Source organism: Arthrobacter sp. SRS-W-1-2016, assembly GCF_002009585.1.
Classification (GTDB): domain Bacteria; phylum Actinomycetota; class Actinomycetes; order Actinomycetales; family Micrococcaceae; genus Arthrobacter; species Arthrobacter bambusae_A.
Genome location: NZ_MTPV01000023.1, coordinates 1 through 54,240 on the forward strand (window position 1 = coordinate 1; position 54,240 = coordinate 54,240).

42 protein-coding genes are annotated in these 54,240 nt (G+C 63.9%); 13 read left to right on the forward strand and 29 right to left on the reverse strand.

All coding sequences use genetic code 11. The annotated features are described in order from the left end of the window. Positions 1 to 144: 144 nt before the first annotated feature. Entirely contained in the window at positions 145 to 900 is a 756-nt protein-coding gene (locus BMF89_RS05770; RefSeq protein WP_078106162.1) for a metalloregulator ArsR/SmtB family transcription factor, read from the forward strand. A 28-nt stretch (positions 901 to 928) separates the two neighbouring features. Here the strand turns inward: BMF89_RS05770 and BMF89_RS05775 are convergent, their stop codons facing one another. From BMF89_RS05775 to BMF89_RS05795, 4 genes are all read right to left on the reverse strand, one after another. After that, positions 929 to 1,282 carry a GNAT family N-acetyltransferase gene (locus BMF89_RS05775; protein WP_078106125.1) on the reverse strand — a complete coding sequence of 118 codons (354 nt, stop codon included), beginning with the start codon at positions 1,280 to 1,282 and terminating at the stop codon, positions 929 to 931. Between the two features lie 794 nt (positions 1,283 to 2,076). Beyond that, the gene (locus BMF89_RS05785) at positions 2,077 to 2,901 is read right to left on the reverse strand and encodes a glycosidase (protein ID WP_139359566.1); all 825 of its coding nucleotides are present in this window, start codon (positions 2,899 to 2,901) and stop codon (positions 2,077 to 2,079) included. A gap of 178 nt (positions 2,902 to 3,079) precedes the next feature. Next, positions 3,080 to 4,105: an adenosine deaminase gene (locus BMF89_RS05790; RefSeq protein ID WP_078106128.1), complete on the reverse strand. Its 1,026-nt coding sequence runs from the start codon at positions 4,103 to 4,105 to the stop codon at positions 3,080 to 3,082. A gap of 58 nt (positions 4,106 to 4,163) precedes the next feature. Then, positions 4,164 to 4,469: a hypothetical protein gene (locus BMF89_RS05795; RefSeq protein ID WP_078106129.1), complete on the reverse strand. Its 306-nt coding sequence runs from the start codon at positions 4,467 to 4,469 to the stop codon at positions 4,164 to 4,166. 111 nt (positions 4,470 to 4,580) lie between these two features. Between BMF89_RS05795 and BMF89_RS05800 the strand changes: the two genes are divergently transcribed. Both BMF89_RS05800 and BMF89_RS05805 read left to right on the forward strand, forming a co-directional pair. Continuing rightward, on the forward strand, positions 4,581 to 5,486 hold the full coding sequence (locus tag BMF89_RS05800; RefSeq protein ID WP_078106130.1) for an MSMEG_6728 family protein: 906 nt from the start codon (positions 4,581 to 4,583) through the stop codon (positions 5,484 to 5,486). A gap of 18 nt (positions 5,487 to 5,504) precedes the next feature. Continuing rightward, the gene (locus BMF89_RS05805) at positions 5,505 to 5,903 is read left to right on the forward strand and encodes a DUF1622 domain-containing protein (RefSeq protein ID WP_078106131.1); all 399 of its coding nucleotides are present in this window, start codon (positions 5,505 to 5,507) and stop codon (positions 5,901 to 5,903) included. A gap of 58 nt (positions 5,904 to 5,961) precedes the next feature. Here the strand turns inward: BMF89_RS05805 and BMF89_RS05810 are convergent, their stop codons facing one another. From BMF89_RS05810 to BMF89_RS05830, 5 genes are all read right to left on the reverse strand, one after another. Beyond that, positions 5,962 to 6,135 (reverse strand): hypothetical protein, encoded by a 174-nt coding sequence (locus BMF89_RS05810; protein ID WP_216353791.1) that lies wholly within the window; start codon positions 6,133 to 6,135, stop codon positions 5,962 to 5,964. 841 nt (positions 6,136 to 6,976) lie between these two features. Further along, positions 6,977 to 8,386 (reverse strand): EAL domain-containing protein, encoded by a 1,410-nt coding sequence (locus tag BMF89_RS21550; RefSeq protein ID WP_253190722.1) that lies wholly within the window; start codon positions 8,384 to 8,386, stop codon positions 6,977 to 6,979. Between the two features lie 122 nt (positions 8,387 to 8,508). Further along, positions 8,509 to 10,944 (reverse strand): Tex family protein, encoded by a 2,436-nt coding sequence (locus BMF89_RS05820; protein ID WP_078106134.1) that lies wholly within the window; start codon positions 10,942 to 10,944, stop codon positions 8,509 to 8,511. 109 nt (positions 10,945 to 11,053) lie between these two features. After that, positions 11,054 to 11,491 carry a CBS domain-containing protein gene (locus BMF89_RS05825; protein ID WP_078106135.1) on the reverse strand — a complete coding sequence of 146 codons (438 nt, stop codon included), beginning with the start codon at positions 11,489 to 11,491 and terminating at the stop codon, positions 11,054 to 11,056. A 132-nt stretch (positions 11,492 to 11,623) separates the two neighbouring features. Continuing rightward, positions 11,624 to 12,082, reverse strand: a complete 459-nt coding sequence (locus BMF89_RS05830) for a nucleoside deaminase (RefSeq protein ID WP_078106136.1) — start codon at positions 12,080 to 12,082, stop codon at positions 11,624 to 11,626. A gap of 78 nt (positions 12,083 to 12,160) precedes the next feature. Here BMF89_RS05830 and BMF89_RS05835 point away from each other — a divergent pair, with 78 nt between their 5' ends. From BMF89_RS05835 to BMF89_RS05845, 3 genes are all read left to right on the forward strand, one after another. Beyond that, positions 12,161 to 12,553 carry a GntR family transcriptional regulator gene (locus BMF89_RS05835; RefSeq protein ID WP_078106137.1) on the forward strand — a complete coding sequence of 131 codons (393 nt, stop codon included), beginning with the start codon at positions 12,161 to 12,163 and terminating at the stop codon, positions 12,551 to 12,553. Beyond that, positions 12,550 to 13,635 carry a DUF5808 domain-containing protein gene (locus BMF89_RS05840; protein WP_078106138.1) on the forward strand — a complete coding sequence of 362 codons (1,086 nt, stop codon included), beginning with the start codon at positions 12,550 to 12,552 and terminating at the stop codon, positions 13,633 to 13,635. Before BMF89_RS05835 ends, BMF89_RS05840 begins: the two co-directional genes overlap by 4 nt. 92 nt (positions 13,636 to 13,727) lie before the next feature. Then, the gene (locus tag BMF89_RS05845; RefSeq protein ID WP_078106139.1) at positions 13,728 to 17,405 is read left to right on the forward strand and encodes a TM0106 family RecB-like putative nuclease; all 3,678 of its coding nucleotides are present in this window, start codon (positions 13,728 to 13,730) and stop codon (positions 17,403 to 17,405) included. A gap of 26 nt (positions 17,406 to 17,431) precedes the next feature. Here BMF89_RS05845 and BMF89_RS05850 read toward each other — a convergent pair whose 3' ends face one another. The 5 genes from BMF89_RS05850 to BMF89_RS05870 form a co-directional block, all read right to left on the reverse strand. After that, entirely contained in the window at positions 17,432 to 19,192 is a 1,761-nt protein-coding gene (locus BMF89_RS05850) for an MFS transporter (RefSeq protein ID WP_078106140.1), read from the reverse strand. A 205-nt stretch (positions 19,193 to 19,397) separates the two neighbouring features. Further along, complete coding sequence (locus BMF89_RS05855) at positions 19,398 to 20,468, reverse strand: alkene reductase (RefSeq protein WP_078106141.1); 1,071 nt, start codon at positions 20,466 to 20,468, stop codon at positions 19,398 to 19,400. A 156-nt stretch (positions 20,469 to 20,624) separates the two neighbouring features. Further along, complete coding sequence (locus BMF89_RS05860; RefSeq protein ID WP_253190723.1) at positions 20,625 to 21,536, reverse strand: hypothetical protein; 912 nt, start codon at positions 21,534 to 21,536, stop codon at positions 20,625 to 20,627. 30 nt (positions 21,537 to 21,566) lie between these two features. Then, a complete protein-coding gene (locus BMF89_RS21555) occupies positions 21,567 to 22,199 on the reverse strand; it encodes a DUF6318 family protein (RefSeq protein ID WP_139359567.1) in 633 nt (210 codons plus the stop codon). Between the two features lie 232 nt (positions 22,200 to 22,431). Further along, entirely contained in the window at positions 22,432 to 24,183 is a 1,752-nt protein-coding gene (locus BMF89_RS05870) for a hypothetical protein (protein WP_078106143.1), read from the reverse strand. Positions 24,184 to 24,401: 218 nt separating this feature from the next. On the opposite strand from BMF89_RS05870, the gene bioB reads away from it, so the two are divergent. The 5 genes from bioB to BMF89_RS05900 all read left to right on the forward strand — a co-directional run bounded on the left by bioB (position 24,402) and on the right by BMF89_RS05900 (position 29,880). After that, positions 24,402 to 25,430: a biotin synthase BioB gene (bioB, locus tag BMF89_RS05875; RefSeq protein WP_078106144.1), complete on the forward strand. Its 1,029-nt coding sequence runs from the start codon at positions 24,402 to 24,404 to the stop codon at positions 25,428 to 25,430. A 190-nt stretch (positions 25,431 to 25,620) separates the two neighbouring features. Further along, entirely contained in the window at positions 25,621 to 26,931 is a 1,311-nt protein-coding gene (locus BMF89_RS05885; RefSeq protein WP_253190724.1) for an adenosylmethionine--8-amino-7-oxononanoate transaminase, read from the forward strand. After that, a complete protein-coding gene (locus BMF89_RS05890; protein WP_253190725.1) occupies positions 26,928 to 28,103 on the forward strand; it encodes an 8-amino-7-oxononanoate synthase in 1,176 nt (391 codons plus the stop codon). The genes BMF89_RS05885 and BMF89_RS05890 overlap by 4 nt, the downstream gene beginning before the upstream one ends. Then, a complete protein-coding gene (bioD, locus tag BMF89_RS05895; protein ID WP_078106148.1) occupies positions 28,100 to 28,780 on the forward strand; it encodes a dethiobiotin synthase in 681 nt (226 codons plus the stop codon). Before BMF89_RS05890 ends, bioD begins: the two co-directional genes overlap by 4 nt. Continuing rightward, complete coding sequence (locus BMF89_RS05900; RefSeq protein ID WP_078106149.1) at positions 28,777 to 29,880, forward strand: cytochrome P450; 1,104 nt, start codon at positions 28,777 to 28,779, stop codon at positions 29,878 to 29,880. Before bioD ends, BMF89_RS05900 begins: the two co-directional genes overlap by 4 nt. On the opposite strand, the gene BMF89_RS05905 is transcribed toward BMF89_RS05900, so the two are convergent. Together BMF89_RS05905 and BMF89_RS05910 are read right to left on the reverse strand one after the other, a co-directional pair. Further along, complete coding sequence (locus BMF89_RS05905; protein WP_253190726.1) at positions 29,864 to 30,121, reverse strand: hypothetical protein; 258 nt, start codon at positions 30,119 to 30,121, stop codon at positions 29,864 to 29,866. The two genes, BMF89_RS05900 and BMF89_RS05905, sit on opposite strands and share 17 nt — an antisense overlap. Before the next feature lie 2 nt (positions 30,122 to 30,123). Continuing rightward, positions 30,124 to 31,248: a glycosyltransferase family 2 protein gene (locus BMF89_RS05910; RefSeq protein WP_253190727.1), complete on the reverse strand. Its 1,125-nt coding sequence runs from the start codon at positions 31,246 to 31,248 to the stop codon at positions 30,124 to 30,126. A 511-nt stretch (positions 31,249 to 31,759) separates the two neighbouring features. Here BMF89_RS05910 and BMF89_RS05915 point away from each other — a divergent pair. Then, the gene (locus BMF89_RS05915; protein WP_078106150.1) at positions 31,760 to 32,227 is read left to right on the forward strand and encodes a very short patch repair endonuclease; all 468 of its coding nucleotides are present in this window, start codon (positions 31,760 to 31,762) and stop codon (positions 32,225 to 32,227) included. Here the strand turns inward: BMF89_RS05915 and BMF89_RS22370 are convergent. The 13 genes from BMF89_RS22370 to BMF89_RS05980 form a co-directional block, all read right to left on the reverse strand. Continuing rightward, the gene (locus tag BMF89_RS22370) at positions 32,169 to 32,405 is read right to left on the reverse strand and encodes a PLDc N-terminal domain-containing protein (protein ID WP_078106151.1); all 237 of its coding nucleotides are present in this window, start codon (positions 32,403 to 32,405) and stop codon (positions 32,169 to 32,171) included. The two genes, BMF89_RS05915 and BMF89_RS22370, sit on opposite strands and share 59 nt — an antisense overlap. A 136-nt stretch (positions 32,406 to 32,541) precedes the next feature. After that, positions 32,542 to 33,732, reverse strand: coding sequence for a restriction endonuclease (locus BMF89_RS05925; protein ID WP_078106167.1), 1,191 nt, complete (start codon positions 33,730 to 33,732; stop codon positions 32,542 to 32,544). 91 nt (positions 33,733 to 33,823) lie between these two features. Further along, complete coding sequence (locus tag BMF89_RS05930; protein WP_171983410.1) at positions 33,824 to 36,058, reverse strand: AAA family ATPase; 2,235 nt, start codon at positions 36,056 to 36,058, stop codon at positions 33,824 to 33,826. A gap of 143 nt (positions 36,059 to 36,201) precedes the next feature. Continuing rightward, on the reverse strand, positions 36,202 to 38,133 hold the full coding sequence (locus tag BMF89_RS05935; protein WP_253190728.1) for a DUF5107 domain-containing protein: 1,932 nt from the start codon (positions 38,131 to 38,133) through the stop codon (positions 36,202 to 36,204). Between the two features lie 151 nt (positions 38,134 to 38,284). Further along, complete coding sequence (locus tag BMF89_RS05940; protein WP_078106152.1) at positions 38,285 to 39,025, reverse strand: copper homeostasis protein CutC; 741 nt, start codon at positions 39,023 to 39,025, stop codon at positions 38,285 to 38,287. Between the two features lie 51 nt (positions 39,026 to 39,076). Beyond that, positions 39,077 to 39,493 carry a thioesterase family protein gene (locus BMF89_RS05945; RefSeq protein ID WP_078106153.1) on the reverse strand — a complete coding sequence of 139 codons (417 nt, stop codon included), beginning with the start codon at positions 39,491 to 39,493 and terminating at the stop codon, positions 39,077 to 39,079. A 26-nt stretch (positions 39,494 to 39,519) separates the two neighbouring features. Beyond that, complete coding sequence (locus BMF89_RS05950; RefSeq protein WP_078106154.1) at positions 39,520 to 41,616, reverse strand: ABC transporter ATP-binding protein; 2,097 nt, start codon at positions 41,614 to 41,616, stop codon at positions 39,520 to 39,522. After that, on the reverse strand, positions 41,613 to 43,346 hold the full coding sequence (locus BMF89_RS05955) for an ABC transporter ATP-binding protein (RefSeq protein WP_078106155.1): 1,734 nt from the start codon (positions 43,344 to 43,346) through the stop codon (positions 41,613 to 41,615). Before BMF89_RS05955 ends, BMF89_RS05950 begins: the two co-directional genes overlap by 4 nt. Positions 43,347 to 43,595: 249 nt before the next feature. Next, complete coding sequence (locus BMF89_RS05960) at positions 43,596 to 45,635, reverse strand: MDR family MFS transporter (protein WP_078106156.1); 2,040 nt, start codon at positions 45,633 to 45,635, stop codon at positions 43,596 to 43,598. A gap of 11 nt (positions 45,636 to 45,646) precedes the next feature. Further along, positions 45,647 to 46,129 carry a MarR family transcriptional regulator gene (locus tag BMF89_RS05965; RefSeq protein ID WP_078106157.1) on the reverse strand — a complete coding sequence of 161 codons (483 nt, stop codon included), beginning with the start codon at positions 46,127 to 46,129 and terminating at the stop codon, positions 45,647 to 45,649. A gap of 177 nt (positions 46,130 to 46,306) precedes the next feature. Next, positions 46,307 to 47,959: a thiamine pyrophosphate-binding protein gene (locus BMF89_RS05970; RefSeq protein WP_171983411.1), complete on the reverse strand. Its 1,653-nt coding sequence runs from the start codon at positions 47,957 to 47,959 to the stop codon at positions 46,307 to 46,309. Beyond that, the gene (gene speB, locus BMF89_RS05975) at positions 47,956 to 49,020 is read right to left on the reverse strand and encodes an agmatinase (protein ID WP_078106159.1); all 1,065 of its coding nucleotides are present in this window, start codon (positions 49,018 to 49,020) and stop codon (positions 47,956 to 47,958) included. Before speB ends, BMF89_RS05970 begins: the two co-directional genes overlap by 4 nt. Positions 49,021 to 49,204: 184 nt before the next feature. Then, complete coding sequence (locus tag BMF89_RS05980; RefSeq protein WP_078106160.1) at positions 49,205 to 51,931, reverse strand: exo-alpha-sialidase; 2,727 nt, start codon at positions 51,929 to 51,931, stop codon at positions 49,205 to 49,207. Positions 51,932 to 52,140: 209 nt separating this feature from the next. Here BMF89_RS05980 and BMF89_RS05985 point away from each other — a divergent pair, with 209 nt between their 5' ends. Beyond that, a complete protein-coding gene (locus tag BMF89_RS05985; RefSeq protein WP_078106161.1) occupies positions 52,141 to 54,129 on the forward strand; it encodes an amino acid transporter in 1,989 nt (662 codons plus the stop codon). Positions 54,130 to 54,240: the final 111 nt, after the last annotated feature.

Consider the following 54,240-nt stretch of genomic DNA (forward strand, 5'->3'; position numbering starts at 1 on the left):
ACCTCGACCCCCGCCAAACACCCCGACGCAACCACCACTTCAGACCCACCCGCACATAAACCCGCCCCGGACATGAAACGCCCACCGGGACAAACCGGCCCGAATTCGTTGACATGTGACTAAATGGTCACCTATTCTGAATCCATGGACGCCGTCTTCAAGGCACTCTCCGACCCCACCCGCAGGGATCTGCTCGACGAGCTCTTCCGCGAGGACGGGCAGACGCTCAGCGCGCTTGAAGCACGGTTCGACATGACCCGTTTCGGGATCATGAAGCACCTCAAGATCCTTGAGGAAGCCGGGCTGGTGGTGACCCGCCGTCGTGGTCGCGAAAAGCTCCATTACCTGAATCCGGTACCCATCAGGCTCGTCCACGACCGCTGGGTGAGCAAATATGCAGAACCATGGGCCGCTGCGTTGAGCGACCTCAAAACCAGATTGGAAAGTCCCGTGGAAAAAATCTTCGAAATCTACATCAAGACCACTCCGGAACGGCTTTGGGAAGCCATCACGGACAGCGACACCCGCAGCAAGTACCAGTTTGGCAACACCCACACCGCCGACTGGACGCCGGGCGGGCACTACGAGATGCACAATCCGAAGGCCAACGGAATGGTCCTCGGCGAAGGCGAGAACGTGGAGGTCGATCCCCCGCGCAGGCTCGTCCAGACCATGCGCGCGCTCTGGGGGGAAGACGTCAAAGCCGAAGGCACATCACGCGTCACCTGGGAGATCGAACCGGTGGGCGACTCGTGCCACCTGACCGTCACCCACAGCGATCTTCGCGAAGGCGGCAACGACCAGATCTACGGCGGTTGGCCGATGATCCTCTCCGGCCTCAAGACCTGGCTGGAGACCGGCGAAGTCCTGACGACTCCCGGTTCATTGATGTATTCGTGAGGCTCGACGGCGGGGCGACCCGCGGCCGTTAGCTCCTGGCGGCGGGAGCGAGGGCCGCGTTGAGGTACTCCAAGTGCGCCAGGGTCGGTGCAGTCGTGTTTGCCGCGTATTCCGGGTGCTTGGTGAGGAATTTCTTGATGAAAGGGCACACCGGCACGATCCCGACTCCCTCGCCCACGGTTTCCTTCAGGGCCACGTCGGCGAGCCTGCCCGCGAGGCCTTGTCCGCCGAACTCGTCGTTGATCACGGTGTGGTAGAAGATCCGCTGCGGGGACCCGGTGTCGTCGTACGCCTTGTACGCGGCCTTGCCGATCACGTGGCCATCAACCAGTACTTCAAAGCGCTCGCGGTCAACGTTGTGGCGGAAAGTGGCATCGGTCATCGCTAGCTCCTCGGTTAGGTCCTGTCGACCTACCCTAACCTTGGAGTCCGGACGCTTTGTTCCCGGTGCGACCTTGTCGACACACTCTGTGCAGCCATCAAAGCCTGGCAACGAGGACTCCTAGATTCCTGCTTGGTTTGCTCTTTCCAACAATCCGGCATTGGTCCGGGACCACAAGTTGTTCTGAGCGTCCCGGAAGACCAGGCGCGTTACGCACCAGTTCTCCTTACGGGTGATTGGCCGAGTGAACCCGGCCAGAGCGCCTGTGTGATCGGCCAAGGCCCAACCACTGCGGTCCTTATGTGACTCCACAAAGTACTCCCCGGGCGGCAGTAGCCGGAGATTCAATGGCCGGAGTTGGCCCCGAACGTCCTGTGCTTCCAGGACAACGTCAAAGATTGGAGAGGTCGAGCCGTTGTTCACCACAACTCCGTAGGCCAACGCGGACCCATCCGAGCCGACGTGGACCGCGCTCCACGCGGCTACCCCGCCGGCTTGAGCCTTGAGTTTGTCCTCGTCGGCCTTAATGTCCCTATCGCGTTCAATCTTGTGCACGCCGGCTGCCGTCCAAGCAGCCCACGCGGCCGCAATCAAAGCGAACATGCTGCAAAATGCCGAAATCCATTCAGGCATACGTATCCCCCAACGTGTAAGTAAATGCACCAGGAGGATTACGCACGGCCATTCCGCTTGTCCAGTCACATGACGCCGCGCGGACAAACATTCGTCAGGTAATCCAACTCCACGCTTTCTCCAAGCCCGCGTTTGGACTTGGAGAAAGCGTGAAAGAAGGACTAGGCCGTGACGATGTCGCGTGTGGCGTGGTCGTACGTGAAGGTGACCTTGCCGCCGTCGTGCTTCAGCTCGTGGTTGGCGCCGTCACGCACGCCGAACGCGCCGTAGTTCTCGTCCCACGAGCGGTTCAGCGCGATCTTGTACGTATAGAAACCGGCAGGCAGCGTCGCCGCGAGGGTCCACACCTTACGACGGGCGTTGAACTTCATTTGCGCCTCGTCGTACTGCGGAGCCCAGTCCTCCGGCGCCCCGAGAATCGTATTGAAGTCGCCGGCGATCGCGACGGCGGACGGCTGCTCGAGCTTCTCGACGGCGGCGGCCGCTTTGGGTGCGGCAGCTTTCTTGGGTGCTGCCTTGGCGGCCGGAGCCTTCGTCGCGGCGGCTTCGGCGGCAGGCGCCTTGTCCACTGCGGGGACCTTCTTGGCCGCGGGCTTCCTGGCGGGAGCCTTCTTGACGGGGGCCGTCGGAAGCGGAGTATCTGCCGGAACAGGCGTGCCCTCAGCCAACGCGCTGGCGAACTCGTCCGGCTTGGCGAAAGCGACCGTGGCACGCAGGCCGTCGTCGGTGATGGTCCAGCCCGAACGGCCCTTGACCAGCCAGCCGGCCTTGACCAGCTTCGCGGTCTCGGTGGTCAGGTTCTTGTGGCCGCGCGGAATGCCTCCGCTGAGCAGTTCACTCTCGCGGGCGTCCAGCGGAACGCGGACAATCGCTTCAGCCAGGATCTCGCCGGCGTTCAACGACTGTTCGGACCACGTTCCCTCTGCCAAGACATCCAGGACGGTCTTGAGACGGACACTGCTTTTTTCGACGGTGGACTTGGCCACTGGGTCTCCTTCAACGGCGGACATTCCTTCAGCAGTCTGCCAATGTTCTGTAAATTCTGGCGACTGTTCTTGGTAAACACCGTGTGTCGTGACCCACTATTACGTCCAAAAGTCGGCAAGTGATGGAAGGCTCTCGGGTACCGGTCGGTAGCTAGGGCTTGGGGTACCCTCTTGCCCTCTACTCCCCCGCGGCCTTCTCCCACTCGGCAACCTTGGCCAACAAATCGGCCTTTCGGGCCTCGTCAGCGAAGGACGAACGCACCGAGTTTGCGGCCAGAAGTGCCCGCTCGCCGACAGTCAAGCCGTGCACGGCGACAAGCTGCTCGAAGTTGTCGTCCACGTACCCGCCAAAGTACGCAGGATCGTCCGAGTTCACGCTGACATTCAGCCCGGCTGCCAACATCGCAGGCAAAGGGTGGTCCGCCAGGGTGTCCACGGCGCGCAACCGGACGTTGGACAAGGGGCACACCGTCAGCGGGATTTGCTCGGCCACCAACCGTTGCACCAGGGCCGGATCTTCCATGCAGCGGATGCCGTGGTCGATCCGCTCCGCACCAAGCAGATCGAGGGCCTCGTACACATAGGATGCGGGGCCTTCCTCGCCGGCATGCGCGATCCGTCGCAGTCCGGCCTCCGCCGCGCGGCGGTAGAGCCGCTCGAACTTCGACGGCGGATTGCCCACCTCGGCCGAGTCCAAGCCGATGCCGGCAATGGGCGCCTTCATGGCGAGCAGCTGGTCCAAAACCTCCAGTGCGGATTCCTCGGACATATCCCTCAGGAACGCGGCAATCAGGAGCGTCGAGACGCCGAACTCCTCCACCGACGTCGCGAGTGCGGACGCCACACCGTTGACGCACGTCTCCAGTGCCACTCCGCGAGAAATGTGCGCCTGCGGGTCCATCATGACCTCGACGTGCCGCACTCCGCCGGCCGCGGCGCGTGCCAAATATGCCCTGGTCATGTCCGCAAAGTCCTGCTCGGTGCACAACACCGCCATGTTGGCGTAGTACAGATCAAGGAATGACTGCAGATCCGTGAACTCGTACCGTGCGCGCAGCTCGTCCAAATCCGCGTACGGAAGCTCGATCCCGTTCCGTTCAGCGAGCGCGAAAATCAGCTCGGGCTGAAGCGTCCCCTCGATGTGTAGGTGCAGTTCGGCAACCGGAGGTGCCGCCGTCGTCGTCGATTCGCCAAAAGTTTCCACGCGACAAGACTAGGACGAATACTCACCGCACCCCATTTGAACGCCCCGCAATGTGGGTTCAGGGCAGGTAGCGATTGATTCTGCGCAGGAGGGACCCGAAGACCGGATGGTGCTGCAATCGGCGGACCATCACCGCGTTCCGAGCGCGGTCAACCGACACCAGGATTGCACGCGCCGGCCAGTTCCCGGCACCGGTCTCCTGCCGGCGCGCAGAACTCCGGAGGGAGACCGTGCAAGCCAGGCACACTCCCGCCTCCGGATGTGCGCCAAGCCGGACGATCTTGGCCGCGGGATACTCCGAACCGCAACACCAGCAAGCGAATCCGCCCTGTACTTCATCACCGAATTCCGAAGGGGCTTCCATGGGACAAGTATTACTGCAAACCGCACTCTTCAGGGGCCCGATAACACGAGCGAGGGGAAGGCCACACCGTGTCAACTTGGATCTATGCCGTTCGGCCCCCAAACTGAAAGGATGCAGACCTTCCTCCCGTTCCCCGATTTCAAGCAATGTGCTGCCGTCTTGGACACCGCAAGGCTTGGCAAGCAGCGTGTCGAAGCACTGCAGATCCTTCGCGCACTGGTGATCCCCGAGTTCGGCCGGCCCTCCCACCCTGCTATCCGCATGTGGATGGGCTACGTTCCCGCCCTTACTCTTTACGGCCTGGCCATGGTGGATGAATGGGTCGCCCGAGGCAACCCGGACAACACCCGCGCCAGCATCACCGAGTTCGCGCCCCAGGCGGCCCACCCGGACTACGCCTCCAGGATTCCGATGCCGCCGTGGCTGGGCGACGCCGATTTCCACCTGAGCCACCGCTCCAAGCTGCTCCAAAAGGAGCCCCGCTTCTACGCCGAGCTCTTCCCGGACACTCCGAACGACCTTGAGTACCTCTGGCCCGAGCCTAGTCACGAGTTCATCCCCGAAGACCCCTACGACGACTTCATCTGGGTGCTTCGCGCCCCGGTGGGCGACGTCGAACCCGAAAAGATCGACAAGGTGGGGATGCCGGCAGCAGGCAAGGCCAAGGCTGCCAACAGCGACGGCGACGGTTACCAGTTCGTGTACGCATCGGAAACGTCCCGCCGCCCGGGCAAGACCGCCCGCAAGGCTCCGAAGCAACTGGTGAAGAAGCCCACCCGCAACCGCCAACGCCAGGACGAGGCCTTCCGCACGCTCCCCGGCAACACGTCCGTCCTCGTCCCCATCGAGGGTGGAGCCAAGTTTGCCTTGGGCAAGGTCCTCGGCCGGCCGATCACCCTGGAAGACGGCCGTTTCGGGCGAAACTTCGAGGTCACCAAGATCATCGACCGTGCGGACTTCGACTATCCGGCCTTGTTGCAGGATCCCCGGGCGTTCTTCCCGATTCCGGCACCGTAGCCCGGGCCAAGGGGACTGATGGATTTCCAGCAAATCATCGAGGCTGTCGGCCGGTACATGGACTTTGCGGGTGTCGCCGTGATGGTTGTCGGTGCCATCGCGTCGGTCCCGCTTGCCCTGCGCGGTTACAAGCCCAAACGCCTACCGGCAAGCTCGGCGCCGCTTTCGGTGTACCGCTCCTACAGGCAGCTCCTGGGACGCTCCATCCTGCTTGGCCTCGAATTCCTGGTGGCCGCGGACATCATCCGTACTGTCGCAGTCACCCCCACCTTTGAGAGCGTGGGGGTCCTGGCGGTCATCGTGCTGATCCGGACGTTCTTGAGCTTCTCCATCGAGCTTGAGATCACCGGGCGTTGGCCGTGGCAGAAGGCTCCTGCCCCGGGCTCGGAAGCCCATCCGGCATTGCCGACTTCGTGACTCACGAGTCGCACGCTCGCCCCCACTGCGCCGATCGCCGTCGTTTTCGTCGTTGCGTCTACTTATTCTGCCGACGGACGAGCGCCCGGATAACCAAGATCTCATAGGCCACCAAGGCAACAACCCAAATGTAGTCATACCAGCGGGCGTCGAATCGAACGAGCAACGCCAGCAGACCAAGGGCTGCAACCAACTGGGTGGTGACGATGGCCAACCAAGGCGTGGTCTTCACCTTATCCACAGGAAATGATCACCCCTCCTGCCGAGAAAAGGACACCCGCACCGTAGGCGGCCCAGCCGATTGCTCCTATCGGTCCCATAAGAGACACGATTACACCAAACCCTGCATACGCACATCCTATTGACACCGGTCCGCCACGGGGAATCAGATCCGGGTTGTAGTGTGCAACATGGCGGCCCGAGATATAGGTATCAAGCCATCCGTGACAGGCCAGGATCTCCTTGCCTTTCCACCCTATGGTGACTCCGTTATAACCCGTGCAGTAGTAGTCATACCGTCCCGTCGACATCGGGGCAACGGCGCCGCCAGGTGCCTTTTAATTTACGAGGACGGCTCCACCCGAAAAGTCGTATCGCCCTTCAAGACGGATTTTTAGTGCCGCTTGCGTCTCCGAAAATTGAGGACTTTCAAGGAGCAAAGCTAGACGGTTGCTATCACCGTCAAACGCCTCAGAAATTGCGGTTTGAATCTGTTCAGGTGTTTGCAACTGCGACGTTGTTTCGGCGGGTGTAACGACAACCGAAATGACGCTTCGTACTTTCTTCCCAATGCCCATTTCTCTCCCCTTTGAGTTGTAGCAAGTGGGTGACCATCATAAGTTGCATTTGTTAGAGGAAAGTTGCGACTAGGTGCTGCTAGTGCAGAATTGAGTGTCGTTTGGCGGAAAAATGAGTGTTCTTGCTTGGGACGAATGAGTATTTTCATCGAAGGTGCCCGCTGGGCCCTTTGGTGAATACTCTGGTTCCCGAGGAGTGCCAGCCCAGGCCATCCCTAACGCAACTGACTCGCAGTTAACGTCGTTTTCAGGGCTCAAAACGACACCTGCTGCGAGCTAGTTGGGCCCGGGATTCATCGATGTCTTCGGTATTCCCCGGCGTTGGAATGCCTCGTCCCACTGTGCCCAGTCTTCCGGCCGCACCGACGGCCGTCCGAGAAGGTAGCCCTGCCCGGCGGACATGCCGAGCTCCGCCACCGCGCTAAGCTCGGCTTCGGTTTCGATCCCTTCGGCGACGAGGGATGCCCCGATCTCCTTGGCGAACCCGACCATGGCAGCCCCCAACGCGCGCTGGCCTTGGTCGGTGTCGATGCCGGCGATGATGTCCCTGTCCAGTTTGATCACGTCCGGCTTAAGCAACAAGACGTGGCGCATGGACGCAAACCCGGATCCAGCGTCATCAACGGCGATCCTCAATCCACGGCCTCGCAACGATGCAAGCGCAGCCGCGAGGGGACCGTAATCAACCACATGTTGGCGTTCTGTCACCTCGAGCACTATCCGCCCCATCGGGATTCCGGCATTCGCAAAAATGTCGGGCAACCGTGCGTCAAGACATGCCCGTGGTGAGAGATTCACCGAAACCGACAACGCGGGTGGCAGCCCGGTCGCGGCGCGCAGCGCGGTTTCGAGGGCAAGAATCTCAAGCTCAACATCGAGTCCCACTGCCGCAGCTTCGACGAACCACACCTCGGGAGAAATGCCCTGCGGACTCAAGAACCGGGTCAACGCTTCAGCCCCGAGGACTGCATCTGTTTCCAAGGATCGGATCGGTTGGAAGGCTGTCAGCAAGGAGCGGCTGGCCAGGATCGCTTCAATGCGGCTCCTGGTCTCGCCGGTGGCCAGCGCGTCAAGTGTCAGGGGATCAAGGGCCCTGCTGGTTCCCTCAAAACCGCTCGGCTGTCCAGCGGCGTCGCGAAGCGCCCTTCCGGAAACCTCGACCACAACCCTGCTGCCGTCTTTGTGACGGCACACGGCGTGTAGTCCGGACCACCCGGCGGCGTTCTGGGTGGACGTTTTTGCTTGCAGTGCATTCGCCAGATCGTCGGGGTCGATAACCAGGCGGAAATGCCTTCCCAGGAGCTCGGAGGGCTCGTATCCGATCAAATCCACGCCCGCCGGGCTGGAGAAGGTGAAGCGCCCGTCATGTCCTATGGCCCACAACCACTCCCGGCTGGTGCTCAGCACCGTATCCATCAAGCGGTTGGTCTTTAACGCTTCGTCCCGCTCCCGCCGCTGGTGCCGCACCAAGGAAAATGACGCGAAAACCACAACCGGCACCACGAGCAAGGAAAACCCATCCGAAATCCAGACAGGCCATCCCCATGTTTCCCACGGATCATCGCCGGAGACGTAGGGCAGCCCGACGGCCAAGACAACACCCAACTCCATGGCGATGATGACAAACAGCCACAATCCGGGCCTGAAAGTCCGCGTCTTCGTTCCCAGCCTGCCCATTCCGAACATGGCTCCCCCCTGGCACAAGCTAAGGCTGCTTCTCTTCCACATCATGCCACTCACGGTCCGGGAACCAATAGCATTCCTGTCGAAATCGTCAGGCGTCGGGGGCCGGGCTGTAGGTTTCCGGGCTACTTCCCCAACCCGGCCCGGCGCAGCGCTTCCGCCATGGCTGTGTTGACCGGCGGCTGAGGGGCCGCCTTCGCGGGAGCCGCTGTACGCCCCGGCGCGCCCTTGGCCGGAACGGCGTTCCGACCTTTCGCGCCCTGTCCAGCCTGCGGCGCCGCCGGACGCCGCTCGCCTCGCTCAGCACCGCGCGGACCGCGGTCACGCCCGCCGCCCCGCGAACCGGACCCACCCGCGGCGCCGGGTTCGTCGTCGAGCCTCAAGGTCAGCGAAATCCGCTTCCGCTCCGGATCCGCTTCCAGGACCTTCACGCGCACGACCTGTCCGGATTTCACGATCTCGCGGGGATCGGACACGAACTTGTTGGACAGCGCGGACACGTGGACCAGGCCGTCCTGGTGCACTCCGACATCCACGAACGCCCCGAACGCCGCCACATTGGTGACGGTGCCTTCCAGGATCATGCCGGGCTTGAGGTCTGAAATCTTCTCGATGCCCTCGGAGAATGTTGCTGCGGCGAATGCCGGGCGGGGGTCGCGGCCCGGCTTTTCGAGCTCGGACATGATGTCCCGCACGGTGGGCAGGCCGAACGTCCCATCCACGAACGCCTGCGGATCGAGCGATGACACCGCAGCCCCATGCGCAGCAGCCACGATCTTCCTCGCCACCGAATACGCTTCCGGGTGGACGCTGGACGCGTCGAGCGGCTCCGCTCCCCCGGTGATGCGCAGGAAGCCCGCGCACTGCTCAAAGGCCTTGGCACCCAGCCGCGGCACCTTTTTGAGGTCAGCCCGCTTGGCGAACGGGCCGTTTTCGTTGCGGTACGCCACAATGTTCTCGCTCAGGAGCGGCCCGACGCCGGCGACGCGGGCCAACAGCGCTGGCGACGCCGTGTTCACGTCCACGCCCACGGCGTTCACGCAGTCTTCGACGACGGCGTCCAGCGAGCGGTCGAGCTTAGCCGCCGTGACATCGTGCTGGTACTGCCCCACACCGATCGATTTCGGTTCGATTTTCACCAATTCGGCCAGCGGATCCTGCAAACGCCGGGCAATCGACACGGCTCCGCGCAACGACACATCCATGCCCGGAAGTTCTGCGGCCGCGAGCGCGGACGCCGAATATACGGACGCACCCGCTTCGGACACCACGAGCTTCTGCAAGGTGGGGCCGCCGGATGCTGCCAGCGACTTGATGAGTTGCACGGCGAGCTTGTCCGTTTCGCGCGACGCCGTACCGTTGCCGATCGCGACGAGCTCGACGGCGTGCTGCCGCGCCAAACGCTCCAGCGTCACCAAGGCCTCGTCCCATTTCTTGGCCGGGGCGTGCGGATAGACGGTATCGGTAGCGACGACTTTGCCGGTGCCGTCGACGACGGCCACCTTCACGCCCGTCCGCAGTCCCGGGTCCAGGCCCAGCGTGGCGCGGTTTCCGGCGGGAGCCGCAAGAAGAACATCGCGCAGGTTGGCGGCGAAAACGCGGACGGCTTCATCCTCGGCCTGGGCGAACATGCGGCTGCGCAGATCGTTGCTCAGGCGGTCCAAAATCCGCGAGCGCCAGGCGATCTGTGCGGTCTGGACAAGCCACGCATCGGCGGGCCGGCCACGCTCGGCGACCCCTAGGCACTTGGCCACAGCGTTCTCGTAGCGGCCGCGGGCGGCGGCCAGGGCGTCGTCGTCGGCTGGTTCTGCCTCGGCGAGGTCAAGCTCCAGGACGCCGTCGTTCTCGCCGCGCAAGAGCGCGAGCACGCGGTGGCCCGGCATGCCGGAAGGCACTTGGGAGAACTCGAAGTAGTCCTTGAATTTCTGCCCCTCGGCTTCCTGGCCCTTCTTCACGCGCGACACCATCCGCCCCTGCGTCCACAGCCGCTCGCGCAGCGTTTCGGCAAGATCGGGATCCTGGGAGACCCGTTCCACGAGGATCGAGCGCGCGCCGGCGAGCGCCGCGGAGGCATCGTCGATGGAGTGCTCGGCGTTGAGGTACCTCGCGGCCTCGCGCTCAGGCTCGAGCTGCGGGTTCGCGAGAAGCGCCTCGGCGAGCGGCTCAAGGCCGGCTTCGCGGGCGATCTGCGCTTTGGTGCGACGCTTGGACTTGAAGGGAAGGTAGATATCTTCCAGCCGGGACTTGGTATCGGCGCCGACGACGGCGGCCTCCAGTTCCGGGGTCAGCTTGCCTTGCGCGGCAATCGCCTCAAGAACGGTTCGACGGCGGTCCTCCAGATCCCGCAGGTACCGGAGCCGTTCCTCGAGTTCACGCAACTGGGTGTCATCGAGAGTCCCGGTGACTTCCTTGCGGTAGCGGGCGATGAACGGAACGGTGGATCCGGCGTCGAGCAGTTCAACCGCGGCCTTGACCTGCCAGGACTTCACGCCGAGCTCTTGGGCGATCAGTGCGTGGATGGCGGCGTCTGCTGACTGGGGCTGGGGAAGAAGGGTCACCATGACATTTTGCCTCACGGAGTTTGCCCTGGCTAAAGACGGAGCCGAGTGCTGCACATGGGGAAGCGCCACGGCCGGAGGCCGTGACGCTTGATGGGTACGAAAGTTGGGGTTAGCCCAGTTGCGCCATGGGGGTCTTGGCGGAGATGTGCTCCACCAATTCGCCTACGCGCTCCTCGGTGTAGTTCCGGGCGATGTCGCCTTGGCTGATGATGCCCACCAACTTGTGGTCGGTGATGACCGGAAGGCGCCGGACCTGGTGCTTTTCCATCAGGTCGATTGCTGCATCGATGCTGGCATCGGCATCGATCCAGATCGGCGTGCCCTGGGCGAGATCTGCCGCGGTCAGGCGGTCAGCATCCAATCCCTCAGCAACGCACTTGACCACAATGTCGCGGTCAGTGATGAATCCTTTGAGTCTTCCATCGTTGCCGCAGATCGGCAGGGAACCGACGTCCAGATCGCGCATCAGGACAGCCGCGTCACGCAGCGACTGCTCTTCCTTCACGCACTGGGCATTGGTGGTCATGAATTCGCGCACAACACTCATGAGTCCTCCTTGATCGATTGGGTATCGACGCGGACCCCCGGCACCGACGCCGATGCTGCCAGCCTACGCTTGGGGTTTGGCCATGGCCAGATGCTGTTTGCTCTGCCTGATTACTTGTTGCTCCCGCCCGATTTACTCGGCGATGTCCTCGGCCCACAGTTCCGGATTCTCTTCCTGGAACGTGCGCATCATGTCCACGCACCGCTGGTCATCGAGGACCACAACCTCCACGCCCCGCGACCGCAGCAACTCGAATTCGCCGTCGAACGTGCGGGCCTCCCCCACCACGACGCGCGGGATCTTGAACTGGATGATGGTGCCCGTGCACATGGCACACGGCGCGAGGGTCGTATAGAGAGTGGTGTCCCGGTAGCTCTTCTGCCGGCCGGCGGCGCGGAGGGCCGACATTTCCCCGTGCGCGATGGGATCACCATTCTGGACGCGTTCGTTGTGCCCGCTCGCGATCACCACCCCACCACGGGCGAGCGCAGCGCCGATGGGAATGCCACCTTCGCCAAGGCTCTTTTGGGCCGCCTGGTACGCGGCTTCGAAGGCGGGATCATGGGAGGTTGGGGCGTCAGACGGGTTCATTCGGAGCCTGCTTTCCGGAGGTGGGGATCTTCCGCTACTTGTTCTATAACTTATATAATAAAGAGGGAGGTGGGAGCGATGATCCTCAACGTGGACCTGGCCAGCGACGTGCCGATCTACCAGCAGCTTCGGGACCAGATCGTAGAGGCGATCGCGGACGGCGTGCTGGCCGAGGGCAGTTCGTTGCCCGCCACCAGGACGCTCGCTGCGGACTTCGGGATCAACTTCCACACTGTCAACAAAGCCTATGACCTCTTGCGCCAGCAGGGCCTGATCCAGCTCAACCGCAAGACGGGCGCGGTGGTGACCACGACGGTTGCGGACCCGCTGTTCGGCGCGGACTGGACAGCGAGGGCACGGACCCTGCTCGCCGAAGCCGTCGCCCGGGGACTTTCGCCCGAGGAAGTTCTCGAGTCCTGCCGCTCGATTCTCGATTCATTTGGAACCACGCAGCCAGAGGAAACACCATGACCGTAGCCATTGTCCTGAGCGCCGCGTTGGCGGCACTGGTGCTCGCCATCGCGCTGGTCCTGCCCGCGATCAACAGCCCGACCGTGCCCTTCGGGGTCCGGGTACCGGCCCAACGTGCCGACGACCCGACAGTGGTCAGGCAGACCCGCGTCTACCGTTGGCGGGTTCTCCTGAGCGGGATCGTGGCCATCGGGGTCTGCCTTGCCATTTACGGAATGACCGGCGAAACGTTGCTCCTGCCACTGTCGGTGCTGGTGCTCGTGGGCTTCTGGTACGGCTGCTTCTTCCTGGCCAACCACGAGATCCGGGCCGCCAAGGCCGCCGGGGGCTGGTATGAGGGAGTGCGCCAAGGCATCGCGGTGGATACCGAACTGCGGACCGATCCACCGCGCTTTCCCTGGCTCTGGCTGGCGCCGGCGTTGATCATCACCATCGCTACTGTAGTGATCGGCGTGATCAGCTACCCATCGATGCCCGATGTGCTCGCGGTGCACTACGGTGCGAAAGGCATACCCAACCGATCGGCCGCCAAATCGATCGGCACCGCCTTTTCACTGGTCTTCGTGCAGATCGGCGTGACAGCGCTGCTCGTGGGCATCGCCGCGGCGATCCTCTTCCGCAGCCGGCCCGACATTGACCCGGCTCACCCGGCAGGCTCCGCACACTGGCACCGCCGGTACATGCTGCTGGGCGCCAAGGCACTGCTCGGATTGCTCGCGATGATCGACCTGGCGATGCTGGGATCATCGTTGCTGATGTGGACGGGCACGGTCACTCCGTGGGCGCCACTCGTGGTCGCGCTCCCGATCCTGGCCGCCGTCGCGGTAGCCGTGGTTGTCTTCGCCCGGAACAACCGCGCTCGGGACGAAGGCGAGGAGGACACCGGCCTGACCCACCGCGAGGACGACAAATACTGGCGGAGCGGCTTGTTCTACGTCAACCGCGAAGACCACGCTCTCATGGTTCCGCGGCGCTTCGGCCTGGGATGGACCCTCAATTTCGGCAATCCCAAGGCGGCCATGCTCCTTGCCGGCGTGGTGGCGCTCATCGGCCTGGTGATCACCCTCCGCTTCGCCGGCTGACCCCGCTTTGCACTGGCACTCACGCCGGGGCTGCCCTACTGTCGGACCGCACTGATAGCTTGGCTTCATCAGCTCAACGGTCTGGGGGCACGGTGTTTTTTCTCGATTCGGTAAATGCAGGGCAAGCGCAGGATTTGGTGTTTTCCGCCAGCGACCTCGTGACGGCCTCCACCTGCGAGTACCAGTTGCTGCGCAAGTTGGACGAGAAACTGGGCCTCGCGCAGAAGCCGGCCTTCGCCGTCGACGAAATGCTGGAGCGCACCGCCGCGCTCGGCGACGTCCATGAGCACAGGGTGCTGGACCGTTTCGTGGCCGAGTTCGGCACCTGGGATCCGATGGCACGTAAGGGCGTGTTCGACGTCGTTCCCGCCGAAGCGATGGACCGCGCCACCCTGCAAGCCAAGCATGCGGAGTCGATCGAGGCGCTGCGATCCGGCGCGGATGTGGTCTTCCAGGCCGCGTTCTTCGACGGACAGTTTCATGGACGCTCCGATTTCCTCGTCAAGCAACCGGATGGCAGCTATGCGGTGTACGACACCAAGCTCGCCCGCCACGCCAAGGTCACCGCGCTGCTGCAACTCGCTGCGTACGGCGATCAGCTACTCAAGGCCGGAATCACCCCGGCCCCGGATCTGACCCTTGTCCTCGGGGCTACGATTCAGCGGGACGCTGCTGGTTCGGACGGCCGGGGCGGCTTCGACTACGTGCACAGCAACCACCGGCTCGCCGATGTCCTGCCGGTATTCCGTGAGCGCCGGGACCGCTTCCTCGCCTTGACGGACGCGCACCGATCGGGCTTGGAGCCTGTCCAATGGGGCGCGACCGGAGTCACCGCATGCGGCCGCTGCGACTACTGCAAAGAACAGGTAGGCCTCCACCGGGACCTGCTGATGGTGGCGGGCATGAGAATCACGCGGCGTAAGAAGCTCATGGGAAACGGCATCTGCACCATCGACGCCCTTGCCGACATGCCCGACGCCCCGGATTCCGCCACGCGGCGCCTGCAGGAACAAGCCCGGCTCCAAACCGGAACAGCCACCCCCGATGGCACCGTCAGTTACACGGACAAGACCGGCGAGACAAAGAGCATCAGGTATTCCGTGCTGGAGTCCAATTCCTTGGCCCGGCTCCCCCGCCCCGACGCGGGAGACATCTTCTTCGACTTCGAGGGAGACCCCTTGTGGCAAGACCCTGTCACCGGCCGTTGGGGACTCGAGTACTTGTTCGGCGTCGTCGAAAATCCGACGGAACCGGGCGGATCTCCCGTGTTCAAGCCGTTCTGGGCACACTCGCGGGCCGAGGAACGGCAAGCGTTCATCGATTTCCTCGAGTACGTGGCAGAACGCCGCATGAAGTACCCGGACATGCGGATCTACCACTACGCCGCCTACGAGAAAACCGCGTTGCGGAACCTGTCTGTCATCCACACCGTCGGAGAAGCCGCCGTGGACAACCTTCTCCGCGAAGGCGTGCTCGTGGACCTCTACGACACCGTGCGGCACAGCATCCGCATCTCCGCCAATTCGTACAGCATCAAGAAACTCGAACCCCTGTACATGGGCGAGCGTTTGCGTTCGGGTGACGTGACCGACGCCGGTGGCTCCGTGGTTGCCTACGCCAACTACTGCACCGCCCAGGACGCGAACCACGAAGATGAAGCGGCAACGATCCTCGCGGGTATTTCCGACTACAACGAATACGACTGCCTTTCCACGCTGGAACTGCGGAATTGGCTGCTGGGCTTGGCAGCGGAGCGCTCCATTGAACCCGGTCTTCCAGCCACTTTGGGACCCGAATTGCCCGCGGAGACCCAGCCGGAAAAGTACGAGGCCGCACCCGAGGAAACAGCCCTCCTCGACTACCTGGCGGACTTCCCGGAGGACTCCCTTCGCTCCGACGACAACCGGGCGGTGGCGATGGTGGCGGCCGCGGTCGGCTTTCACCGGCGTGAGGACAAGCAATTCTGGTGGGGACACTTCGACCGCTTGGACCGGCCAGTCTCGGAGTGGGAGGACACGAGGGACTGCTTCATCGTGGAAGGCGGCGAGGTGGTGCGTGACTGGGCCAAGCCGACTCCGCGCAGCAACCCGGCCCGGAAGGTGCGGCTGTTCGGCCACGCCGCGGACGGTTCCGGTTTCGCGCCCGGCAGGAAGTACTTCCGGATGTACGGGCCTCCGCTCCCTGATGCCTTCCTTGGCAAGAACGAAAGCGCCCTGGGGAGATCGGGAATGGCCGGCACGGAGGTCATCGAGGTTGGTGATTCCGACGACCTTGATGAAGGCAGCTCACTCTCGGGGCCAGACGACGGCGCCTCGGATGTCGTGGCCATTTCAGAGCGACTGCCCAAGAGTGCCGAGGAATACGCGCAGCTTCCCATGGCCTTGACGCCCGACGCTCCGGTCAACACAGACGGGCAACGGAAGGCCCTCAGCGAACTGGCCATCAAGGTGCGTTCCCATCTGCCGTCGTGGCCCAAGGACCCAGCGTTGGACTTGTTGCGACGAATCCCGCCTCGGCTGGCCACTCTTGCGGAACTGCCCGCCGTCGGGCCCGGCGACGACGCATACGTGGACGCCATCACAGCCGCTGTGTCGGATCTGGACCAGTCATATCTTGCCGTTCAAGGTCCGCCGGGAACGGGCAAGACATACGTCGGCTCGCACGTCATCGCGCGACTCGTGCGTGCGGGCTGGAAAGTTGGGGTTGTCGCACAGTCCCATGCTGTCGTCGAGAACATGCTCCACGCCGCAGTCAAGGCCGGGGTGGACGCTGCACTCATCGCCAAGGAAATGAAGCACGACGACCCTGTTCCCTGGGACCAGCAAGCCAAGGACGACATCGAGCGGTTGCTTGCCGCGCCCGGAGGCTGCTTGATCGGCGGCACGGCTTGGACCATGACGGGCCGGACCGTTCCTGCGGGTTCCCTGGACTTGCTCGTCATCGACGAAGCCGGTCAGTTCTCGCTCGCCAACACCCTCGCCGTCAGCAGGGCGACGAAGAGACTGCTGCTCCTCGGCGACCCCCAGCAGTTGCCCCAAGTCACGCAGGGCAAGCACCCGGAACCGGTGGATGAGTCCGCGCTCGGCTGGCTGGCCCACGGCATGCACACGCTCCCCGCGGAGCTCGGCTACTTCCTGGCGACGTCGTGGCGCATGCACCCGGATTTGTGCGCTGCAGTGTCAGAGCTGTCCTACGATAATCGGCTGCATTCAGCACCGGCCGCTTCCGGGCGGCGGCTCTCCGGAGTCCCGGCCGGCGTCGAGTGCGTCTACGTCCAGCACCACGGCAACTCCACGCAGTCTCCGGAAGAGGCTGCGGAAGTAGTCCGGCAAGTCCGGGCGCACCTTGGCTTGGCTTGGCTGGACCCGCGCGAATCATCCGGCGAGCGGCCCCTGGCCGAACAGGACATCCTCGTGGTGGCGGCCTATAACGCCCAGGTCCAGCTCATCCAGCACGAACTAAGGGCGGCCGGCCTACGCGGCGTGCGCGTCGGGACGGTGGACAAGTTCCAAGGCCAGGAAGCCCCCGTGGTGATCGTGTCCATGGCTGCCTCCGCTGCCGCCGAGGTACCGCGCGGCATGGAGTTCCTGCTCTCACGCAACCGGATCAATGTGGCGGTGTCGCGCGGTCAGTGGCGCGCCGTCGTCGTGCGCTCACCCGAACTGACCAACTACCTGCCCACACAGCCGGAAGGGCTGGAGCAGCTGGGCGGTTTTGTGGGCCTGTGCCAGCGCAGCAGCCCAACTGACTCGCACTTAATGTCGTTATGAGGTCTGAAAACGACAACAAATGCGAGTTAGTTGGGTGATGCCTGCCGCTCAGCTGCCTCGGCCCTACCCGGAAGTTCCTTGTACTCATACTTGCCGCCGCGCAGGGCCGAGGCGAAGGCGGCCACCAGGCACGCGGCGATGGCAAAGGCGAACGCGACGGCCAACCCTTCGGCGAACGGGCCTGAAATCAGGCTCGGGAAGAAGGAGCGGCCGGTCAGGAAGGCCGCGTCTTTGGCCGAGAGGGCGTTCAGCACTTTCGGTCCGAGCAGTGTTTGGACCGGGTTGTAGCCCAGCAAAGAGGAGAACAGCACAGACACCGGGGGCAATTGGGCGACCTTTGCGGCGTCCGCGGCAGCCACCCCGTGCGCCGTCAGGCCTGAGGTCAGCGTCTGCGGCAGCGTCCTGGCAAGCCCGGTGATCATGAGCGAAAAGAAGATGCCGATGGAGAGCACCATGGCCGAGTTTTGGAATGTGGTGCTCATGCCCGCACCCACGCCCCGGCGGTTGGGCGGCAGCGCGTTCATGATGCCGGCCCGGTTGGGTGCCGCGAACAGTCCCATGCCCAAGCCGTTGACCAACAACGCCAGCGAGAACGGCACATAGCTGAAGTTCACCGGCAGCACCAGCAGCCACAGGAAGCTGGCCGCCGCCACCACTATGCCCAAGGTGGCCAGGAACCTGGCCCCGTGGCGGTCTGAGAGCCAACCGGATACGGGGCCCGCGATCAGGAACCCCGCAGTAAGGGGCAGCATGTAGATCCCGGCCCAGAGCGGCGTGATTTCGAAGCTGTAACCGTGCTGGGGAAGCCAGATCCCTTGCAACCAGATGATCAGGATGAACATCAGGCCGCCCCGGCCGATGCCGGACATCAGGGAGGCCAGGTTTCCAGCGGTGAAGGCACGGATACGGAACAGTGCCAGATGGAACATGGGCTCCTCTATCCTCATCTCCACCCAGCAGAACACTGCCAGCACCGCGGCCCCTCCTATCAGCGCCGTGAGCACCCATGGGTTGGTCCAGCCCATGGTGTTGCCGCCGTACGGTTGGATGCCGTAGGTGATGCCTACCAACACTGCGATCAGGCCCACCGCAAACGTTGCGTTGCCCCACCAGTCCAGTTTGGCCGGCTGCCTGATCCCTGTGTCGTGCAGGCTCAGGTAGGCCCAGACGGTGCCCGCCAACCCCACCGGCACGGAGACAAGGAACACGAGCCTCCAGTCCAGCGGACCCAGGAGCCCGCCGATGATGAGGCCCAGGAAGGAGCCTGCGATGCCGGCAACCTGGTTCAGGCCCAATGCCAGTCCGCGCTGATTGACTTCGAAGACGTCAGTGATGATGGCTGTGGAATTGGCCATCAGCATCGCGCCGCCTATGCCCTGAAGGACACGCATGATGATCAGCCAGAGGACGCCCGAGGTGCCGGAAAGCCACGTGAGGGACAGCAGCACCGAGAACACGGTGAAGATGGCGAAGCCCGCGTTGTACATTTTCACCCTGCCGTACATGTCGCCGAGCCGGCCAAAGGTAACGACCAACACCGCTGTGACCACCATGTAGCCCATGACCAGCCACAACAGCATGCTTGTGTTGCCGGGGGCCAGTGGATCGACGTGGATGCCACGGAAAATGTCAGGCAGGGCGATCAGCATGATGGAGGAATTGATGGTCGCCATCAGCACACCCAGCGTGGCGTTGACCAGTACGGTCCATTTGTAGTGCGGACTGGCAATCGCTTGCGCGATACGGGCCTGACGCCCGCCCCTGACAAACTGGGTCTTCGTTGCCATGACAACCACCCCTTCCCCGGCCGGGGCCGCTTCGGGATTGTTACTTCACTAAAAACCCTAAACCCGAATTCGGCACTGGGAACCGCCCAAGGGCGACTACTTTGTTTCTCCGTGGGCGTCGGGTGCCGGCAGGGCGGTGGCCGAGAAGGGTTAAACCGCGACGGCGGCACCTTTCGCAGGTGCCGCCGTCGGGGTCTCGGGTTTCCTAGTTAGCGTAGAACGGGTAGTCGGTGTACCCCTTGGCGCCTTCGCCGTAGAACGTGGACGGATCCGGTTCGTTCAGCGGGAGGCCTTCACGCCACCTGCGCGCAAGGTCCGGGTTGGCAATAGCTGGGCGGCCAACCACCACGGCGTCGGCGTGACCGTCGGCCACGAGCGCCAAGGCCTCATCCCGCGTGGTCACTAAGCCGAAACCGGTGTTCACGAGGAACGTGCCGTTGAAGCGCTCGCGCAGGTCCTGGACGAGCTCACCCTTGGGATCATGGTGGAGGATGCTGAGGTAGGCGAGGTTGAGCGAGGCGATGGTGTCGACCAGGACTTCATAGGTGGCGCGGACATCGGCGGGGTCGGTCTCGGCGATCCCCTGGACCGAGTGCTCCGGGGAAATCCGGATGCCGACCCTGTTGGCGCCCAGCGCTTCCACCACCGCGTTGACGGTCTCGATCACGAAGCGTGCACGGTTTTCCGGGGAGCCGCCATAGCTGTCAGTGCGGACGTTGCTGTTGGGGGCCAGGAATTCATGCAGCAGGTAGCCATTCGCCGAGTGGAGCTCGACGCCGTCGAATCCTGCCTCGACGGCGTTCCGGGATGCTGTGACGATTTCCTGGATTACCGAGGGAAGTTCATCGGTGCTCAGTTCGCGGGGCACGGGGTACGGCTTCTTGCCGTTCGGGGTGCGGACTTCGCCGTCGATGGCCACGGCACTGGGTGCCACGATCTCGTGGCCGCCGGTGATGTCCGCGTGGGAAACGCGCCCTCCGTGCATGACCTGGGCGAAAATCCGGCCGCCCTCGGCATGGACGGCGTCGGTCACCTTTTTCCAGCCCGCGAGCTGTTCCTCCGTGACGAGGCCGGGCTGCCCGGGGTAGGACTGGCCTGCGGGCGTCGGGTAGGTGCCCTCGCTAACGATCAGCCCGAGGGAGGCACGCTGCCGGTAGTGTTCCACAACCAGCGGGCCGGGAACACCCTCGGCGCCCGAACGGAGGCGGGTCAGCGGCGCCATGACCAAGCGGTTGGGAAGTTCAATCTCGCCGAGAGTCAAAGGGGAAAACAACATGGGCAGTGCCTTTCAAACGGGAACAGGTCCACTGGCGGCAACTGCCACGCGCCTGCAACTATTCCTGTTGAGACTCGGATCACATCACGACGGCGGTACCCCCGCCTTCCGCGGACGGGCACCGTGCCGCCGTCGAAGGCGTGTTTCCCAGCTGTCCTAGGGAACGCCCGGGCAGCCCTCGCCGCGTGGGTTGACGATGCAATTGTCGGCGTAGTTGCGTGTTATGGACCGCCAGACACTCACCCTCTGCGACGGCGACGCAAACTGTCCGGTGCCTGGAATCGGCATGTTCGGGCCACCATTCACGGAGTAGGTGCCGCGGAAGGTGGTGGTCACGGACACCTGAAAGTCACCGGTCTGTTGATACACGTGGCTTGTTCTCGTCTTTTGGCCCCATTCCGCCTCCGGAAGCGGGCCGCCAGCAAACGGTGTTGGCCCGAGACTGTTGCCGTCCCCGTAGGCATAGGTGTACTCCACGGGAGTTGCGACTATATGGACTCGCTGGCCGAGGATCGTCACATCGAATTGCTGCTCAACGGCGTTCGCGAAGATGTTGGTTTCAGCGCCCTTGAGTGTGTGCGGGCTTGGCTGGGTGGCCAAGTCCGCCGGTTTGACGGGAAGGTTGCGGAAGTCGCTCTCAATTCTCGCCGCGATCCTGGGCAGGACGTCCTCTGGCCTTTGGTCGTACAGGCAAGATGGGCCGTTGTTTCCCGATTTCCAGTCAGTCCACGTGGGATTCGAAACCGCTTTAGGCGCGACCTTCCAGATCACCGGCGTTCCAGGTTTCTCACCGGGCTCGCGGGGCGGACATTGCACCTGCCCGGGTAGGCACTTCTTGTCCAAGGCATTGTCGTCTACCTGGCATTGAAGCTCTGCTTTGTATTGGTTGGGGTCGTCGCTCACGTGGTTCAGAGGGGCGGACATAAATTCGCCGGTTTCGGGGTCACGGATCCATCTGGCCGTGACTTCGATCCCACCTTGTTGGTAGCCCGAAGATACGCGGTCGTCACTACTCGCCGCTGCGGGCGCGGCGGAAGTGACCAATATGGCATTCAGTGCAATTGCCAAAATTATCAAGTTCCGCGGATTCATTCCGCACTACCGAAGCAATCCGAGGTCTTTGACCTTCCAAGAACCTGACTCGAAAGCAGCAATCATGCCTGATGCGCTGTTCGATGGCGGCGTTGAAGGCTGCCCCACGCTCCCATCCGCATCGTAGTAGTCAATCTGGCTTTGGATCGTCTGAATCGTCACTTGCTGAGAAAGCGCCTCGGATTTGAAATTTACTTCAACCGACGGAGTTGTCATCTTTCCACCAACAACCCATCGTCCTTTTACATATGCGGACTCGAGACCCTGTTTGATTCGATTGCAGAAGACGCACTCTGCGGATGTCATGGCCGACCAAACGGCCATGTCCCCAGTCTCATAGGCATACGAAAGCGCCTGAAACCAGTACCTAGCGAACGCCTCCACGCCTTCCTTGCTGTTCGCCTTCGCAGCCTCCGGCAACACGGGAACCGGTACGTTCTCCGCTTTCCCCTTGGCGTCCGCGGGTCTATAAACAGCCGTCGGGGTCGGAGAGGGCGTAGCCGTGGCACTGGCTGAAACGGAGCCGGTCGGTGACGCAGACTGCGGCTGGGTGCTGTTCCCGCACGCAGTCAGCGTCAACACCGTTGCAAGGCTGCCAATAATGAAAGAGCGAGCAGAAACCGAGGTGCGTGGAGTCATGGTTTGCTATCCCCAAATAGTTTTCAAGACTAAACGTTTCCCAAAATGGTAGCTCACTTCCCTATCTTGGCGTGAAAGTTATCCACAGACCCCGGTTCACTACCCCGCATCGCTTTACCAGCGAGGCGTGACACAACAAGCACAACGAGGACAAACCAAAGGCCCCGACGACGGGACCGCGGCCAGGCCGCCCATCCGTCGTCGAGGCCTATGGGACCTGTCGAACTCCCGCCTACCTTTGAGCCGGCAGGACCAACTCCCCCGACTTATCCGTCGACAAAGCGAGCGAAGAGATGAACTGCGGCTCGCCGTCGGGCCCGTCCTGGGCCGACCGGACCATGTCCGGACGCTCGAACTCCAGGCCCGTCACGTGGCACAAAAGCTTGGCATCGCTCGGGTTGCCGTCGGCGTCGAACATGGGCAGCTCGATACCGTCGTGGCCACGGCGCAGGTAATACTTTCCGCGAGTCAGGAGAGCCAGCACCGGCGGCAGCACGAGAGCCAGTCCGACGGCGAAAATCGGCGAGTATGGCTGGACAGCCGAGCCGAAGGCACCGAAGAACACCGCAATCGAGACAGTGGCCGAAGCCAGCATCGAGATGAAGCCCACCGGGTTCACGGCGTAAAGCATGCCGCGGCGGAACTCGGGAACCTTCGGCGAAACCTTGAGCAAGTATTTGTTGATGGCAATATCGGACGCAACGGTAACCACCCACGCCATGGCGCAATTCGCGTAGAAACCAAGAATGGTGTTCAGGAACTCGAACATATTCGCTTCCATCAGCACTAGCGCAATCACCAGGTTCACCACTACGAAAACCATCCGGCCCGGATAGCTCTTGGTGACACGCGTGAAGCTGTTGGTCCACGCGAGCGAACCGGAGTAGGCGTTGGTCACGTTGATCTTGATTTGCGAAATGACAACGAGCACCACGGCCAAGGTCATCGCCAGCCAGGCCGGCATCATTTCCTGGTACACGCCAAGGAATTGGTGCACCGGCTCGTTGGCATGCGCGGAGGCGGCCGGATCCAAGGTCGCGATCAGGTAAATGGCAATGAACATGCCCACGATCTGCTTGATCGCGCCGAAGATCACCCAGCCCGGACCGGCCAGGATCACGGCTCGCCACCACGCGGCCCTATTCTCCGCTGTCTTGGGCGGCATGAAGCGCAAGTAGTCAATCTGTTCCGCGATCTGCGCCATGAGTGACAGGCAGACACCCGCGGCCAGCATCACAGAGGCCAGATTGGTGCCTTCAGCCCCGGATTTGCCCGTGAACGCGAAGAATTCCCCGATGCTGTCCGGGTGCGAAATCACCAAATACCCCACGGGAACCACCATGAGCAGGAGCCACAACGGGGTGGTCCACACCTGCAGCTTGGACAGGGCCTTCATCCCGTAAATCACTAGGGGAATGACAATAAGCGTGGACGCCGCATAACCGAGCCACTGCGGAATCCCCAGCCCAAGTTCCAGCCCTTGCGCCATGATGGAACCCTCGAGCGCGAAGAAGATGAACGTAAAGGTCGCGAAAATAACATTCGTGACCACCGAGCCGTAATAGCCGAATCCGGAACCCCTCGTGATGAGGTCAAGATCAATGTTGTACCGGGCAGCGTAGTAAGCCAAAGGAAATCCGGTGGCGAAAATGACCACCGCCGCCACCACAATTCCGAGAATCGCATTAACGGTACCGTAAGAAATACCGATGTTCGCCCCGATGGAGAAATCAGCCAAATAGGCAATTCCGCCCAGGGCACTTGTTGCCACCACGCCCGCACCCCACTTGCGGTAGGACCGTGGCGCGAACCTGAGGGTGTAGTCCTCCAGGCTCTCTTTCGCTGCGCTCATCGCATCGGCGTTGCCCGCCGCGCGGCTCCCGGCGCCTAGCGCCTCGGAAGGTTCGACGACGGCGGTTCCTCCTTGGGAGCCACCCGCCGCCGGTGGTTCAAGCACTTGTGTTGTCTTCGAATCGTCAGTCATCCCCGCAACTTTCCTCGTCTGGACATCGCCCTTGACGCTATCGGCGGCATGAAACGACCGAGTCTCCACGATGTTTCCGCGCTGTAACTTATCCAGCGAGTCGGCCGCCAAGATTGCAGCTCCGGGTTTGTGGACGTCCAACAAAATCACCTCCCCACAAGCCCACTACCGTCATGAAGGAACGCACTATCCCCTGCAAGTAGCGGCCGAGGAGCATCATGACCACCCAGCCAAACCCAAGGCGTACGTCCACCTATCCGATTCTGGAAACAGCCCGCCGGCAAGTCCTCGCGAACGGCGAAGGCCTCAGCGAATCCCAGCTGCTCGAGATCTTGGAGCTCCCGGACGAGGCCATCCCTGAGGCCCTGCAGCTTGCCCACGAGGTCCGCTTGGAGCACTGCGGCGAGGACGTCGAAGTGGAGGGAATCATCTCCATCAAGACCGGAGGATGCCCTGAGGACTGCCACTTCTGCAGCCAGTCGGGGTTGTTCGACAGCCCGGTCCGGGGCGTCTGGCTCGACATCCCGGAGCTCGTGAAGGCCGCCAAGGAAACGGCTGCCACCGGGGCCACCGAGTTCTGCATCGTCGCAGCCGTCCGAGGCCCGGACATCAAGCTCATGAACCAGATCAAGTTCGCGATCGACCGCATCAACGCGGAAGTGGACATCAACATCGCCTGCTCCTTGGGCATGCTCACCCAGCGCCAAGTGGACCAGCTCGCCGAGTGGGGCGTCCACCGCTACAACCACAACCTCGAAACAGCACGCAGCTTCTTCCCCGAAGTCGTCACCACCCACACTTACGAGGAACGTCTCGACACCTGCAACATGGTCAAGGCGGCCGGTATGGAGCTCTGCTGCGGTGCGCTGATCGGCATGGGCGAAACCACCGCCCAGCGAGCCGAACTCGCCAGCCAGCTCGCAGCCCTCGAACCCCACGAAGTCCCGCTGAACTTCCTCAATCCGCGCCCCGGGACTCCCCTCGAAAACCAAGGAATCATGGACGGCAAGGACGCCCTCCGCGCCATAGCGGCGTTCCGCCTCGCCATGCCACGGACTGTGCTTCGTTACGCCGGCGGACGGGAACTGACCCTGGGCGATCTCGGCACGCGCGAAGGCCTCATGGGCGGCATCAACGCGGTGATCGTCGGCAACTACCTGACCACACTCGGCCGTCCCGCCGATGCGGACCTCAACCTCCTCGTCGAGCTGAACATGCCCATCAAGGAACTCCAGAAGTCGCTGTGAGCACCAACGTCACGGATAGTTACTGCGGTCTGTGCGGCGAGCGCCCGACGTCGGACGCTCACCAAAGCTGCCAGCAGCGCCTGGCGATGGAGCCCCCACGCTATTGCGCCCAATGCCGTCGCCGCATGAAAGTCCAGGTCACGCCGCTCGGTTGGACCGCGGAATGCTCGCGCCACGGCCGGGTCACGCCATGAGCGTCATCCAGCGTGACAGGGCAAGCCTTTGGCATCCGTACGCTCCGGCGTCGGTGACGCTGCCGTTGTGGGAGGTCGAAGGCGCCGACGGCGTGACGCTGCGGCTCCGCGACGAAACCGGCCGCCGCCATGAGGTGCTCGATGCCATGTCCTCCTGGTGGGCAGTCATCCACGGCTACCGGAACCCTGTCTTGGACACCGCGGCGAAGCGCCAACTAGACACATTCAGCCATGTGATGTTCGGCGGCCTCACCCATGAACCCGCAGTCGAACTGGCCGAACGGCTGGTTGCCATGGCTCCTTCCGCGGCGGATCGGCCACGGTTGGAGCGGGTCTTCCTGGCGGATTCGGGCTCGGTGTCCGTCGAGGTGGCGCTCAAACTAGCGGTGCAGTTCCAAACGGCTTCGGGGTTCCCCAAGAGGCAACGGTTCCTCAGCATCCGCGGCGGCTACCACGGCGATACCTTCGGGGCGATGGGCGTCTGCGACCCCGTGGACGGCATGCATTCGGCGTTCCCCGGGCTGCTCGCTGCCAATGTTTTCGCTGCGCGGCCACCCGCCGTGGGCGCGGTGCCCGAGGAAATCGCGGAATGGCAGGCGCACGTCGAGGAGCTGGCGGAGGAACACACCAACGAACTGGCCGCGATCATCGTGGAGCCGGTGCTTCAAGGCGCCGGCGGTATGTTCGTTTACGCCGCCGAATGCCTGCGAATCCTCCGCGACATCGCCGATCGACACGGGATCCTCCTGATCCTCGACGAGATCGCCACGGGCTTCGGCCGCACAGGCGAGCTGTTCGCCGCGGAACACGCCGGGATCGTTCCGGACGTCATGTGCGTCGGCAAGGCCCTTACCGGTGGCTACCTCACGCTCGCCGCGATGCTCTGCACGGGCGAGGTGGCTGCCCGCGTCTCGATCGGCGGTGCGGGTGCGCTGCTACACGGGCCCACGTTCATGGGCAATCCGCTCGCGTGTTCAGTGGCCAATGCGAGTTTGGGCATTCTCGACGACGGCACGTGGCGCAGGGTTGTGGCCCGGATCGGCTCGGGCCTCGCGGCTGGCCTCGAAGCCGCCAATGCGCTCGACGCCGTCAAGGAGGTCCGCACGATCGGCGCCGTCGGCGTCCTCGAGTTGAACACGGACGTGGACGTCGCCGCCGTGACGAGTGCCGCCGTCGGGCGCGGAGTGTGGCTGCGGCCATTCCGGAACCTTGTTTACGCGATGCCGCCCTACATCAGTACCGCCGACGAGGTCCGGCGGATGGGCGAAGGCATGGTGGCGGCCGTGGCCGAGGTGCACGGCCCATGAGCAGGTCCATGACCGCATGGTTGGAACAGCAGGCCGCGGTCCGCGAGCGCCGGGGCCTCGTCCGGACGCCCATGACGCGCCTCGGTGGGGACCCGGGAGTGGATCTGGCGAGCAACGACTATCTTGGCCTCGCGACGGATCCGAGGCTGGCAGAAGCTGCCCGGGAAGCGATCGGCCGTTGGGGTACCGGTGCCACGTCGTCTCGGCTGGTTGCCGGAACCACTGCGCTGCACCTGGAACTCGAGTCCGGGCTCGCGGACCTGACAGGCATGGAATCGGCGTTGGTCTTCTCGTCCGGCTACTTGGCCAATCTGGGAGTCACGACGGCGCTCGGCGGCCCCGGGACCCTCATCGTTGCCGACGAACATTGCCATGCTTCGCTCATTGACGGTTTCCGGCTGAGCCGTTCGAGGGTGGAAACGGTTCCGCACAACGATCTCGGCGCAACCGGGCACCAGCTGCGCACCCGCACTGAACCCCGGGCATTGATCGCGGTCGAGTCCATCTACAGCGTCTTCGGCGATGCCGCCCCGCTCCCCCAGTTGCTGGCACTGGCCGAAGAGCACGACGCGATGCTCCTCGTGGATGAAGCCCACAGCCTCGGGGTGGCGGGCAACGGCGCGTTTCAGGGCCGCGGTTCGGTGGCCGGAACGGAACTTGCCGCCCACCCCAACGTGGTGTTGACCGCGACGCTTTCCAAGTCACTCGGTAGCCAAGGTGGAGCCGTCTTGGGCAGCGCGCTGCTCCGGGAACACCTCGTCAACAGGGCACGCAGCTTCATCTTCGACACAGGACTCGCGCCGTCGTCGGCTGCCGCTGCACTGGCCGCCGTCGGAATCATCCGTGCGGAACCTTGGCGCGCCGCGGCCGTCCACCGGAACGCTTCCAGCCTCACGGCGGGACTGGTGCGTTTTCTGCAGTGGAGCGGAACCGCCGTCGAACCCTTTCAACAGGCCGGTGCCGTGCAATCCATCCCCATGTCCTCCGCTGCTGCCGCGTTTGCGGCGAGCCAGGCTGCACACCGGGCGGGTGTCCGCGTCGGCTGCTTCCGCCCGCCATCAGTTCCCGACGGCGTCTCCCGCCTCAGGCTGACGGCCCGCGCCACCCTGACGCCCCACGACATCGACTACGCGTGCGCGACGTTGCGCCGTATCTTGGAGGAAACGCCATGAAACTGCCACCAATAGTGCTGGTCACCGGGACAGACACCGGAGTCGGCAAAACGGTCACGACGGCGGCACTCGCGTCCGCCCTGCAGGCTGAGGGCCGGTCTGTGGCCGTGTACAAGCCGTGCCAGAGCGGAGCTGCTGTTGGCGACTCCGACTGCACCGAAATCGCCCGCTTGGCCGGACCGCTCACGGCCGAGGCCGGCGTCGTGCTTCAAGAACCCCTCGCCCCCGTGCCCGCAGCGGCGCTCGACAGAGTCGCCTTGCCGCGGCTGGCGGCACATGCCACGCGGGTCCGCGAACTCGCGAGCACCCATGACCACGTCCTCGTGGAGGGTTCCGGTGGACTTCTTGTGGAGCTAGACCACGACGGCGGCACGCTGGCGGATCTGGGCAGGCACCTTGGGCCGGATGCGGGCTTTGTTGTGGTTGCCCGTCCAGCCTTGGGAACCCTCAACCACACGGCGCTCACCCTCGAAGCCCTGGAACGCAGGGACCTGGCCATCCAGGGCGTCGTTCTAGGGTCGTGGCCGGACGACCCGGGCGTGCTGGAACACGGCAACCGGGTGACACTTGGCGCGTCGCGGCCGCTCCTCGGAGTGATCCCGGAACGCGCCGCGGACCTTCCTCCGGTGACCTTCCGCGAAGCAAGCGCGCACTGGCTGAGCGGCGCCTGGTCATGAGTGCCGCTTCTGCCAGCGCCCGGACCTGTCCCTACATGGTGCTGCGGGACCCCGCGGCGGTGCGGGAGGTCCTGCACCGACCTGATGACTTCAGCCCGGCGAACGCCCTCATCGCTGTGACACCGTTGTCCGGACCGTCCCTGCGGGTCCTGCAGCGAGCCCGCTTCGCATTGCCGCCCGTGCTGGCCAGCAACCATACCGATTCCCATGCCGGTATCCGGAAGGTGGTGGCCGGGTTCTTCACCCCCGCCACCGTAGGCGCTTTCGAGTCACGTATTCGCGGCATCGCGCGGGATGCGGCAACGACGGCCGCCGGGCTGCTGAAGGCGGACGGGCGCGTGGATCTCGTCCATGCGGTGGCTGCGCACCCGCCGGCGATCGTGATGCTGGAGCTTTTGGGACTCCCGGTGCGGGATCTTCCGAAATTGAAAGCCTGGAGTTTGGACTCCCTGGAACTGTTCTGGGGTTGGCCGGATTCCGAGCGGCAACTGGAACTGGCCCACAGCGCGGCGGAGTTCTACGGCTGGCTCCGGGATCTCGTCCTCGAGGCCGTGGCCTCGCCCGGGCGGAATCTCTTCGGCTCCTTGGCGGAGCACGGTCTGAGCACTCCGGAAATCTGTTCCCTCGGGTACTTCTTGCTCATCGCCGGGCAGGAAACCACCACGCAGCTCATCAGCACGGCGCTATTCCGGCTTGCCGAAGGATCGGTCGGCTTTGCCTGGGACGACGCAGCTTCCGGCTCCACGGCCCGGGACCTCATCCGGCACGTCCTGGCCACGGAATCTTCCGTTCCTACGTGGCGCCGGATTGCCGCACGGGACACGACGTTCGACGGCGGGCACATACCGGCCGGTGCTGAAATCCTGCTGGAACTCACGGGCAACCACTCAGTGTCGGAGCAGGGCCCTACGTCCTACGGACTGGCCTTCGGCTCTGGCATCCACCGCTGCCTTGGTGCGAAACTCGCGGAGCTGGAGGCCGCCGTCGTCGTACAGGAAACTGCGGCAGCGCTGCAAGGCGTTCGTTTGGCAGACCCGAGCCCTGAGTGGCTACGCTTGCTGTCCTTCCAGGCACCGCGGACGGTCAGCGTCGGTTTTTGAGGAAGTCCGTAGCTTCGTTCACGGCGGGGGCATCGGGATGGATGCTCCGGGTTTCCGATCGCTGATTCCGGGTGCGAACCCAATCGCCGGGGTGCACTTTCGGCAAGATCTTGGCGATGGCCAGCGCGCCATACATCAAAGTATTAATCGCTACGAAGGTCGCCAGAACGGCAAACCAATCGGAGTGCAGGATTCCTTCGGGAAACAAGATTCCGGTAGGAATGGAAGCAAGAATAGCCATGATTACTGCGCCTTCGAAGGTTCGCCGAATGGTGAATGGTTGAGGTGTTTCCAGGTGGCTTGCCGGTCAAGGGAAATGTCGATAATTCCCTTGACATAAATCACGTTGAGGAACATATCGAAGAACAATTCCGGAAAGAGCGTGACTGCCAAGAGGCGTGCCCGCCAGCCACCCTTCCACACAGTGACAACCCGCTCGATCGAAAAGACGATCCCGATTCCCAGCCAGAACGGGAACCAGACCCAGTTATCCAGCGACAAAACCATCAAGAGGATCAGTAGCAGGTAGGCGCTGAGCGCAATCACTCCATATCCAATGCCGAATTGCTGCGCCCAGTATCGAAGCGTCTGGGGCGTCGCTCCGTAGGCCCCCAGGTTTTCCAAGGCACCCCGCTGCCAACGAAGCCGCTGAGCCCACAATGTGCGGAAATTCGGCATCAACTCGGTGACGACGGTGCACTGCATGGGGGAAATCATGAGGCCGCCGAGGGATTTTAAGGCAATCGTGAGCTCATTGTCCTCAGTCAAAGATGCCGTATCGTAAACGTCTCCCTGAATTCCCGGAATCGACTCACCGCGACTCTGGGCAACAGTGCGCAGCGCACGGGGGCGAAAGAGCGACGCCGTGCCGGTCAGCACAAAAACGCGGCCACGCCGTCGTCCGATTTCACGGGAATACCGAATATATTCGTTGCGCTGGAACTGGCCGACAATTCCGTGCCCCTCCTCCCCGTAAAAGAGGCCACCCACGGCCATCAAGGCCCTGTCGTTGGTCATCCGCGATACTGCGACCTCCAGGAATCCATCGTCAAGGCTGGTGTCGGCGTCCATCACCATGACGACGTCGTTATCGCCTTGGCCGGGCAGCAGCCACTTCAGCGCTTGGTTGAGTGCGCCGGCCTTCTTTTTCGTATTGTTCACTGATTCGAAGACCTCAACTCCGGCCTCGCGGGCAAGAGCTGCGGTTGCATCGGTGCAATTGTCGGCAACCACAATCACGCGTTCCGGTCGATGCGATTGGGTCAAAAGGGAGGCAATGGTGGCCGGCAACGAAGCTTCTTCATTGTGTGCCGGAATCAAGACGGTCACCGTTACCGGGCCGGCGTACATACCGCGGGTTTCCGCCATGACGATCTTTGGCGCCAGCGGCGTCCGGGGATTGGCGGATCGGCGGGACCTGTTGGCGATGCGCCGCTCCAGCAAAGCCACTCCAGCGGACAGCAGAAGTGCAAAGGCGATGGCCGTCAGAATGACGCGAGGTTGCGGCGCCACGGAATCGTAGAGGACGCTCCAGACGCCAAGGACAATGCCCTCGGCCCGCGACTCGACCGCAGAATTCCCGGTTGACGCAATACCGAACCACAATAGAGCCGCAGCACCGCCAACTGTTACCGCTATAACGATGCCTACTAAACGCTGAAATATCCCTCGACTCACCGGCGAATGTTATCAGTCGTTCGCCGCGGGAAGAATTCACGTTCTCGCGGGAGCCGGAAGATCAAGTGAGCGGGCGTTTCGGATTTGGGCGCGATACGTGAGCGAGGGTTTCGGATTTGGGCCCGATACGTGAGCGGGCGTTTCGAGGGGGCGCCCACATACGTGAGCGGGCGTTGGAGGGGGCGCTGCGTAGACTGAGGATATGGGCGAGAGCCGCGACCTGCTGACGCCTGAGCAACGCAGCCTGAACATGTCCAAGATCCGGGGCAAGAACACCAAGCCCGAGCTCTTGGTCCGTCGGCTCCTGCATGCCAAGGGTTACCGGTACCGGCTCCACGGCCGGGCCGCGGGCGGGAAGTTGCCCGGCAGCCCGGATCTCGTGTTTGCCGGCCGTCGCAAGGTGATTTTCGTGAACGGATGCTTCTGGCACTTCCACGATTGCAAGGCAGGCCTGCACGCGCCGACGGCCAACGCGGACTTTTGGGAAGCCAAGCGCAACCGGACCCGGGAGCGCGACGCCGGGCAGCGCGAACTGCTGAGAGCCTCAGGATGGGAGGTTCTCACCGTGTGGGAATGCGAACTGCGGGACCGTTCGGCCTTGGAGAGTCAGCTCACGCAGTTCCTCGACGGCGGCCGAACAGGAAATAGCTCAGCGGCCCAAAGAAATTGATGAAGCTTGCGGCCCGCCATAGGGCTTTGTTTCCCCTGATCTGGGCCGCGGGGGTCTTGGAAATGCTGCGTTGTGCCGCGATGAGCAACGCCATCTGTCCCGCACCCACCACAAGCACGCCTACCCGTTGCCCCGGAGTCATGTCCTTCCAGGACTTTTTCTTTTTCTTGCTGTGCATGGCGCCTCCATCTGCAGTGACTTGCCCTCTCAGGCTAGTCCGCCCGCCGCCTGGACGGAACAGCTCCCCACCGCCTCCCTAACCTCGCTCCGCTCGGCCAGGGAACCCGGGCGGCGGAGGCCCCTGCTGCGGAGCGTTACAGACGCGCCTGGCGCACCACTTCTCCCCAGGACTGCTGGGCCAGGTCCGTGACGGCGGCAAGGATCTCCGCCGGCGGGCGAGACAAGTCCAGGGGGTACTCCACAATGTCGATGTCCGTGTTGAGGATCCGCCGCAGCTTCATCTCCCCCTTGCCCGCGTAGACCAGCCACGCCGTCGGCACTTGCAGGGCCGTGCAGTAGGCCAGGAGTTGGTAATGGTCCGCGTTCAACGATGCCCCGGAGTCGGTAGCCGAGGCGTATTTGGAGTCGTACACCACCACTGGCCTGCCACCCAGGAAATGCACGGCGTCGGGGCGCACGGTGAGCCGGTCCGAATCCCGCACAGCTTCGTTGAGCGTCGCGCCGTATTGAAGCCGCATTTCACCGGGATGTGCCCGCATGGCGGCCCGCAAAGCCACGCCCACGAATTCTTCAAACACAGTGGACATGTCCACCACAAACGAGGCGGTCTGCTGCTTCCCCTCCCCCGCTTCGGCGGAGGCATTGCGCAGGATGAGCTCGGCCAAGCGTAGGACCGGGTGGTATCGGAGGTTAATGCGGTTGGCTTGCCACGTCGGGAGGGGCGCCCCGGACTGCAGCCGCGTGACGGCGTCGAGCTTTCCCTTGAGCTGCCGCAGGCGGCTCAAGACGTCTTGCCGCACGCCGGGAACCTTGCCCATCCGCTCAAGGGCGGCCCGCAGGATGCGGTTTTCGGCGATGTCCTCGGTGAATTCGTCGTAGGAGACTTCAAGCGGAACCAGCATCCCGGGACGGCGCGAAATCTGGTCCGAGATCCGGATGCGGCCCTTGACCGTCCGGAGGGACTCGTCCACGGTGAGATACCCCTGCAGCGGACCGCGGCTGAGGGCGCGCTCCGACAACTGGGCGAGTGACTCGGCGAGGGCGCTCCACAGGTCCTTGTGCTCGACGGCGGCCACCGAATCCTCGCGGAATCCCTGGTCCCCGGCGTAGCTGAGCAAGAAAAGCAGCCGGTTCAGGCCGAGACGGTCCTTGGGCCGAACCTCGAACTGTACGGTCGGCGTCCGCACGGACCCCACCTTGCCCACCGGCTCGATGCGGTAGAGGCCCATCCCCATGGGAGAGGCCTTCGCGAGCCCACTCGAGTTGAGGAGGGCGGCTGTGTCCGGATCAAGCTTGTCCACGATCCCGCCGGAGAGCTCGTCCATGACGATGTGCCGCACCGTCGAAGCTTTCGGGGACGTGCGGACCGCTGGCTTTCCGGTGCCTGGTGCGCGGGTAGGCCGCGGCGGCGCGGTCTTAGCGGACTGCAAGTCGACCCAACAACTGGTCCAGACCGAAGCGCTCCTCCAGCTGGGCCCGGTTCAATTGACCGTGGTAGTGCTCCTCAAGAAGCGGCATGAGTTCGTATTTCCAGATCCGGCGCAGCCCGGCAGGGTTCTGGGCCGCGTTCTTCATGAAGTAGGAGGGGCCGATCATCAAGTCCCGGTCCCAATCGTCGATGGAGTCGTTCAGGGCGTCCAGCAGGTCCGCGTTGAGGGTGTCCAGGCCGCGGGCCGTGAGGAACCGCCGGAGCGAACCGCGGATCGGTTCCACCTTCGGATGCAACTCGACAAACGCGAAACGACGGCGGATCGCCGCGTCCATCATGGCGATGGAGCGGTCTGCCGTGTTCATGGTGCCGATGATGTAGAGGTTGTCCGGCAGGCTGAACGGTTCGTTGGGGCTGTACTGGAGGTAGATCCGGTCGTCGCGGTATTCCAGCAGGAAGTACAGCTCACCGAACACTTTCGCCAGGTTGGCGCGGTTCATCTCGTCGATGATGAGGAAGTACGGCTTGTTGGAGTTCCCGGGCTTCGCGGCCTCTTCCGCGAGGCGGCGGAGCGGCCCGGCGACGAGCTTGAACGACACCTGGCCGTCGTCGGTCTTGTCCGGCCGGTACCCCTCGAAGAAGTCCTCGTACGCATAGGACGGGTGGAACTGGACCAGCTTGACGCGCTCATCGGTGCTGTCGCCAGCGAGTTCGGCCGCCAAATGCTTCGCGAGGTAGGTCTTTCCCGTTCCCGGAGGACCGTAGAGCACCAGCTGGCGGTTCTCCTCGAGGAGTTCGGCAATCTCCTTGAGCGGCTCGAGCTCCATGTGGAGGGAAGCCGCGAACTCTTCGGTGAGGGGGCGGAACCCTTCAATGACGGGCTCGACGACGGCGTCCGGGGCGGCGGCTTCCTCGCCGTCGGACTCGGCTTCAGCGGGCAGGAGGGACTGCAGCGACTGGATGACCCTGGTGACGTCCACGACGATCCCCGACGTGGAGAGTTGGCGCTGGACGTGCCGCGGAGCCTCGGCGATCGGGTGGGTCTCGTCAAACCAACGCACCTTGCGGCGGAGCCGGCGGTTGTCCTCGTTGTGTTCCGGCTCGCCCAGGACCACGCCGATCCTGATGGCTCCGGAGTTCTGGAAAAGGGCGAGGTCGCCGGGCTTCATCACGGTCAGGAACGCGAAAACAGCGGTCTTGGTGTCCTCCCGCTCCACGTAGCCGAGGTGCTTGTAGTCCTCGTCCACGGCATGCTGCACCAGGCCCGCTGTCACGCCCGGGGCGAGTTCGCGGAGGTGCTCGACGTCGAGTGTCGCCTTTTCCTCGTCCCGCCACGCGGCGAGAAGCTCTGCAGAGTCTTGGTGCGTGCGCAGCAGCCACGCGCGCCGGCCGGGATCTCCCACTTTGCGCCACTGGCTGACGAGCTGGCGGTCGTACCAATCGATGCGCTGGCCGGCCTGTTCGTCCAAGTACAGCCGGATGCGGTTGACGTCCGCGGTGATGTCGATTTCCGTCTCGCCGTGCGCGCCGCCAACGAGTGAAGCGAAAGCGTCCCGGATTTCGCGCCGCTCGACGTCGGCAACCACTGGCTCGAAGTAGCTGGGCCACGCCAGGTATTCGATGCTGCGCCGGATGGCCGGCTGGTCCTCGGGGGTCGCCGCGGCGAGTTCGTGGAATTTCAGCGGGTCTTTGAGGGCCTTGGTGATGCTCGCGTTGGACTGGCCATCGATGTGGGCCACGAAGCGGCACAGCCAGGTCAGGTGGTCCCAGATGGTCCAGTTGAATTCCGCGGTCCGGTCACGGATGACGCCGTGATCGGTCATGCCCTGGTACAGCTCCTTGGGGAGCTGTAGCTCGGGATCGAGCCAGGACGCGGCTTCGGCCACGCGGGCGCGCTTGACCTTGAGCGATTTGACCTCGTGCGCGAGGGGCAAGGACTGCAGGAAGAGGAGTTCGACGGCGAGCAGCTTGGCCTCGCGTGATGCCCCTTCAAGGTTTTGGCGCAGGTTGGTCATCATGGGTGCCTTGGCATCTCCGACGCCGCGTTCCAAGCGCTCCAGGAGCTCGCTGGCGGCGTCCACTGTCCAAGTGCGGGTGCTGCCGTCGAGCGCCGAGGCTTTGCCTTGCAGCCCAGGGCCCAGCACGAACCACGCCGCATCTTCGATCTCCTTGGAGATACCGGGGGCACGGGTCAGTGGGGTTTTGGTGGAGGGAGTCACCATGCCAACTTACATGGTTTAACTTGGTGCTGGCATCAGCAAAGTCGGCACCCCCGCCACAGGCGTCCCGCCTCTTACGTTCTGCCACATGCGTCCCACAACTTGCCTCCTGCCGCATGTGCCCCGAGCCTTTGCGCTCCGGAAGTTCAGTGCATTCCGAAGCGGTAATGGGCAGGCACCGGCTCCCCGGGGCACACTTCTTGCCACAGCTCGGCGATCCCGTCCTCGCCTTCCCGGATATCCGGGATCTCGATGCCCTCGCGGAGCATCCCTGCAGCCTCCTGGCCTTTGCCGACGCCCCAGAGGGCGAGCGCTATCAGGAAACGGACGCGCCCGACGTCGGACATGCCGGCAGGTGCCTCGCTCGCCAAGGCGAGTGCTTGGGCGGGGTTCCCATGCCGGATGCTGAGGGTCATGGCTTCGCTGAGCAGGGGGAGGTTGGATGGTTCCAGCCGGCTCGCGACGGCCAGTTCAGCCAAGCCTTCGTCGACCTTGCCGGTGGCCAGCAGCGCGAGGGCGCGGCCCCGGTGGGCGAGGACCGTGGACCGTGGCGAGAGACCGTCGGAAATCAGCGCGGAACCGTATCCGGCGATCGCACCGTCGAGGTCCTGCCGGGCGTGCGTCATCGTGGCCAGGTGGAACTGCGCCTCCGCTCCGCCATCCTTGGCCAGCAGTTCTTCCCAATCGGCCCCAGCCACGAAGGTCTCAGCGCCCAGGAAACCCACCCCATCCAGCAGGCTGTGCCACGGGCCTGTTTCCTCGGTGGCCTCAGGGTTTGCATCGTCGGCGAAGGGAGTGCCGCTTTCGTCCAGCCACGCGCGGCCTGAGTGTCGGCGTCGGGCGCTCTCCAAAGCACCCCAAGCGCTGCCGCGCACGAGCATCTCGTCCGGAGGCAGGGCATAGTTCCGCGTGGCCTCGGCGAGGGCGATTTCGAGCTCCGCGTCCGGGACGAGGTCCTCGAGCCGGGCGTTGGCGTGGGTAACGGCCGCAGCCCAATCCTCGACATGGGAGGTCGCCGGATCCAGCTTGGCGTTGCCGTAGGCCTCCACCCAGCTCCACTCGGCGCCGGCAGGCATGGCCAGGTGCTCGAACTGGGTCTGCGCGAGCCCGGCCTGGATTTCCGCGTAGGGGCCGGCACCGGGGCTGAGCCACTCCTGCCAGCGCTTCCCGCCGTCGCCCTGGCCCCACACGAACAACTTCTTCCCGCGCAGGAGGCTGGTCGACAGCATGGCCAGGCCGTCGCCGTCGTGGTCTACTGCCGCGATCCAATGCCGGTGCCCGGGCTGGATATCGAAGAAGAAATCCGCCGCGTGCGGGCTGTTGACCAGCCAGGTGGCATCCAGGCCCTGGTGTTCCGTGGGCCGGACACGGGCGATGTCGGTGGTGTAATCGCTGCCGAAGGCCTCCGTGGCGGGCGCAATCACGCGAGTTTCCGCCGTCTCGGGAACGGCGGCATTGCTCCACCAGTACATGGGGACCTCGTGGTCATGGGGGTTCCTGATGCGGACCGCGGTCAGCAGCACGTCCGAGTCCTCCGGAAGCCACATGTCCACTTGGAAAACCACTTCGCGGAGGCGTTCGAACTCCCACATGCGCAGGACGTCGTGGCCTTCGGGGGTCTTGACGATCGCGGTGTGCACCGGATCGCACGTGGTGGGCGAGTGCCCGCGGGTGCCGATGTTCCATTCGAGGCCGCCGGCGAACCAGGCCTTGCGCAGGGCGATGTTGGCGAACTGCAGGGTCCCATGGGTGTGCAGGAGATGTTTGCCCGAGGCCTTGTCGAAGAGCTCCCACAGCCGGCCGCCCAAGGTGGGGAGGACAACGGCACGCAGTTTGCTGTTCTCGAGCACGACCGCTGGCACCTCGTGGGCGGTCCGCTCGCGTGAGTAGCCGTCCTGCATCAGGTACGGGAACATGTTCGGCACCTGGCCGTAGCGGGCTGCGGCCTGCAGTTCCTGCGGGACCCCGTCGCCGATCCTGTACGGCTGGTCCAGTTCTGCCGCGACAACCGGCAACGGGCTACTGTGGCCCAACTCCGCCATGTTCAGGGTGATGGTGGAGAAGCTCAGGTTTTGCATCTTTGTGACTCCTGGAGGCTATTTTCGATCGCAATGCTTCACCTATCCTTGACCCAAGTCGCCGCCGTGTAAAGGGACCCACCCAACTGACTCGCAGTTGTTGTCGTTATGGGCGCCCAGAACGACAACAACTGCGAGCTAGTTGGGGGCGTCAGCGGGAGGCGGCGCGGGCGGCCCTCACCAGGTCCCGGTTGGTGACCATGTACGCCGTCGGGTCTGAATTGCCGGGCGCACCGAAGGAATCCGCACGGTTCTTCCACGTGGAAACCGTGGCCTTGGCTGACAAATGGACCGCGCTTAGTCCCACGGCATGCAATGCGGGGATATCGTCCAGGGCGAGTCCGCCGCCAGCCATGACCTCAAGCCGCCCCGCTGCCCGCTGGACCATCCGCTCGAGGGTCCCGATCCCGGCTCCCACCGTGGCGGCGCCCCCGGAGCTGAGCACCCGGTTGAATCCAAGCTCCACGAGCTGCTCGACGGCGTCCGCCGGGTCCGGGGTATGGTCGACGGCCCGGTGGAAGGTCAGCTGGGCGTCGGGGTTGGTCTCCAAGGCTGCGTCGGCAAGCTTTCGAGTGGCCTGGACGTCGATATCGCCGGCGGCTGTGAGGACTCCGATCACCACTCCGTGAGCCCCTTGGTTGAGCAGGAACCGGATCTCGCGGTCCATGGTGTCCACATCGGCGTCGGAGTACAGGAAATCTCCTGGCCTGCTGCGGATCAGCGGGTGGATCTCCAGCCGTCCGTCGGCAGCTTCCTGCGCGGCTTCCATCAGCCCTTGGCTCGGGGTCAGTCCCCCGAGCTCCAAGGCGCTGCAAAGTTCAATCCGGTCCGCGCCTTCTTCGGCGGCAACGGCAGCGCCCTGGGCGCCGACGGCGACGATCTCGAGTTTCATGGGGAAACTCTACGGCCACCGCAGTGCCCAGGGCGCTGCTGCAATGCTTCGCTAGGCCCGGTACGGCTCCAGCTGCTGCTTCTGCTCGGGAGTGAGCCTGCGGACGCGGCCCGTGGACTCGTCGACGAACGCCAGATGGGTAGTGGCGTTGACGCAGTCCTGGCCGGTCACGGGATCCTTGATGACGTAGTGCACGTCAAAACTCGCCCCCTTCACGGCGCCGACCCAGATCTCAACTATTGCCGGTATGTTCCGGTATTCCAAGGTCCGGACATACCGGACCTTGTGCTCCACCACAAGGGTCATGACCCCGTCTTCAACAGAGTCGAACACAGAGACCGGAGCTTCCACTCCGGGGAGTCCGGCACCGCGGGGCGGACCGAAAGCCGCGATGCGGGCCTCCTCGAGCATGCGCACGATCTGGACGTTGTTGATATGCCCGTACGCGTCCATGTCTCCCCAACGCATCGGCACTTGGACGGTGATTCGCTGGCTCAGCTGTGCACCGCCGTCGAATCATCCACAACGGCTTCCCCGGCATCCTCACCGGCAAACTGCGACATGTAAAGGCGGTAGTACGCGCCCTGCGATGCGAGCAGTTGGTTGTGGTTGCCCTGCTCCACGATGCTGCCGTTTTCCATCACGAGGATGGTGTCGGCGTCGCGGATGGTGGACAAGCGGTGGGCGATGACAAAGCTGGTGCGATCCGTGCGGAGGGCAGCCATGGCCTTCTGCAACAGCAGCTCGGTACGGGTGTCAACGGAGCTCGTGGCCTCGTCCAGGATCAACAGCGAAGGATCGGAAACGAAGGCCCGCGCGATGGTGATGAGCTGTTTCTCGCCCGCGCTGACGTTGTTGCCTTCCTCGTCGATGATGGTCTGGTAGCCATCCGGCAGGGCGCGCACGAAGCGGTCCACGTATGTGGCCTTGGCCGCTTCGATGATCTGTTCCTCGGTGGCGTCGAGGTTGCCGTACTTGATGTTGTCGTAGATGGTCCCGCCGAACAGCCAGGCATCCTGCAGCACCATTCCCACCTTGGAACGAAGCTCGGAACGGCTCAGCTCCTTGATGTCCACCCCGTCCAGGGTGATACGCCCCGAATTGAGCTCGTAGAACCGCATGACGAGGTTGACCAACGTGGTCTTGCCCGCGCCTGTGGGTCCGACAATCGCCACGGTGTGTCCGGGCTCCGCACTGAGGGAGAGGTTCTCGATGAGCGGCTTGTCGGCAACGTAGCTGAAGGACACGTTCTCGAACTCGACGTGGCCGTCCGTGCGCGGGGGCAGGTGGCGGGCCGCGTTCTCCGGCTTTTCCTCATCGGCATCCAGGAACTCGAAAACGCGCTCAGCCGAAGCCACGCCGGACTGGAGCATGTTGGCCATGCCTGCGATCTGGCCGAGCGGCTGGGTGAATTCACGCGAGTACTGGATGAACGCCGTGGCGTCGCCCAGGCTCATGGAACCGGAGGCCACACGCAAACCACCGACGACGGCGATGCCCACGTAGCTGAGGTAGGAGACGAAGTTCATCGCCGGGAAGATGATGCCGGAAACGAACTGCGCCCCGAACGAGGCCTTGTACAAGGCTTCGTTGCGTTCGTCGAAACGCTCCAGCATGTCCGCGTCGCGCCCGAAGACTTTGACGAGCTCGTGGCCCGAGAACGATTCCTCGATCTGGCCGTTGAGCGAGCCGGTGTTCTTCCACTGGGCAGCGAAGAGCTTCTGGCTGCGCGAGCCAATGACGCCGGCAAGGACGCCGGAGAGCGGCAGGGCAACCAGCGCGATGAGGGCGAGCTGCCACGACACGATGAACATCATGATGGTGATGCCGAAGACTGTCAGCACCGAGCTGACGAGCTGCGCGAACGCCTGCTGCAGCCCTTGCTGGACGTTGTCGACGTCGTTCGTCACGCGGGAGAGGATGTCGCCGCGCTGGCGAGTGTCGAAGTAGTTCAGGGGCAAGCGGTTGAGCTTGGCCTGGACGTCGTTGCGGAGCCGGTTGATGACCTTCATGACGATCTTGTTCAGGATGTAGCCCTGGGCCCACAGGAAGATGTTGGCCACGAAGTACATCAAGAGCACGATCGAGATCAGGAACGTGAGCTTGGAGAAGTTGATCCCGTTGGTGAGCTCCATCTTGGAGACCATGTCCGCGAAGTTGTTCTGGCCGGCCTGGCGGAGGCCCTCGGCGAAGGCCGCTTGGCTCACGCCGGGAGGCAATTGCTTGCCCATGACACCGCCGAAGATGACGTCCATGGCGCTGCCGAGGATCTTCGGGGCGATGACGTTCAGGACCACCGAGACCACCACGAGGCCGATGACGAAGACGACTCCGGCGGCCTCCGGCTTGAGCAGCCCGAGGAGCCGCTTGGCCGACGGTCCGAACGCCTTGGCCTTCTTGGCCGGCAGGTTGCCGAACATTCCGCCGTCGGCTTCGCCCGGCGTGTATTCGGTTTCTTCGATGTCGTCATCGTCCACAGCGGTCACTGCACCGTCAGCGGCTGCGTCCTTCGCTTCCGCGGCTTCGCGCGCGGCCTTCGCTGCTTCGGCTTTCGCGGCCCAATCGCGCTTTTGCTGATTCTGTTCGCTCATGCCACTTCCTCCGCGCTCAGCTGGGATTCGACGATCTCCTGGTACGTGGGTGACGTTTCCAGGAGTTCTTCATGGGTGCCGCGGTCAACGATCCTGCCGTTGTCCAGGACCAGGATCTGGTCCGCGTCCGCGATGGTGGAGACGCGCTGGGCCACGATGATGACCGTGGCATCCTGCGTCTTCTCCTTCAGCGCCCGGCGAAGGCGGGCGTCCGTGGCAACATCCAAGGCCGAGAAGGAGTCATCGAAAAGGTAGACCTTGGGCTGCGTCACCAGGGCGCGGGCGATGCAGAGGCGTTGCCTCTGGCCGCCGGAAACGTTGGTGCCGCCCTGGGCCACCCGTCGGTTCAGGCCGGAGGACTTTTCCATGACGAAGTCCTTGGCCTGCGCGGTTTCCAGCGCATCCCAGAGTTCCTGGTCCGTGGCGTCGGTCTTGCCGAAGCGCAGGTTGTGCTCGATGGTTCCGGAGAACAAGTAGGGCTTCTGCGGCACCGTGGCCACGCGACTGGTGATTTCATCGCGGTCCAGGCTGGTGACCGGGACGCCGTCGAGCAAGACATCGCCGGACGCGACGTCGTACAGGCGCGGCAGCAGCGACACCAAGGTGGTCTTGCCTGCGCCAGTGGACCCGATGATGGCAAGGGTCTGGCCCGGCTCCGCAGTGAAGGAGATGTTGCTCAACACGGGAGCTTCAGCGCCGGGGTATTTGAAGGTGACATCGCGGAATTCGACGCGACCCTTCTTTTCCGCGGGCGCAACCGGCGCCTTTGGATCGTGGATGGAGGGTTCGACGTCGAGGACCTCGCCGATGCGGTCCGCACACACGGAGGCGCGCGGGATCATCATGGCCATGAAGGTACCCATCATGACGGCCATGAGGATCTGCAGGAGGTACTGCAGGAAGGCAGTCAAGGAACCCACCTGCATGTTGCCCGCATCCACCCGTTGGCCGCCGAACCACAGCACTGCCGCCGTGGAAAGGTGCAGGATCATGCCGATGGCCGGGAACATCAAGACAAACAGGTTGCCGATCTTGACCGAAACGAGGGTGAGGTCCTTGTTGGCGTCGCCGAAGCGCTTGGCCTCGTAGGGTTCACGAACGAACGCCCGGACCACGCGGATGCCGATGATCTGTTCGCGCAGGACGCCGTTGATGGCGTCGATCTTCATCTGCATGGAGCGGAAGAGCGGCATGAGCCTCACCACGAGGTAGCCAACCACGGCCACCAGCAGGGGCACGGAGACCCACACGAGCCAGGAGAGGCTGAGGTCCTCGCGCAAGGCCATGATGATGCCGCCAACACACATGATGGGCGTGGAAACCATGAAGTTCAGGCCCATGAGCATGAGCATCTGGACCTGCTGGACGTCGTTGATGCCGCGGGTGATCAACGTGGGCGCGCCGAAGCTGTTGACGTCCTTGGCCGAGAAGCTGCTGACCTTGCGGAAGACGTCCCTGCGCAAGTCGCGTCCCATGGCCATGGCCACGCGGGATCCGAAGTAGACCCCCGCGATGGCCGCGATGACTTGGCCGAGCGCGACCACGAGCATCAGGGCACCGGTTTGCCAGATGTAGTTGGTGTCCCCCCGGGAAACCCCCTCATCGATGATCTTTGCGTTGAGGCTTGGAAGATAGAGGGTGGCGATCGTAGACGCCAGCTGGAAGATGATGACGGCCAGTATCTGCGGCAAATACGGCTTGGAGTAGCGCCGTATCAGGGTGACAAGCATGCCCACGGATCCTTAATGAGAGTGCGCGAATGATGACTGTGCGAATGACTAAATAATGCGAATGACTAAACACATGGATAGCAGCAGGCGCTGACAGAATTAGTCCCTCAACTCTACGAAATCCGTTGCCTCAACGAAATATCGGTAGTCGAATATCATCCTTGCGACGTAGCTGAGCCGCCGCAGCGTCCAAACTCGCTGCAGCGGCTCCGGCCACGCGTCCTGCAGGCGGTTGCCCGCCAGGCTCCCCTAGCCGGCGTGCCGCCCGGTCTCCCCTGCCCGCGAGGCGTCGCCGGCGAGGAGCAGCAAGGCTGCCCTTTCCTGGCGGCGGCGCTCACGCTTGAGTTCCTTGCGCAGCGCGGCCAACTCCTCGGCGATCCGCGACTGCTCGACGGCGGTGGCCTGCTGTTCGTGCACGCGTGCCTGGAGTTCGCGTTGTGCCCTGCTCAGCTGAAGCTGTTGCTCGGCCAGCAAGCGTTGGGTGCGGACGAGCTGGTCCTGGACTTCGCGCAGGCCGGCGGCGGGGTCAGGCCGTTCCTGGGTGAGGATGCGGGCAAACTCAAGGTCAAGCTCATCGTGCTCCTTCTCGGCCGCCGCCCGGGCGCGGCTGGCACCCAAGGGGGTGCCGCCGTCGTCGGCTGCTTGGGCAAACTCGGCGGATTCGATGACCGGCAATGCAGAGGTGTCCAGCGTCATGGCGGCCTCGCCGGAAGCGTTTGCCAGCAATTCCTTCTCCGGCGTTGCGTCCACGGTCTTCCGCAGCGGAACTTCCTTGATGAACAGCACCGCGAGGAAAGCGACCACCGCGATGACGGCAGAGATCATGAAGATCTGGGCTGTCGCGTCGCCGTAGGCGGCACGCATGATGTCGCGGATCGGGGCGGGCAAGTCCGTCAGGTCCATGCTCGCATCGCCCGAGCCACCGCTCACCGGGATGTGGGCCGCGGCGAAGCCTTGGGTGGCAAGGTCCTTGACGTGCGTAGCCATGATGGCGCCGAGCACGGAAACACCGATCGCACCGCCGACGGAGCGGAAGAATGCCACGGACGCGCTGGCCGTTCCGATGTCCTGGGCGCGGACGGTGTTCTGGACCGCGAGGACCAGGTTCTGCATCAGCAAGCCAAGGCCGAGGCCGAAGATCGCGGTGTAGCAGCACGTGACCCACAGCGCCGTGGTGTGGTCGATGGTGCCGGTGAAGGCAAGGCCGCCCGCCAGGAGCACAGTACCCGCCAGGAGGAAGCGCTTCCATTTGCCGAAGCGGCTGATGAGCTGGCCGGAGACCACCGAGCCCAGGAGGTTGCCCGCAATCATCGGCAGCGTCAGGAGCCCTGCCTCGGTGGGCGTGGCACCACGGGCTACCTGGAAGTACTGGCCGAGGAAGGTGGAGGAGCTGAACATCGCGATACCAACGGCCACAGAGGCCAGGATCGCCAAAGCGGTGGTGCGCTGGGAGATGATCTTCAGCGGGATGATGGGCTGGGCCACCTTGGATTCGACCACCACGAGGAGGGCCAGCAGGAGCACGCCGCCGCCTACCATGAGGGCGGACTGCCAGGAGATCCAGTCGTAGTAGTCCGGGTTGCCGGCGAAGGAAACCCAGATGAGGAGCAGGCTCACGCCCGAGGTCAGCAGGACGGAACCGAGCCAGTCGATCTTGGCCGGGCGCTTGACGTGCTGGATCTTGAGGGTCACCTGGAGCAGGATCAGCGCGACGACGGCGAGCGGCACGCAGACGAAGAACGTCCAGCGCCAGCCGAGCGGGCTGTCAACGATGAAGCCACCGAGGAGCGGGCCGCCGGCGGTACCGACCGCCATGACGGCGCCCATGTAGCCCGAGTACTTGCCACGGTCCCGCGGCGGGATCATGGTGCCGATGATGGCCTGGGCCAAAGCGGTGAGGCCGCCCAAGGCGATGCCTTGGATGAAGCGGGCCGTCAGCAGGAAGGGAATGCTCTGGGAGAAACCGGCCATGACAGAGCCGGCCACGAAGATCACGATGCTCAGCTGGACCAGGAGCTTCTTGTCGAAGAGGTCGGCGAGCTTGCCCCAGATGGGCGTGGTAGCGGCGTTGGCCAGCAGCGCGGCCGTGATGACCCACGCGAAGTCCGTTTGGGTGCCGTGGAGGTCGGACATGATGGTCGGCAGGGCGTTGGCCACGATGGTGCTGCTCAGGATGGCGGTAAAGAATGCCGCAAGGAGGCCCGTCAGGGCCTCCATGATCTGGCGGTGCGTCATGGGCGCGGATGACGCCGGCACCGCCGTCGAACGTTCTTGTATTCGGGTTGCCATTGCTGCTGCTCCTAAGCTGTGTGGTTCGAGTGGTGGGAGCCGGCCGCCGTTGCCCGGACTGAATGGTTGAGTGATGTGGTCAATTTCTCTAGGACCTGCCCTGCTTCCAAGGCGTCTTCCTCGCTCCATTCCGCGAGGTAGGCCCGCAGGTTGAGGCTGCGCTGTTCTTCGAAGTCCCGGACCTTCTCAATCCCGGATTCCGAAAGGGCCACCAATTGCGCGCGGCCGTCGGCGGGATCGGGGCGGCGGACCACAAGGCCGAGTTCCTCGAGTTCGGCGATGTGCCTGCTGAGGACCGGGGGGCTGACGCCGAGGCGGGAGGCTAGCTTCGTGGCCCGGGACTCCCCCTCGCCGATGAAGCGCATGACACCCTGCAGCGCGAATCCGACGTCGGCATCTTTCGCGATGTTCGCGGTCACGATGCAACGCAGCACCCGCTGGAGATCGAAGATCTGATGGACGAGTTCGGTTGCTGTGCTGGATGCGACAGCCATGGAAGACACCTCACTTTTGTTTGCCTAAAGCAACTATACGTCAAAATGATTGCTTTGGGAAACTAATGATGTGTGAGGTGCGTTAAACACCAAGCGCGAGCTGGCAGTAGATGCCCCCATCTTTCGACAAAGGGGTCATCACCTGCCAGCTCGCGCTGGGGTTTGACGCGGTTTGAGTCAGTCCCCCAAGTGCGTGGGGCCGAACATCTTCAGGAGCGTTTCAACCACGACGACGTTGGGGCCGTCCGCGGCGAAGCCTTCCCGGAGCGCGTCCCCCACGTCCTCCGGGGCAACTCTGCGGGCCGGGACACCGAAAGCTTCGGCGAGCTTCACGAAGTCGGGGCGGGCGAGCTCGGTGGCCGTGGCCTTGCCGAAGGCGCCCACCATGTATTCGCGCAGGATGCCGTAGCCGCCGTCGTCGACAATCAGCCATGTGACCGGGACGTTGTGCTGCTTGGCGGTGGCCAGCTCGGAGATCGAGTACATGGAGGATCCGTCGCCGGACACAGCCAGCACCCGGCCGGGCTTGCCCACGGTTTCCAGCCCCACGGCACCGCCGATCGCGGCCGGGAAGCCGTAGCCGAGCCCGCCCGCGCCCTGGGCCGAGTGGAACTGGCCCTCGCGGGAATCCCAGCAGCTCCATCCCCAGTAGGCCGAGATGGTCATGTCCCAGAAGGTCTGCATGTCAGCCGGAACCGCTTCGCGGATGTCGGCCATGAACTTCAGTTCCTTGCCGAGGTCCTGCTCTTCAAGTCGCGCCCTGACCTTGGCCAGGGACTCCTTGACAAGAGCCTCGGGCGTAGCGCCGCGCCAGTCCGGTGCCGTCGCAGCCGGAGGCAACGCCTCGTCGAGCGCGGAAAGCGCCTGGCCGGCGTCGGCGCGGATGCCCAGGCCAGGCCGGTTGGACTCGAGGACCCGGGGTTCGGCGTCGATCTGGATGATGCGGCCGCGCGGTTCGAAGGTGAAGTAGTTGGACGTTACCTCGCCCAGGGAGGAACCGATGACGATCAGCACGTCGGCGTCCTCGAGGACATCCGTCATGTGGCGGTCTTCGATCCAGGACTGCAAGGACAGCTCGTGGGTCCACGGGAACGCCCCGTTGCCACCGGGAGTGCAGATGACCGGGGCACGGAGTTTCTCGGCGATCGACAGGAGCGACTTCTCGGCCCGGCCACGGCGGGTGCCGCCGCCGGCGATGATCGCCGGACGCTCCGCCGTCGAGAGCCATTTGACGGCTTCGCGGATCAGTTCCACGCGCGGCGGGTTGTCGGCCGCTTCGGCAAGGGCATCCTCCACGGGCGGGACCATGATCGGATCCAGGAGCACGTTCTGCGGAATCTCGATCCACACGGGCCCCTGCGGGGAGGAGATGGCCTCGGTCCAGGCGTCCTGGATGGCCGAAGGAATCCCGGACGCGTGCTGGATGAGGCGCTGGCTCTTGGTGACGTTCGCGGCCGAGGCCTTCTGGTCATCGAGCTGGTGGAGCATGCCCTTCCGGCGCGCACCCAGACCATCCAAGGGGATCTGGCTCGCCACGACCACCATCGGCACGCCGGTCGCATACGCTTCCTGCAAGCCGGCCAAGGATGTCAGAGCACCCGGACCCGTGGACAGGAACAGGACCCCGACCTCACCCGTGGCACGGGAATATCCGTCAGCGGCGAAGGCCGAGTTGTTCTCCACCCGGGAGGACACGAAGTGCAGATTGCCGCGGCCCATCGCGTCGAACAATCCCAGGGCGTGCTGGCCCGGGATCCCGAAGACCGTCTTCGCGCCGAGCGCCTCGAGGGTCTCGACGACGAGGTCCCCGCCGTTGCGCTGGTCCGTCACTTCGTGACCGCCGGAGCGAAGCCGGCCGGGCGCCGGGATTCCTGGCCCAGGGCCTGGGCGGCATAGCCGTTGAGCGCGCCGTGGCGGTTGCCTTCGACGGCGTTGTCGGCCATGAGGGTGACGAGCTCGTAGGCAACGTGGCTGGCTGCGACGCCGGTGATCTCGGCGTGGTCATAGGCCGGGGCGACCTCAACGATGTCTGCGCCCACGAGGTTCATGCCACGGAATCCGCGGATGATTTCGAGGAGCTCGCGGCTGGTGATGCCGCCGGCTTCGGGCGTGCCTGTACCCGGAGCGTGGGCCGGATCGAGGACGTCGATGTCCACCGAAATGTACAGCGGGCGGTTGCCGATGCGGTCCCGGATCTTGGCCACGGTTTCCAGGACGCCCTGGTAGTAGACGTCCGCCGAGGTGACGATGCCGAAGCCGAAGCGGTGGTCGTCGTCGAGGTCTTTCTTGCCGTAAAGCGGGCCGCGGGTGCCGACGTGGCTGATGGCCTCGGTGTCCAGGATGCCCTCTTCGACGGCGCGGCGGAACGGGGTGCCGTGCGTGTACTCGGCGCCGAAGTAGGTGTCCCAGGTGTCCAGGTGGGCATCGAAGTGCAGCATGGCAACGGGTTCGCCTGCGCGTTCGGCCGCGGCGCGGAGCAGCGGCAGGGCAATGGTGTGGTCGCCGCCAAGCGTGACGAGCTTGCTTCCATTGGCGGTCAGGTCGAGTGCATTCTGCTGGATGGTCTCGATGGCCTCGTTGATGTTGAACGGGTTCACCGCCATGTCGCCAGCGTCGGCGACCTGGATGTTCTCGAAGGGGCTGACATCCCAGGCCGGGTTGTACGGACGCAGCAAGCGGCTGGCCTCACGCACATGGTTGGCACCGAAGCGGGCGCCGGGGCGGTAGGAAACACCTGAGTCGAAGGGAACGCCGACCACCGTGACATCGGCCTTGGATACCTGGTCCAAGCGGGGCAGGCGGGCATAGGTGGCAGCACCGGCATAGCGCGGGATTCGGGCCGAATCAATGGGACCAAGGTTGCCGTTGGCCTCAATACGAAGCTCTTCCAAAATGCGCCACTCCTTTGTGAATAGGTGGATCGGACAGTGACTGTGACACCAATCATACACTCAAAGTTGCCTTATATGCATCACTTGTTTACGTGAAGCGCGGACCCTTCGTTCGATCACAACAAGACCGGGCCGAGCTCCCCCAGAGCCCGGCCCAGCTTGTCACCTCATGTCCCCGCCCGGGCTACTTGCTCCCGAAAGGCGTCACTTGGAAGTCTCCGAATGACACTTGATGGCCTTCCGAATCGAGCACGACGAGGCTGTCCATGCCGTTTTTCACGTCCTTGGGCAGGACGAAGGACAGCGTGTTTTGCTGCGTCGGGAAGAACCAACCCAGACGGTAGCTGCGCTTGTTCAGGTAGACGTAATACCACTGGCCGTACTCCACGTTGTGGACCGTCACGGTCTGGCCGCCGCGGTATTTGTCCGCACCGAGCCCCAAGTCCAGCGGCGGATGGGCACCGATCAACTCCTGGGAAGCCAAGGCAGGTTCCGAACCGGGCATGGCAGGCTTGACCTTCAGGGCGACGGCTTGCCTGTCCAGCTGAAGCGATGCAAGCTTGGCGCCGTTGTTCGCACTGACAGGGATGGTCGTGACCGGGAGCTGCTTGGCCGCAATGTCGGCCTCGGTCAGCGTGTAGGCGGAGGCGAGGTTGACCGACTCACCCACGGACAGGGTCGGCTTGGACAATCCAAGGGCCGCAGCCGAAAGGTCCGTCAACGCCACATTGCCCGTGTTCGTGACGGTGTAGGCGAAGGTCACCGTGTCGCCCGGACCGGCAAACCCGTCCCCGTCCACATCGTTGAACGTGGACACCACCGATCCGCTCAACTGGGGATTGCGGACCAGCAGGTCCACCTCGTCACCCGTGACGGTGTAATTCTGGGTGGCGGCGCCGGCTCCCGTTACCTGCCAGACAGTGCTCGGGACAAAGAATCCCCGTGCCGCTTCATCCGCCGTCACGGTGTGCTGCGGGGTTCCGCAGAGGTAATTGCCCCACACACCGAGGGCACTGAACCGGCAGTTGCCCGAACCCGGCGGCAGGAACGGCTGGAAGTTGCCGGACTGCGGGACAACGGATTCAGTGACGTTGCCCGTGCTGTACACCCGGAACTTGTAGGGCACTGGGCTGCCCGCCGCGTACGGGTGGCTTGCCAGGTCCCTTCCGGCGTCGTTGCGGGCACCGAAAATGTAGGCGCCCACCACGTTGCCGGCAGAACCACCCGCAACGGTCACTGATACCGGCGCTGTAATCGAGGCCCCGCCGACGTTCAACCTGGCCGTCAGGGGTACCGCACCTGCTTTGGCGTACGACGGCGCCGCGACAGTCAGCTGCACAGTCGCCGAGGCGCCCGGATCGAGGGAGGCGAGGTCCGCCGTCGTCGACGTCCAATCCTGCAAGGCGTCGAGGCTGACGGTCGACGCGGGAAGCGGCGAGCTGTCGTTGTTGGTGACGGTCACGCTGAGCTGCGCACTGCCGCCGTTCGTGACGGTGACCGCACCCGGGACAACGACGGCGGCAACCGGGCTCAGCCAGGCGGTGTCGAATTTCCCGAAGGTGATGGTGTTGTTGTCACCTTCGTACAGGACGCCGAAAGTACCGTCCGACAGGGCGCTCAGGGTGGAGTAGGACATGCTTCCGGCCTTGAAGACGCGCGAGGAGCCCCACGTCTTGCCGTCATCGGCGGAGTAGCGGACCGTGCCGTCTACGCGCGCGCCGCCGGCGGTGGGTGTGGGCGAGTTGGAGAACAGCAGCTTCTTGGCGTCCGCCGATCCCGCTGCGGCATCGGGGTACATCCGGGTGATGGAACCGTTGTTCCGCGGATCCGGGAGCTGCGTCTCCGCAACGGGCGTGCTGTAGGTGACTCCGCCGTCGGAGGAATACGCCACTTTGCGGAAGTGCGGATTGGCGCCGGTGCTGTCCCTTGAGTTCAACATGACGCGGCCGTCGGAGAGTTCCACCGTCTTGTTCTCGTCCATGCCGGTTCCGGTGGGCGTGCCCATGTTCCAGGACTTGCCGTGGTCATCGGAATAGACGCTGTAGGCCTGGATCTGGCGGCTCCCATCGGGCTGGACGATGGTTCCGGCAAACTGCTGGATGAGCCTTCCGGCATGCGCTCCGTACTTGAGCTGAATACCCTCACCCGACGAGGCGAACATGCTGACCACTCCGCCGACATTGGGAACGCCGTTGATGGTGCTCCCGTTCGGTTTGACGGTGGCGGTGATGAGCGGACCCGCAAACCCGGCGTAGGCCGAACCCGCCGGATAACTGGACGGAACGGGCAGGGTCGGCTGGTTGCCGGGGTCCGTGGACCACGTGAGTCCGCGGTCGGTGGACACGGACACTTGGGAGCTGATCACATTGGGGTCGGAATCGTCATTGCCGAGCACGCTGCCCGCGAATCCCTGGTTCTTGGAGTAGACGTGGAAGTTGAATACCGTCCCGGTGACCTTATCCACGACGTAGCTGGGATCGCTGAAACCGTATTTCTGGACGCCTGCTGAACTTAGCTGTCCCCGCGCGATGAAGGTAGGACTGCCCCACGTCTTTCCGCCGTCGGTGCTGCGCCGCTGGACGATGGAGTTGGGCGAAGGAGAATCACCCCCATCGGGACGGCCGTCGTAGGAAGCCAGGAGAACGCCGTCGCCCAAATCCGCGAGCGCGACGATCCTGTAGTACTTGCCCAGGACGGGGTCGATGGCGTTGTCGCCGTTCGAAGCGAGGACCTGCTCGACGTAGCTTCCCGGAGGGTTGGAGGGGACGTTGGGACTCGGGAACGGATCCAACGCAGCGTAGGCGGGCACAACGGTTGACGTCATGAGAGCTGCGGCAGCCGCCATGGAGACGGCGAGCCTGCTCCACGGCAGCCGCCCCCTGGCCCTGTCACTGAGTAGCGGGTTATTCATGCGTAGCCCTTTCGTATTGTTTTCACATCCAACATAGGACGTTCTATATGCTACGTGATGCCGCTCACATGCCAAATGATGTGAATGTGTCCGCCCGGAAGTGACCCCCCTCACAGGCGGCGTAAAGATTCCATAAAGACGGGCATCCCCTCCCTGCCCCGCCCGTACGCTCCATCTGGAGCAGCTTCCAGGCTGCGCGAAAGGACCATGTGACAACGCTGACCAGGCCGCCTGCCGAACCCTCTGACCGGCGCAGACCCGCGGGAGACATCAAGCAGGGGCAATTCAAGCGTTGGCTGCTTGACGGAATGCCTGAAACATCGGGAAAGCGCCAGGGTCCACACGGCAAGCCGGACGAGGACCACACGCCCCAGTCCTGGTGGAAAGTCATGTGCCTCACCGGCGTCGACTACTTCTCCACGCTCGGCTACCAGCCCGCCATTGCGGCGCTCGCGGCCGGCATCGTCTCGCCGCTGGCCACGATCGTCCTGGTCGCCGTCACCTTGCTCGGCGCCCTGCCGGTCTACCGCCGGGTCGCTTCCGAAAGCGCGCGTGGCGAAGGCTCCATCGCGATGCTCGAGCGGCTCCTCCCCCGCTGGGGCGGCAAACTCTTCGTGCTCGCCCTGCTGGGATTCGCCGCGACGGACTTCATGATCACCATGACGCTCTCCGCCGCCGACGCGAGCGCCCACGCCATCGAAAACCCCTTTGCCCCGGAATGGCTCCACGGGCAGGAAATCACCATCACCCTGGCGCTCATCGCCGGGCTTGGCGTGGTGTTCCTCCGAGGATTCAAGGAGGCCATCAACGTCGCCGTCGTTCTGGTGGGCGTCTACCTGGTGCTGAACGCCGTCGTCGTCGCGGTCGGCTTGGTGCACGTAGTGACCGAGGCACATGTGGTGACCGACTGGTGGGCCGCACTGAACCAACAGCACGGCAACCCGTTGATCATGGTGGGCATCGCGCTCCTTGTTTTCCCGAAGCTTGCGCTCGGCCTCTCAGGATTCGAAACCGGCGTCGCGGTCATGCCACAGATCAAGGGCAGCCCCAGCGACACGGAGGAAAATCCGGCGGGCCGCATCCGCGGCACCCACAAACTGCTCACGACGGCGGCGCTCATCATGAGTGCCTTCCTGGTGGCTTCCAGCTTCATCACCACATTCCTGATTCCGGCCGCCGAATTCCAGCCGGGAGGGAAGGCAGACGGACGAGCCCTCGCCTTCCTTGCGCACCAATTCCTGGGCGACGGCTTCGGCACGGTCTATGACATCAGCACCATCGCCATCCTGTGGTTTGCCGGCGCTTCTGCCATGGCCGGCTTGCTGAACCTCGTGCCGCGCTACCTGCCGCGCTTCGGCATGGCCCCGGCGTGGACCAAAGCGGTCCGCCCACTGGTCCTGGTCTTCACGGCCGTTGGCTTCATCATCACCTTGGTCTTCGAGGCGAACGTGGAGGCCCAAGGCGGCGCGTACGCCACCGGCGTCCTGGTCCTCATGACTTCGGCCTCGATAGCGGTCACCCTGTCCGCACGCCGGAAAAAGGAGAGGGGCAAGACCATCGCTTTCGGTGTGGTAGCTGTGGTCTTCGCCTACACCACAGTGGCCAATGTGGTGGAACGCCCGGACGGCATCAGGATCGCGGCACTGTTCATCCTGGGCATTGTCCTGGTCAGCTTCGCGTCGCGGGTACGCCGGTCCTTCGAACTGAGGGCTACCCACATCAAGATGGACCAGATGGCCCTCGAGTTCACGGCCTCCAACGAGGAAGGCCCCATCCGGATCATCGCGCACGAGCCCAAGCGGCTGAGCGCAGACCGGTACCAGCTGAAGCTGCAGCACGCCCAGCAGGCCAACCACTTGCCAGTGGACAGCGACGCGATTTTCATCGAGATCATCGTGGATGACAGCTCCGACTTCGAGCAGGAACTCCTCGTCCAGGGCATACGCCGTCACGGTTTCAAGATCCTCGAGATCCACAGCAACAACGTGCCCAACACGCTGGCCGCAGTGCTCCTCCACATCCGCGACGTGACGGGACTGATGCCGCACATCTATTTCCGCTGGACCGAAGGCAACCCCATCGCCAACCTGAGCAAGTTCCTCTTCTTCGGCGAGGGCGAGATCGCACCGGTGACCCGCGAAGTGCTCCGCGAAGCCGAACCGGACATCACGCGCAGGCCGTGGGTACACGTGGGCTGAACATGCCAGCGTGGGGGGGGGGGGGGGGGGGGGGGGGGGGGGGGCGGGGCCCCCGCCGGGGGGGGGGGGGGGCCGCCCGGGCCGGGGGCCCGGGCGGGGGCCGCGCGCCGC

Bases quoted from the DNA above. Each gene is read 5' to 3' on its own strand.
- BMF89_RS05820 (WP_078106134.1), bottom strand. From the start codon at position 10,944: ATGGTGACCCTTCTTCCCCAGCCCCAGTCAGCAGACGCCGCCATCCAC.
- BMF89_RS05870 (WP_078106143.1), bottom strand. From the start codon at position 24,183: ATGACTGACGATTCGAAGACAACACAAGTGCTTGAACCACCGGCGGCG.
- BMF89_RS05980 (WP_078106160.1), bottom strand. From the start codon at position 51,931: ATGAATAACCCGCTACTCAGTGACAGGGCCAGGGGGCGGCTGCCGTGG.
- BMF89_RS05910 (WP_253190727.1), bottom strand. From the start codon at position 31,248: ATGGCGGAAACCCGCGGTATGTACGCCGGCCCGGTAACGGTGACCGTC.
- BMF89_RS05855 (WP_078106141.1), bottom strand. From the start codon at position 20,468: ATGTTGTTTTCCCCTTTGACTCTCGGCGAGATTGAACTTCCCAACCGC.
- BMF89_RS05770 (WP_078106162.1), top strand. From the start codon at position 145: ATGGACGCCGTCTTCAAGGCACTCTCCGACCCCACCCGCAGGGATCTG.
- BMF89_RS05900 (WP_078106149.1), top strand. From the start codon at position 28,777: ATGAGTGCCGCTTCTGCCAGCGCCCGGACCTGTCCCTACATGGTGCTG.
- BMF89_RS05935 (WP_253190728.1), bottom strand. From the start codon at position 38,133: ATGCAAAACCTGAGCTTCTCCACCATCACCCTGAACATGGCGGAGTTG.
- BMF89_RS05795 (WP_078106129.1), bottom strand. From the start codon at position 4,469: ATGGAAGCCCCTTCGGAATTCGGTGATGAAGTACAGGGCGGATTCGCT.
- BMF89_RS05800 (WP_078106130.1), top strand. From the start codon at position 4,581: ATGCAGACCTTCCTCCCGTTCCCCGATTTCAAGCAATGTGCTGCCGTC.
- BMF89_RS05825 (WP_078106135.1), bottom strand. From the start codon at position 11,491: ATGAGTGTTGTGCGCGAATTCATGACCACCAATGCCCAGTGCGTGAAG.
- BMF89_RS05835 (WP_078106137.1), top strand. From the start codon at position 12,161: ATGATCCTCAACGTGGACCTGGCCAGCGACGTGCCGATCTACCAGCAG.
- BMF89_RS22370 (WP_078106151.1), bottom strand. From the start codon at position 32,405: ATGCACAGCAAGAAAAAGAAAAAGTCCTGGAAGGACATGACTCCGGGG.
- BMF89_RS05915 (WP_078106150.1), top strand. From the start codon at position 31,760: ATGGGCGAGAGCCGCGACCTGCTGACGCCTGAGCAACGCAGCCTGAAC.
- BMF89_RS05950 (WP_078106154.1), bottom strand. From the start codon at position 41,616: ATGAGCGAACAGAATCAGCAAAAGCGCGATTGGGCCGCGAAAGCCGAA.
- BMF89_RS05805 (WP_078106131.1), top strand. From the start codon at position 5,505: ATGGATTTCCAGCAAATCATCGAGGCTGTCGGCCGGTACATGGACTTT.
- BMF89_RS05830 (WP_078106136.1), bottom strand. From the start codon at position 12,082: ATGAACCCGTCTGACGCCCCAACCTCCCATGATCCCGCCTTCGAAGCC.
- BMF89_RS21550 (WP_253190722.1), bottom strand. From the start codon at position 8,386: ATGTTCGGAATGGGCAGGCTGGGAACGAAGACGCGGACTTTCAGGCCC.
- BMF89_RS05925 (WP_078106167.1), bottom strand. From the start codon at position 33,732: ATGGACGAGCTCTCCGGCGGGATCGTGGACAAGCTTGATCCGGACACA.
- BMF89_RS05930 (WP_171983410.1), bottom strand. From the start codon at position 36,058: ATGGTGACTCCCTCCACCAAAACCCCACTGACCCGTGCCCCCGGTATC.
- bioD (WP_078106148.1), top strand. From the start codon at position 28,100: ATGAAACTGCCACCAATAGTGCTGGTCACCGGGACAGACACCGGAGTC.
- BMF89_RS05955 (WP_078106155.1), bottom strand. From the start codon at position 43,346: ATGCTTGTCACCCTGATACGGCGCTACTCCAAGCCGTATTTGCCGCAG.
- BMF89_RS05945 (WP_078106153.1), bottom strand. From the start codon at position 39,493: ATGCGTTGGGGAGACATGGACGCGTACGGGCATATCAACAACGTCCAG.
- BMF89_RS05890 (WP_253190725.1), top strand. From the start codon at position 26,928: ATGAGCAGGTCCATGACCGCATGGTTGGAACAGCAGGCCGCGGTCCGC.
- BMF89_RS21555 (WP_139359567.1), bottom strand. From the start codon at position 22,199: ATGACTCCACGCACCTCGGTTTCTGCTCGCTCTTTCATTATTGGCAGC.
- BMF89_RS05940 (WP_078106152.1), bottom strand. From the start codon at position 39,025: ATGAAACTCGAGATCGTCGCCGTCGGCGCCCAGGGCGCTGCCGTTGCC.
- BMF89_RS05965 (WP_078106157.1), bottom strand. From the start codon at position 46,129: ATGGCTGTCGCATCCAGCACAGCAACCGAACTCGTCCATCAGATCTTC.
- BMF89_RS05850 (WP_078106140.1), bottom strand. From the start codon at position 19,192: ATGGCAACGAAGACCCAGTTTGTCAGGGGCGGGCGTCAGGCCCGTATC.
- BMF89_RS05775 (WP_078106125.1), bottom strand. From the start codon at position 1,282: ATGACCGATGCCACTTTCCGCCACAACGTTGACCGCGAGCGCTTTGAA.
- BMF89_RS05840 (WP_078106138.1), top strand. From the start codon at position 12,550: ATGACCGTAGCCATTGTCCTGAGCGCCGCGTTGGCGGCACTGGTGCTC.
- BMF89_RS05885 (WP_253190724.1), top strand. From the start codon at position 25,621: ATGAGCGTCATCCAGCGTGACAGGGCAAGCCTTTGGCATCCGTACGCT.
- BMF89_RS05905 (WP_253190726.1), bottom strand. From the start codon at position 30,121: ATGGCTATTCTTGCTTCCATTCCTACCGGAATCTTGTTTCCCGAAGGA.
- BMF89_RS05960 (WP_078106156.1), bottom strand. From the start codon at position 45,635: ATGGCAACCCGAATACAAGAACGTTCGACGGCGGTGCCGGCGTCATCC.
- bioB (WP_078106144.1), top strand. From the start codon at position 24,402: ATGACCACCCAGCCAAACCCAAGGCGTACGTCCACCTATCCGATTCTG.